This window comes from Georgenia sp. Z1491, assembly GCF_049856175.1.
Classification (GTDB): Bacteria; Actinomycetota; Actinomycetes; order Actinomycetales; family Actinomycetaceae; genus JB111.
On the sequence record NZ_JBNDNA010000001.1, the window covers coordinates 1 to 56,625 of the forward strand.

General features: G+C 71.7%; 54 protein-coding genes and 3 pseudogenes (1 of these 57 only partly in view). 30 read left to right on the plus strand and 27 right to left on the minus strand.

Translation table 11 applies throughout. The features are described from left to right. The first annotated feature begins 157 nt into the window (after positions 1–157). From ACPYO4_RS00005 to ACPYO4_RS00040, 8 genes and pseudogenes are all read left to right on the plus strand, one after another. Entirely contained in the window at positions 158–544 is a 387-nt protein-coding gene (locus tag ACPYO4_RS00005; RefSeq protein WP_247089895.1) for a GlcG/HbpS family heme-binding protein, read from the plus strand. Positions 545–684: 140 nt separating this feature from the next. Continuing rightward, a pseudogene (locus ACPYO4_RS00010) lies at positions 685–810 on the plus strand (IS3 family transposase); the annotation flags it as partial. A 114-nt stretch (positions 811–924) separates the two neighbouring features. After that, positions 925–2,243 (plus strand): annotated as a pseudogene (locus ACPYO4_RS00015) (ISL3 family transposase). 191 nt (positions 2,244–2,434) lie between these two features. Then, entirely contained in the window at positions 2,435–3,601 is a 1,167-nt protein-coding gene (locus ACPYO4_RS00020) for a glutathione-independent formaldehyde dehydrogenase (RefSeq protein WP_425707152.1), read from the plus strand. Position 3,602: 1 nt separating this feature from the next. Then, the gene (locus tag ACPYO4_RS00025; RefSeq protein WP_425707153.1) at positions 3,603–4,172 is read left to right on the plus strand and encodes a type 1 glutamine amidotransferase domain-containing protein; all 570 of its coding nucleotides are present in this window, start codon (positions 3,603–3,605) and stop codon (positions 4,170–4,172) included. Next, a complete protein-coding gene (locus ACPYO4_RS00030) occupies positions 4,169–4,471 on the plus strand; it encodes a putative quinol monooxygenase (protein WP_425707154.1) in 303 nt (100 codons plus the stop codon). Before ACPYO4_RS00025 ends, ACPYO4_RS00030 begins: the two co-directional genes overlap by 4 nt. A gap of 141 nt (positions 4,472–4,612) precedes the next feature. Continuing rightward, positions 4,613–5,743, plus strand: a complete 1,131-nt coding sequence (locus ACPYO4_RS00035; RefSeq protein WP_425707155.1) for an NAD(P)/FAD-dependent oxidoreductase — start codon at positions 4,613–4,615, stop codon at positions 5,741–5,743. Between the two features lie 307 nt (positions 5,744–6,050). Continuing rightward, complete coding sequence (locus ACPYO4_RS00040) at positions 6,051–6,296, plus strand: thiamine-binding protein (protein ID WP_425707618.1); 246 nt, start codon at positions 6,051–6,053, stop codon at positions 6,294–6,296. Positions 6,297–6,546: 250 nt separating this feature from the next. Here the strand turns inward: ACPYO4_RS00040 and ACPYO4_RS00045 are convergent, their stop codons facing one another. After that, positions 6,547–7,083 carry a low molecular weight protein-tyrosine-phosphatase gene (locus ACPYO4_RS00045; protein ID WP_425707156.1) on the minus strand — a complete coding sequence of 179 codons (537 nt, stop codon included), beginning with the start codon at positions 7,081–7,083 and terminating at the stop codon, positions 6,547–6,549. A gap of 162 nt (positions 7,084–7,245) precedes the next feature. Between ACPYO4_RS00045 and ACPYO4_RS00050 the strand changes: the two genes are divergently transcribed. From ACPYO4_RS00050 to erm, 6 genes are all read left to right on the plus strand, one after another. After that, positions 7,246–8,067, plus strand: a complete 822-nt coding sequence (locus ACPYO4_RS00050) for a hypothetical protein (RefSeq protein ID WP_425707157.1) — start codon at positions 7,246–7,248, stop codon at positions 8,065–8,067. A gap of 348 nt (positions 8,068–8,415) precedes the next feature. Then, on the plus strand, positions 8,416–9,354 hold the full coding sequence (locus ACPYO4_RS00055; protein WP_425707158.1) for a transporter substrate-binding domain-containing protein: 939 nt from the start codon (positions 8,416–8,418) through the stop codon (positions 9,352–9,354). A gap of 4 nt (positions 9,355–9,358) precedes the next feature. Next, the gene (locus tag ACPYO4_RS00060; RefSeq protein WP_425707159.1) at positions 9,359–10,087 is read left to right on the plus strand and encodes an amino acid ABC transporter permease; all 729 of its coding nucleotides are present in this window, start codon (positions 9,359–9,361) and stop codon (positions 10,085–10,087) included. Continuing rightward, a complete protein-coding gene (gene ehuD, locus ACPYO4_RS00065) occupies positions 10,080–10,730 on the plus strand; it encodes an ectoine/hydroxyectoine ABC transporter permease subunit EhuD (RefSeq protein ID WP_425707160.1) in 651 nt (216 codons plus the stop codon). Before ACPYO4_RS00060 ends, ehuD begins: the two co-directional genes overlap by 8 nt. Positions 10,731–10,827: 97 nt before the next feature. Then, positions 10,828–11,565: an amino acid ABC transporter ATP-binding protein gene (locus ACPYO4_RS00070; RefSeq protein ID WP_425707619.1), complete on the plus strand. Its 738-nt coding sequence runs from the start codon at positions 10,828–10,830 to the stop codon at positions 11,563–11,565. A gap of 329 nt (positions 11,566–11,894) precedes the next feature. After that, positions 11,895–12,671, plus strand: a complete 777-nt coding sequence (erm, locus tag ACPYO4_RS00075; protein ID WP_425707161.1) for a 23S ribosomal RNA methyltransferase Erm — start codon at positions 11,895–11,897, stop codon at positions 12,669–12,671. A 7-nt stretch (positions 12,672–12,678) separates the two neighbouring features. Here erm and ACPYO4_RS00080 read toward each other — a convergent pair whose 3' ends face one another. Continuing rightward, complete coding sequence (locus tag ACPYO4_RS00080) at positions 12,679–13,338, minus strand: DedA family protein (protein ID WP_425707162.1); 660 nt, start codon at positions 13,336–13,338, stop codon at positions 12,679–12,681. A 184-nt stretch (positions 13,339–13,522) separates the two neighbouring features. On the opposite strand from ACPYO4_RS00080, the gene ACPYO4_RS00085 reads away from it, so the two are divergent. From ACPYO4_RS00085 to ACPYO4_RS00095, 3 genes are all read left to right on the plus strand, one after another. Then, positions 13,523–14,785 carry an NYN domain-containing protein gene (locus ACPYO4_RS00085; RefSeq protein WP_425707163.1) on the plus strand — a complete coding sequence of 421 codons (1,263 nt, stop codon included), beginning with the start codon at positions 13,523–13,525 and terminating at the stop codon, positions 14,783–14,785. Between the two features lie 271 nt (positions 14,786–15,056). After that, positions 15,057–15,314: a helix-turn-helix transcriptional regulator gene (locus ACPYO4_RS00090; RefSeq protein ID WP_425707164.1), complete on the plus strand. Its 258-nt coding sequence runs from the start codon at positions 15,057–15,059 to the stop codon at positions 15,312–15,314. Beyond that, positions 15,311–15,829, plus strand: coding sequence for a hypothetical protein (locus tag ACPYO4_RS00095; protein WP_425707165.1), 519 nt, complete (start codon positions 15,311–15,313; stop codon positions 15,827–15,829). The genes ACPYO4_RS00090 and ACPYO4_RS00095 overlap by 4 nt, the downstream gene beginning before the upstream one ends. 3 nt (positions 15,830–15,832) lie before the next feature. Here the strand turns inward: ACPYO4_RS00095 and ACPYO4_RS00100 are convergent, their stop codons facing one another. Next, positions 15,833–16,744 carry a macrolide 2'-phosphotransferase gene (locus tag ACPYO4_RS00100; RefSeq protein ID WP_425707166.1) on the minus strand — a complete coding sequence of 304 codons (912 nt, stop codon included), beginning with the start codon at positions 16,742–16,744 and terminating at the stop codon, positions 15,833–15,835. A 70-nt stretch (positions 16,745–16,814) separates the two neighbouring features. After that, positions 16,815–17,789, minus strand: coding sequence for a class 1b ribonucleoside-diphosphate reductase subunit beta (nrdF, locus tag ACPYO4_RS00105; protein WP_425707167.1), 975 nt, complete (start codon positions 17,787–17,789; stop codon positions 16,815–16,817). A gap of 382 nt (positions 17,790–18,171) precedes the next feature. Between nrdF and ACPYO4_RS00110 the strand changes: the two genes are divergently transcribed. The 3 genes from ACPYO4_RS00110 to ACPYO4_RS00120 all read left to right on the plus strand — a co-directional run bounded on the left by ACPYO4_RS00110 (position 18,172) and on the right by ACPYO4_RS00120 (position 21,049). Then, on the plus strand, positions 18,172–19,191 hold the full coding sequence (locus ACPYO4_RS00110; protein ID WP_425707168.1) for a tripartite tricarboxylate transporter TctB family protein: 1,020 nt from the start codon (positions 18,172–18,174) through the stop codon (positions 19,189–19,191). A gap of 212 nt (positions 19,192–19,403) precedes the next feature. Continuing rightward, the gene (locus ACPYO4_RS00115; protein WP_425707169.1) at positions 19,404–20,150 is read left to right on the plus strand and encodes a hypothetical protein; all 747 of its coding nucleotides are present in this window, start codon (positions 19,404–19,406) and stop codon (positions 20,148–20,150) included. Between the two features lie 242 nt (positions 20,151–20,392). After that, positions 20,393–21,049 (plus strand): hypothetical protein, encoded by a 657-nt coding sequence (locus ACPYO4_RS00120; RefSeq protein WP_425707170.1) that lies wholly within the window; start codon positions 20,393–20,395, stop codon positions 21,047–21,049. 60 nt (positions 21,050–21,109) lie between these two features. Here ACPYO4_RS00120 and ACPYO4_RS00125 read toward each other — a convergent pair whose 3' ends face one another. From ACPYO4_RS00125 to ACPYO4_RS00170, 10 genes are all read right to left on the minus strand, one after another. Beyond that, on the minus strand, positions 21,110–22,096 hold the full coding sequence (locus tag ACPYO4_RS00125) for a glycine betaine ABC transporter substrate-binding protein (RefSeq protein ID WP_425707171.1): 987 nt from the start codon (positions 22,094–22,096) through the stop codon (positions 21,110–21,112). Positions 22,097–22,157: 61 nt separating this feature from the next. Beyond that, on the minus strand, positions 22,158–23,072 hold the full coding sequence (locus ACPYO4_RS00130; protein WP_425707172.1) for a glycine betaine ABC transporter substrate-binding protein: 915 nt from the start codon (positions 23,070–23,072) through the stop codon (positions 22,158–22,160). Between the two features lie 226 nt (positions 23,073–23,298). Then, positions 23,299–24,384, minus strand: a complete 1,086-nt coding sequence (locus tag ACPYO4_RS00135) for a glycine betaine ABC transporter substrate-binding protein (RefSeq protein ID WP_425707173.1) — start codon at positions 24,382–24,384, stop codon at positions 23,299–23,301. 61 nt (positions 24,385–24,445) lie between these two features. After that, positions 24,446–25,318 carry an ABC transporter permease gene (locus tag ACPYO4_RS00140; protein WP_425707174.1) on the minus strand — a complete coding sequence of 291 codons (873 nt, stop codon included), beginning with the start codon at positions 25,316–25,318 and terminating at the stop codon, positions 24,446–24,448. Further along, positions 25,315–26,637, minus strand: a complete 1,323-nt coding sequence (locus ACPYO4_RS00145; protein ID WP_425707175.1) for a quaternary amine ABC transporter ATP-binding protein — start codon at positions 26,635–26,637, stop codon at positions 25,315–25,317. The genes ACPYO4_RS00140 and ACPYO4_RS00145 overlap by 4 nt, the downstream gene beginning before the upstream one ends. Before the next feature lie 348 nt (positions 26,638–26,985). Further along, the gene (locus tag ACPYO4_RS00150; protein ID WP_425707176.1) at positions 26,986–28,155 is read right to left on the minus strand and encodes a hypothetical protein; all 1,170 of its coding nucleotides are present in this window, start codon (positions 28,153–28,155) and stop codon (positions 26,986–26,988) included. Positions 28,156–28,283: 128 nt separating this feature from the next. Further along, positions 28,284–29,201 carry an ABC transporter permease gene (locus ACPYO4_RS00155; protein ID WP_425707177.1) on the minus strand — a complete coding sequence of 306 codons (918 nt, stop codon included), beginning with the start codon at positions 29,199–29,201 and terminating at the stop codon, positions 28,284–28,286. Next, complete coding sequence (locus ACPYO4_RS00160) at positions 29,198–29,983, minus strand: ABC transporter ATP-binding protein (RefSeq protein WP_425707178.1); 786 nt, start codon at positions 29,981–29,983, stop codon at positions 29,198–29,200. Before ACPYO4_RS00160 ends, ACPYO4_RS00155 begins: the two co-directional genes overlap by 4 nt. Before the next feature lie 222 nt (positions 29,984–30,205). Then, complete coding sequence (locus tag ACPYO4_RS00165) at positions 30,206–30,967, minus strand: hypothetical protein (protein WP_425707179.1); 762 nt, start codon at positions 30,965–30,967, stop codon at positions 30,206–30,208. 27 nt (positions 30,968–30,994) lie between these two features. Next, entirely contained in the window at positions 30,995–31,876 is an 882-nt protein-coding gene (locus tag ACPYO4_RS00170; RefSeq protein WP_425707180.1) for an ABC transporter ATP-binding protein, read from the minus strand. 140 nt (positions 31,877–32,016) lie between these two features. On the opposite strand from ACPYO4_RS00170, the gene ACPYO4_RS00175 reads away from it, so the two are divergent. The 3 genes from ACPYO4_RS00175 to ACPYO4_RS00185 are packed head-to-tail and all read left to right on the plus strand — an operon-like array spanning position 32,017 to position 34,629. Continuing rightward, positions 32,017–33,459 carry a sensor histidine kinase gene (locus ACPYO4_RS00175; protein WP_425707181.1) on the plus strand — a complete coding sequence of 481 codons (1,443 nt, stop codon included), beginning with the start codon at positions 32,017–32,019 and terminating at the stop codon, positions 33,457–33,459. Next, positions 33,456–34,109: a response regulator gene (locus tag ACPYO4_RS00180; RefSeq protein ID WP_425707182.1), complete on the plus strand. Its 654-nt coding sequence runs from the start codon at positions 33,456–33,458 to the stop codon at positions 34,107–34,109. The genes ACPYO4_RS00175 and ACPYO4_RS00180 overlap by 4 nt, the downstream gene beginning before the upstream one ends. A gap of 40 nt (positions 34,110–34,149) precedes the next feature. Continuing rightward, positions 34,150–34,629, plus strand: coding sequence for a hypothetical protein (locus ACPYO4_RS00185; RefSeq protein WP_425707183.1), 480 nt, complete (start codon positions 34,150–34,152; stop codon positions 34,627–34,629). Positions 34,630–34,639: 10 nt separating this feature from the next. On the opposite strand, the gene ACPYO4_RS00190 is transcribed toward ACPYO4_RS00185, so the two are convergent. The 7 genes from ACPYO4_RS00190 to ACPYO4_RS00220 all read right to left on the minus strand — a co-directional run bounded on the left by ACPYO4_RS00190 (position 34,640) and on the right by ACPYO4_RS00220 (position 43,141). Then, complete coding sequence (locus tag ACPYO4_RS00190; protein ID WP_425707184.1) at positions 34,640–35,629, minus strand: asparaginase; 990 nt, start codon at positions 35,627–35,629, stop codon at positions 34,640–34,642. A 202-nt stretch (positions 35,630–35,831) separates the two neighbouring features. Further along, a complete protein-coding gene (locus ACPYO4_RS00195) occupies positions 35,832–37,040 on the minus strand; it encodes a hypothetical protein (protein ID WP_425707185.1) in 1,209 nt (402 codons plus the stop codon). A 361-nt stretch (positions 37,041–37,401) separates the two neighbouring features. After that, entirely contained in the window at positions 37,402–39,558 is a 2,157-nt protein-coding gene (gene nrdE / locus ACPYO4_RS00200; RefSeq protein WP_425707186.1) for a class 1b ribonucleoside-diphosphate reductase subunit alpha, read from the minus strand. Beyond that, on the minus strand, positions 39,543–39,944 hold the full coding sequence (gene nrdI / locus ACPYO4_RS00205) for a class Ib ribonucleoside-diphosphate reductase assembly flavoprotein NrdI (RefSeq protein WP_425707187.1): 402 nt from the start codon (positions 39,942–39,944) through the stop codon (positions 39,543–39,545). The genes nrdE and nrdI overlap by 16 nt, the downstream gene beginning before the upstream one ends. Positions 39,945–39,966: 22 nt before the next feature. Beyond that, the gene (gene nrdH, locus ACPYO4_RS00210; RefSeq protein ID WP_425707188.1) at positions 39,967–40,212 is read right to left on the minus strand and encodes a glutaredoxin-like protein NrdH; all 246 of its coding nucleotides are present in this window, start codon (positions 40,210–40,212) and stop codon (positions 39,967–39,969) included. 645 nt (positions 40,213–40,857) lie between these two features. Then, the gene (locus ACPYO4_RS00215) at positions 40,858–41,553 is read right to left on the minus strand and encodes a response regulator (protein ID WP_425707189.1); all 696 of its coding nucleotides are present in this window, start codon (positions 41,551–41,553) and stop codon (positions 40,858–40,860) included. A gap of 4 nt (positions 41,554–41,557) precedes the next feature. Continuing rightward, complete coding sequence (locus ACPYO4_RS00220; RefSeq protein WP_425707190.1) at positions 41,558–43,141, minus strand: sensor histidine kinase; 1,584 nt, start codon at positions 43,139–43,141, stop codon at positions 41,558–41,560. Between the two features lie 206 nt (positions 43,142–43,347). Between ACPYO4_RS00220 and ACPYO4_RS00225 the strand changes: the two genes are divergently transcribed. The 7 genes and pseudogenes from ACPYO4_RS00225 to ACPYO4_RS00255 all read left to right on the plus strand — a co-directional run bounded on the left by ACPYO4_RS00225 (position 43,348) and on the right by ACPYO4_RS00255 (position 47,807). Next, positions 43,348–44,067 carry an ABC transporter ATP-binding protein gene (locus ACPYO4_RS00225; protein WP_425707191.1) on the plus strand — a complete coding sequence of 240 codons (720 nt, stop codon included), beginning with the start codon at positions 43,348–43,350 and terminating at the stop codon, positions 44,065–44,067. Then, positions 44,064–44,867 carry a hypothetical protein gene (locus tag ACPYO4_RS00230; RefSeq protein ID WP_425707192.1) on the plus strand — a complete coding sequence of 268 codons (804 nt, stop codon included), beginning with the start codon at positions 44,064–44,066 and terminating at the stop codon, positions 44,865–44,867. Before ACPYO4_RS00225 ends, ACPYO4_RS00230 begins: the two co-directional genes overlap by 4 nt. Before the next feature lie 428 nt (positions 44,868–45,295). Next, positions 45,296–45,754 (plus strand): annotated as a pseudogene (locus tag ACPYO4_RS00235) (S-ribosylhomocysteine lyase); the annotation flags it as partial. A 92-nt stretch (positions 45,755–45,846) separates the two neighbouring features. Continuing rightward, the gene (gene mtnN / locus ACPYO4_RS00240; protein ID WP_425707193.1) at positions 45,847–46,611 is read left to right on the plus strand and encodes a 5'-methylthioadenosine/S-adenosylhomocysteine nucleosidase; all 765 of its coding nucleotides are present in this window, start codon (positions 45,847–45,849) and stop codon (positions 46,609–46,611) included. A 72-nt stretch (positions 46,612–46,683) separates the two neighbouring features. Beyond that, complete coding sequence (locus ACPYO4_RS00245) at positions 46,684–46,896, plus strand: hypothetical protein (RefSeq protein WP_425707194.1); 213 nt, start codon at positions 46,684–46,686, stop codon at positions 46,894–46,896. A gap of 186 nt (positions 46,897–47,082) precedes the next feature. Beyond that, entirely contained in the window at positions 47,083–47,592 is a 510-nt protein-coding gene (locus tag ACPYO4_RS00250; protein WP_425707195.1) for a hypothetical protein, read from the plus strand. 2 nt (positions 47,593–47,594) lie between these two features. Then, positions 47,595–47,807 (plus strand): helix-turn-helix transcriptional regulator, encoded by a 213-nt coding sequence (locus ACPYO4_RS00255; protein ID WP_425707196.1) that lies wholly within the window; start codon positions 47,595–47,597, stop codon positions 47,805–47,807. Here the strand turns inward: ACPYO4_RS00255 and ACPYO4_RS00260 are convergent. The 6 genes from ACPYO4_RS00260 to ACPYO4_RS00285 all read right to left on the minus strand — a co-directional run. Then, the gene (locus ACPYO4_RS00260) at positions 47,718–48,935 is read right to left on the minus strand and encodes a YihY/virulence factor BrkB family protein (protein ID WP_425707197.1); all 1,218 of its coding nucleotides are present in this window, start codon (positions 48,933–48,935) and stop codon (positions 47,718–47,720) included. The two genes, ACPYO4_RS00255 and ACPYO4_RS00260, sit on opposite strands and share 90 nt — an antisense overlap. A gap of 121 nt (positions 48,936–49,056) precedes the next feature. Beyond that, entirely contained in the window at positions 49,057–51,222 is a 2,166-nt protein-coding gene (locus ACPYO4_RS00265; protein WP_425707198.1) for a S9 family peptidase, read from the minus strand. A 168-nt stretch (positions 51,223–51,390) separates the two neighbouring features. Next, on the minus strand, positions 51,391–51,816 hold the full coding sequence (locus tag ACPYO4_RS00270; protein ID WP_425707199.1) for a zinc-ribbon domain-containing protein: 426 nt from the start codon (positions 51,814–51,816) through the stop codon (positions 51,391–51,393). A 108-nt stretch (positions 51,817–51,924) separates the two neighbouring features. Continuing rightward, the gene (locus ACPYO4_RS00275) at positions 51,925–52,134 is read right to left on the minus strand and encodes a hypothetical protein (protein ID WP_425707200.1); all 210 of its coding nucleotides are present in this window, start codon (positions 52,132–52,134) and stop codon (positions 51,925–51,927) included. 132 nt (positions 52,135–52,266) lie between these two features. Beyond that, complete coding sequence (locus tag ACPYO4_RS00280; RefSeq protein ID WP_425707201.1) at positions 52,267–52,587, minus strand: putative quinol monooxygenase; 321 nt, start codon at positions 52,585–52,587, stop codon at positions 52,267–52,269. A gap of 215 nt (positions 52,588–52,802) precedes the next feature. Then, positions 52,803–56,625, minus strand: the 3' portion of a protein-coding gene (locus tag ACPYO4_RS00285) for a phosphodiester glycosidase family protein (protein ID WP_425707202.1). The gene runs 494 nt beyond the window's last position; only the last 3,823 of its 4,317 coding nucleotides appear in the window; the start codon falls outside the window, past its right edge; its stop codon occupies positions 52,803–52,805.

A 56,625-nucleotide genomic window follows, 5' to 3' on the forward strand; every position in this document is an offset into this window, starting at 1 on the left:
CAACGGGCGGCTCGAGCACCTGCGCGGCTCCGCACTGGGCTTCCGGAACCTGACCCACTACACCGCCCGCAGCCTGCTCGAAGCAGGAGGATTCAGACCCCACCTACACCCTCAACTGCGATGAGCCCAATTGATGCTATCTATTCCTACATTGTCGTTGGACGACGCCAAACGTGTCATCGCGGCAGCAGAAGCTGAATCCAGCACGCAGGGTCAGCCCAGTAACATCGCCGTCGTCGATGCCGGCGGCAATCTCGTCGCTCACGTACGGATGGACGGAGCGTGGCTGGGCAGCATCGACATCTCGATCAACAAAGCCTTCACGGCCCGCGCGTTCGACACAGCCACCAAAGACCTCGGCGACCTCGCCCAACCCGGTGAGCAGTTCTACGGCATCCACGCCTCCAACGACGGTCGGGTGATGATCTTCGCCGGTGGCATCCCGCTCGAGCGCGACGGCCAGGTCGTCGGCGCCGTCGGCGTCAGCGGAGGAACCGGTGACCAAGACCAGGCCGTCGCCGAAGCCGCCGCCAGCGCCTTCTGAGACCGACCCGCACCGAACCCGGCCCCCGGCCGGCAGCCCACCCACCGAAGGAGCCGCACCATGCGTGCTCTCGTGTACCACGGTTGTGAAGCGCCCCAGCTTTGATGCCGCTCCCTTCTGAGTCCAGGAGGATGAGCACCATGCCGAAGAAGATCGATCCCGAGCTGCGTGAGCGCGCGGTGCGGATGGTGCGTGAGCACCAGCAGGACTACCCGTCGGTGACGGCCGCGTCGAAGGCCGTGGCCGAGCGGCTCGGATTGGGGGCTCTTCGGACATTGGGTGGGGAGGGTGACGCGCGGGGGTGAGCATCCGGGGGTAGGGGTCGAGGTCCTCGATGATCAGTAGCGACCAAGCAACTGCTCTGCTCGAGGACCTCGACGATGCCCAACGCTACGTGGTGCCCGGACGCGCCTTCTACTGATCCCTGCGACCGCTGTGACGAGCTGGTCGGAATCCCCGGGCTGCATGTCGAGGCCGTCGAGCGGACGGACGCGGTCGTGAGGGTCACTGTTTCTACGCCGTGGCAGCTGATGGGCTGCCCGGCCTGCGGTGTCATCGCGCCCAGCCGTGGCCGACGACGGCGGGTCCTGCGCGACGTGCCGTCGGTGGTGCCGGTGCAGATCCTGTGGCGTCAACGGACCTGGCGGTGCCCCGACCCGCACTGCCCGGTCGGGATGGTCGTCGAGCAGCATCCCGGTCTGGTCGCTCCGCGCGGATCGATCACCTGCCGGGCGATCGAGCGGGCAATAGGTCAGCTGCGTCGCGAGCACGCCACGATCCAGGGCCTCGCCCGTCGGCTCGGGACGGCGTGGAAGACGTTGTGGCGCGCGATCCGGCCCCGCCTGGAAGCGATGGCCGACGACGAGGACCGGTTCGGCGGCGTGCGGTCCCTGGGGGTCGACGAGCACATCTGGCACCACGTCGACACCCGTAGGCGCGGCCCGAAAGAGCTGACCGGGATGGTCGACCTGACCCGTCACCGCGATGCGAAGGGCAACTGGCGAGTGCGTGCCCGGCTGCTCGACCTCGTCCCCGGCCGGTCAGGGACGGCCTACAGGAACTGGCTCACCGAACGCGGCGAGCACTTCCGCTCCGGCGTGCAGGTCGCCGCCCTGGACCCTTTCGCCGGCTACAAGGCCGCGATGACCGTCTCGAAGACGCCGTGGCCGTCCTGGACGCATTCCACGTCGTCAAGCTCGGCACGCAAGCCGTGGACGAGGCACGTCGTCGCGTCCAGCAGGAAACTCTGGGCCATCGCGGACGCAAGGGCGACCCGCTGTACGGCATCCAGAAACTGCTGCGGGCCGGGGCCGAGAACCTCACCGATCGTCAGCTCGATCGACTCACCGCCGCGATCACCGCAGACCAGGCCCACCAGGGTGTCTATCTCGCTTGGCGCTGCGCCCAGGACCTGCGGGCCGCCTACCGAACAGAGAATCTCGTCGAGGGCAGGAACCTCGCGCTGAAGGTCCTCGACACGCTGCGGTCCTGCCCCGTGCCCGAGATCGCTCGCCTGGGACGCACCCTGCGCCGCTGGCGAGCGGCGTTCCTGGCCTACTTCACCACCGGCCGGACCAACAACGGCGGCACCGAGGCCATCAACGGCATCATCGAGCTCCACCGCCTCGCCCGCGGCTACCGCAACCAAGGCAACTACCGCCTCAGAATGCTCCTCGCCGCAGGCGGCCTCAGCCCTTGATCCCCACCCAATGTCCGAAGAGCCCCCAATGTCCGAAGAGCCGCATTATCCCGGCTCGATCGCTACACATCAACTCAAGGCGAGCCCCTTGACACGTGGTTCCTGGGGGCGTTGAGTCGATAGCGACTGGGCCGGCGTCGGAGAGGCCTTGCCAGAAGGACGTCGAGCAACACAATCGGATCGGAGTAGTCATGAAAGCAGTGGTGTACGAGGGACCCCGTCAGGTCAGCACGAAGGACGTCCCGGACGCGAAGATCGAGCGACCCACCGATGTCCTGGTCAGGGTAACGACGACGAACATCTGCGGCTCGGACCTCCACATGTACGAGGGGCGGACCTCCTTCGAAGTAGGCCGGACGTTCGGTCACGAGAACATGGGGGAGGTCATCGAAGTCGGTAGTGGCGTGGAGAAGGTCAGGGTCGGAGACCGGGTCGTGCTCCCGTTCAACATCTCGTGCGGATTCTGTAAGAACTGCGAACGCGGCCTGACCAACTACTGTCTCACCACCCAGCCCGAACCATCATTCGCCGGAGCGGCCTACGGGTTCGCCGACATGGGCCCGTACGGCGGCGGGCAGGCAGAACTGCTCCGGGTGCCCTTCGGCGACCACAACGCGCTGCGCCTGGGTGAAGACGCGCAGGACAAGGAGAATGACTACGTCATGCTCTCCGACATCTTCCCCACCGGCTACCACGCCACCGAGATGGCCGGCGTGATCCCGGGCGACAGCGTCGTGATCGCCGGGGCCGGCCCCGTGGGACTGATGGCCGCCCTGTCCGCGACGATCAAGGGCGCCGCAAAGGTGATGGTGGTTGATCGTCATCCCGACCGGCTCGCGCTGGCCGAGCAGATCGGAGCGATCGCCATCGACGACTCCAAGGTCGACCCCGTGCAGGCTGTGCTGGACGAGACCATGGGGCTCGGAGCCGACCGCGGCTGCGAGTGCGTCGGATACCAGGCCCACGATCCCCAGGGCAACGAAGATCCGGCTGCCACCTTGAACATGCTCATCAACGCGGTCCGCTTCACCGGCGGGATCGGCACCGTTGGCGTGTTCGTGCCCCAGGACCCGGGGGCCAAGGGCGAATTGGCCAAGCAGGGCAAGGCGGCCATCGACTTCGGCACACATTGGTTCAAGGGGCAGACCATGGGTAACGGTCAGGCCCCGGTCAAGCGGTACAACCGCCAGCTGCGAGACTTGATCGCGGCCGGCAAGGCGAAGCCGTCGTGGATCGTCTCCCACGAGATCTCGCTGGACCAAGCTGCCGATGCCTACAAGAACTTCGACTCCAGGGCCAAGGGTTGGACCAAGGTCCTCATCAAGCCCGGCATGTCAAACGGAAAGAAGGCAAACTGACATGGCAGCTGATCTCCAGGGCAAGAGGGTCGCGATCCTCGCCGCCGACGGAGTCGAACGCGTTGAGCTCAAGCAACCCCGCGAAGCACTGGACCGCGCGGGCGCTCAGACGGAGGTCCTTTCGATCCACGACGGCGAGATCAAGGCCCGTAAGAACGACCTGGATGAAGCGGGCACGTTCACCGTCGACGGGCTGGTCGCCGACGCCTCGGTGGGCGACTACGACGCCCTGCTGCTTCCCGGCGGCACGGTGAACCCCGACCAGCTCCGGGTCGACACGGACGCCGTTTCCTTCGTCCGCGACTTCGTCGAGAGCGGGAAGCCAGTCGCGGCGATCTGCCACGGGCCGTGGACGTTGATCGAGGCTGGCGTGGCCGCCGGTCGCACCCTGACGTCGTTCCCGAGCATTCGCACCGACCTGCGCAACGCCGGTGCCGACGTCGTCGACCAGGACGTGGTGGTCGACAAGAATCTCATCACCAGCCGCTCACCCGACGACCTGCCGGCGTTCTCCGAGGCGATAGTGTCCCAACTCGCGGGCACCCCGACAAAGGAAGAGGAGAAGTCATGAGCGTGACCAAGGGACTGCTGGTCAGGTTTGACGCGTTGCCCGGGAAGGAGGACGACGTGAAGGAGTTCCTTGACAGCGGCCGTGCGCTAGTTGAGGGCGAGCAGGCGACCACCGCGTGGTTCGCGATCCGCCTCGGCCCGACCTCGTTCGGGATCTTCGACGTGTTCCCCGATGACGCCGGACGTGACGCCCACCTCTCCGGCCCTGTTGCGGTGGCTCTCGGCGAGCAGACCGGCACGTTGTTCTCCGAACCGACGATCGAGAAGCTCGACGTACTGGGCTCCAAACTTCCCGCCTGACACCACAGACCGGGAGTACTAGCCCAGAGAGGAGGGGTCGCCGCGAGTGGTGACTTCGGGCTTACACAGCCCGCTGACGTCGTGGCAGCGGCCCCTTCTCCTGCGGCCTATCGCTCATCACCAACAGATCGAGGAACCGCGATGCCAGGAACTGACGACGGCGTTGCCACGACGCGTTCACCCGAGGTAGCAGTCATCGGGGGCGGGATCGTTGGTCTGTCGACGGCGTACGCGCTCCGGGAGCAGGACGTGCCGGTGCGCTTGTACGAGGCTGGTCTGCCCGGGACGGGTCAGTCCGCAGGCGAGTCTCGGATCTTCCGGCATGCCCACGACGACCCGCGACTCGTTGCTTTCGCGCGCGAAAGCCGGGGCGTATGGGACGAGTGGGCCGAACACTTCGACGTCGAGCTGGTCTCATCAGACGGTGTCCTGGCGATCGGAGACAGCGCCCTGGCGCGGCTGCGGGTGCTCGACCAGGTCGGCGGCGTGGAAGCGCGCGAGATCGACGCGGCCGGGGTCGCCCAGCGGATGCCGCTGCTCGCTGGGTACTCGGGGCCGGCGGTGCTCGACGAGTCGGGCGGCGCGATCCGCACTCGCGCCGCGATCACGGCACTCACGGGTGCCCTGGCAGATGCGGTCACCACCGGTGAGGTCATCTCCATCGATCCCCGCGCCGACGGGACGGTCGAGGTCCGCAGCGTCACCGACCGGGCTGTCTACTCCAAGGTGGTCGTGTGCGCCGGCCGCGAAACCGCCCGCCTGGCACGCAGCGTCGGCCTGTCGCTGCCGGTTCGCCTTGCCGCACACGTCCGGCTGACCTTCGATGTGAAAGACGCCGCCCCGGCGCGAGTCGCGTGCTTGCAGGACAGCAGCGGCGTCTTCGGCGAAGTCGGCGTCTACGCGACGCCGCTACCGGGCAACAGCAGCTATTCGGTCGGACTCAGCGACACCGTCGGCGTCCGCGACGACGGAACTTTCATCGACCCGGCGGCGATTCGATCGCTGGACGAACGCGCACGCGAATACGTGACACGGGCGCTGCCCGGTCTCCACCCAGAGCCGCGCGACTTCCTTCACTGCTGGGTGACCGACCTCCCGTGGAGTGAGGACGGCGTGGCCGTGTGGGAGGCAGGCTCTGTCTTTCTTGTGGCCGGTCACAATTTGTTCAAGCAGGCACCTGCGCTGGGTCGCGCTCTTGCCCGGGCTGCGACCGGCGGCGGTCTCCGCGCCGAGCTCACGCCCGAAGCGCGCCTCGGCGAGGCCCAGAGCTAGGGCGTGTCCCCCAATCGCGGGGGTGACCCGCGATTCTGGCCGGCAAACTGCCGAGTGTGTCGCTGTGCGATGTCCAGATCGCACAGCGACACACTCGTCACACTGGGGTCACGTTGGTGGCTGCCTGCAGTGCGGCGGCACGGTAGCCCGCGGAAGCACCGACGCCCTTGTCCGCGACGTAGGCGGGCGTACCAGCTGCAACCACGGTCCCGCCGGCGTCGCCCGCGCCGGGTTCAAGATCGATCACGTGATCGGCCACCGCGACAACGCGCATGTCCAGCTCCGCGGCGACGACCGTGTTGCCCGCATCGAGCAGCGGTTCGTCCTGGCTAAGGTTCCTCGCAGCGGCGCTCGAACAACGACCACCCACACCACGCTCGAGGGTGAGTGGGACGAGGTCATGCCGGTGATCAAGCGGGCGTGCGACGCCGTCGCCGAGGTCAGCCCGCGCGTGAGCCTGGTACTCAAGGCCGACCTGCGACCGGGCTACACGGGCCAGCTCGCCGCGAAGGTCGAGCGCATCGAGCAGCACCTGGACGTGGCCGACAGCTGAGCCGCACGACCCGAGGCAGCGGAGTCGGGCGCCCTCGGACTGTCGACGACACGGCGTCGGTGCCGAGGACACGGCTTGTCGCCGAGGGCACGGAGTCTGCGCCGAGAGTACCGACGGCGGATGTCCAGTCGGCGCGTTCCCCGCGTCCTCGACGCGTAGCCCGCGTCCTCGGCACGCCGTCCATGTCCTGGCCGGGCTACTTGCGTCGTCCCGCCCGCGACTCAGGGGGGCAGCTCGCACCGTCCGCGGCTCACGGGTACAGCTCGGACCGCCCGGCGGCGAGCGCCGCGGCCAGTGCCTGAGCGCCCGGCGCGAGCATCTCGTAGGTCTCCTCGAAGTCGGAGTCGTCGCCCCACCACGGGTCCGGCACGTCGAGAGTGCCGACGTCGCGGGCGTCACCAGCACCCGGCGCGTCGGGCCCGTCGGCGGCCCGCCACAGCATGATGCGGCCGGGGTCGCTGCCCGAACGCTCCGCGAGCCGTCGAAGCCACACCGCGTGCTCCTCGGTCATGGCGAGCACGAGGTCGGCGGCGCCGAGCTCCTCGGCGGTGACCTGCCGCGCGGTGTGCGCACCGACCTCCACCCCGCGCCGCGCCAACGTGCTCGCCGCGCGCGGGTCGATCGGGTTGCCGGCCTCGTAGTCGGACGTACCGCCGGAGACGACCTCGGCATCGACGTCGGCCCGCTCGAGCGCGTCGGCCAGCACGAGCGCGCCCATCGGCGAGCGGCAGATGTTTCCCGTGCACACGACGAGGATCCTGACGGGCCGCGACACCGGGAGACGCATGGCTCCAGTCTGTCAGGCGGTGCGCGACCACGGGAGCCCCCGCACCCGCGCGGCTCGACTGCCCCGCACCCGCGCGGCTCGACTGCCCCGCAGCCCGGCGGCACCGGCACCGCCGCACGCGCCCGACTCCACGGCCGCCCCTTCGCGTGGGACTCTGGGCGCGTGCACCACGTCCGCCCCGCCTCCCGCACAACCCGCACCACGCGCACCGGCCTCGTCCTCGCCCTCGCGCTCCTCCTCTCCGCCTGCGGGTCGGGCGACGACTCGGGCGACGACACCACCTCCGATGCCGGCGACGAGGACGCCCCGGCGTCGGTCGACGACCTCGTCCCCGTCACCGACCAGAGCGAGGAACCGCCCACCTGGCTCTCGGAGACCGGCGAGCCGCGGGAGTCGGAGTCGCTGCTGTGCACGGACGTCTTCGCCACGGGAGGCACCGAGCTGGCGACGACGGACCTCGCGGCCTGCCAGGCGGAGTCCCTGCGGGATGTGGTCGGCTACGTCCAGACCACCGACGCCGGCCAGGACGCCCGGACCGAGCTGCGCGTCTCCACCGAGGACGGGCTCGCCGTCGAGGCGGACCTCGGCGTCGCGCGGATCCTCGTCGTCGGGGCCGACTGGTGGGCCACGACCGACGGTGACTGGCTCGAGCCCGGCGAGGCGGCCGAGATCCCCCGGCTGTCGGGCGCCGGCGAGGCGGCCGTCTCGCTGCAGCAGCTCCACGACCCGCAGGTGGCCGCCGCGTCCACCGAGCCCATCGACGTCGCCGTCACCGGCTCGGCGACGATCGACGGTACCGAGGTCGCCGTCCTCACCGGCACGGGTGAGGGCTCGAGCGGCGAGGAGATCGCGGTGGAGTACTTCGTCACGAGGGAGTACGTCGCGCTCCGTGCGGTCAACGACGTGACGACGTCGGCGGGCACCGCCACGACCACGACCGTGATCAGCGAGCTCGACGAGCCGCAGGACGTCACCGCTCCGTAACCGACGACGACGTCAGACGTGCCACACGAACGGGGCACGATCGCGCTGGTTAATCACAAGCTCGTAACAATGCCGGCGCGCCGCGAGCGCCCCGGGGGCTGCCCCTGACTCCCGCACGCGCTGCCGCCCCGATCGTTGCCAGGACACGGAAAGATGGCTGTCGCGCCACGCCCGGACACCCCGGGGCGGGCCGGATCGAGCATCGGACGATCACAGATCGACCGGTTGTTCACCGCGCCGTCCCTCCATACGGTGGTCGAGTTCAAGGGCCCGCAGCACCGCGGGCGCCGCCAGCCACTTCGAGCGCCCGCCCCCCAGGGCATCGTGCGCGCCACCGGGAGGAACCCCTTGACCACCACAGCACAGCGTCGCGCCCGTCGCATCGCCCCGCTCGCCACGATCGCCGCCCTGGCCCTCACCCTCGCCGCCTGCGCGGACGAGGGTGAGTCCGCCGACCGCGGGGGCGGTGGCGACGACGGCGACGCCTCCGGTGGCAGCGGTGCCACGCTCACGCTCGAGGATCTCCAGGAGGCCGGCAGCATCACGGTCGGCTTCGCCGGCGAGGCCCCCTACAGCTTCATGGAGGACGGCGAGCTCACCGGCGCCACCGTCGCGCTGCACGAGGCCGTGTGGGCCGAGCTCGGCGTCGACACCGTCGAGGGCCAGCAGGCCGAGTTCGGGCAGCTCATCCAGGCGCTGACGGCCGAGCGCTTCGACGTCGTCGCCGCAGGCATGTCGATCCTGCCCGAGCGCTGCGAGCAGGCCATCTTCTCCGACCCGGAGTTCCAGTACACGACCGCGCTCATGGTTCCCGAGGGGAACCCGGACGGGCTCGAGCCGTCCATGCAGTCCGTCGAGGAGTCCGACGTCCAGATGGCGGCCATGACCGGCGCCATCGAGGCCACCTACGCCGCCGACCTCGGCATCGACGCCATGGAGGTCGGCACCCCGCAGGACGGGATGGACGCCGTCGTCAACGGTCGAGCCGACGTCTTCGCCCTCACGGGCATCTCGCTCAACTGGATGGCCGACAACAACCCGGACGCCCCGATCGAGGTCACCGAGTCGTTCGTGGCCGAGATCGACGGCGTCGAGCAGGTCGGTGCCGGCGGCACCGTCTTCCGCAACGCCGACACCGAGCTGCGGGACGCCTACAACGAGGTCCTCGCGGAGATCGTCGGTGACGAGGAGCGCTACCTCGAGATCGTCGGGGACTTCGGCTTCACGGCCGAGGAGCGTCCGACGGGCGACCTGACCACCGAGCAACTGTGCGCCGGAGACATCTGATCCGGTGAGCGACAACCTCGACGCAGTCGTCGGGGCGCTTCCCCAGCTGTGGGAGGGCGTCCTCATCACCCTCCAGCTCACCGTCGGCGGCATCATCGGCGCCTTCGTCATCGCCATCGTCCTCGGGCTGGTGGTCAGGAGCGAGCGCTGGTACCTGCGGGTGCCGGCGCGTCTGCTCATCGAGTTCTTCCGCGGGATCTCGCTGCTCGTCCTGCTCTACGTGCTCTTCTACGTGCTCCCGCTGTTCGGCGTGACGTTCACCGGACTGTTCTGCGGCATCTTCGCGCTCTCGTTCAACTACGGGGCCTACGGCGCCGAGGTGGTGCGCGGAGCGATCAACAACGTGCCCAAGGGACAGTGGGAGGTCGGCACCGCGCTGAGCATCAGCCCGTTGCACCACATGCGCCGGGTGATCTGGCCGCAGGCGTGGGCCATCATGCTGCCCTCGCTGAGCAACCTCGCGGTCATGCTTCTCAAGGGCACCGCGGTCGCCTACATCATCCTCATGCACGACCTCACGTGGCAGACGGACATCCTGCGTTCGCAGACCGGGAGCACGTTCTTCTCCTACGGCGTCGGGATGGTCATCTACTTCCTCATCTCGCTGGTCATCGTCCTGCTCGCACAGCTCCTCGAGCGGCAGGCGAAGCGCAAGCTGGGTCAGGGCGCGCCGATGAAGGAGATGTTCGACGTGCAGGTCGCCAAGCCGAACCCGGTGGTGTCCGGTGAGTGACATCTGGAGCTGGGACCGCGCCGCCGAGGTCTTCCCCGACCTCCTCATGGCCTTCCTGCAGGTCACACTCGTCGCGACGGTGCTGGGATCGCTCATCGCCGCCGTGCTCGGCCTGGTCGTCGCCATCATCCGCAGGGTCATGCCGAAGTGGATCTCCATGCCGATCCACGCGGTGATGGAGTTCATCCGCATGACGCCGGTGGTCATCCAGCTGCTGTTCGTCTTCTACACGTTCAACAACCTCAGCGGCATGACGATCGGCGTGGTGGTCCTCGGCGTTCACTACGCGACCTACATGGCAGAGGTCTACCGGTCCGGGATCGACGCGATCCCGAAGGGCCAGTGGGAGGCCTCGACGGCCCTGTCGATGTCCCGCACCCGCACGTGGGTCAAGGTGATCATCCCGCAGGCGGTCCGCACGACCCTGCCCGCCCTGGGTACCTGGGTGATCTCGATGTTCAAGGACACCCCCTTCCTCACTGTCATCTTCGTGGGCGAGATGGTCCGCGAGGCGGAGCGGTACGGCTCCCGGACGTTCACCTACACCGAGGCGCTCGTGCTCGCCGGCCTGATCTTCCTGGTCGCCAGCTACGGGACGTCGGTCCTGCTACGCAAGATGGAGAAGCGCCTTGCCACCTACTGACAGCTACGACCCCATCGGTGACGGCCGGTCGTCCTCCGCGGGAGCCGGGGGCGGCGACGCGCACGCCACCGGCGAGCCGAAGCTCCGGTTCGAGAACGTGCTGAAGAAGTTCGGCGACCACACGGTGCTGGAGAACCTCAACTTCTCCGTCAACCGCGGGGAGCGGGTCACGCTCATCGGCCCGTCCGGGTCGGGCAAGACGACGATCCTGCGCCTGGTCATGACGCTCGAGCACCTCACCGGCGGGTTCATCTACGTCGACGGGAAGCCGCTGACCCACGAGCAGCGCGGGGACCGACGGGTCGAGCGGAAGCCGAAGGACGTCGCGCGCATGACGACGAAGATCGGGATGGTCTTCCAGCACTTCCACCTGTTCCCCAACATGTCGGTGATCGAGAACATCACCGAGGCGCCGATCCACGTGCTCGGGCGCTCGAAAGACGAGGCCCGGACCCGCGGCCTGGAGCTCCTCGAGCAGGTCGGGCTCTCGGACAAGGCGAACGAGCACCCCACGAGGCTCTCGGGCGGTCAGCAGCAGCGCGTCGCGATCGCACGCGCCCTGGCCATGGACCCCGAGATCCTGCTCCTCGACGAGGTGACCTCCGCCCTGGACCCCGAGATCGTCAAGGACGTCCTGTGGGTCCTGCGCGAGGTCGCGAACAACACAGACATCACGATGCTCATCGTCACGCACGAGATGCAGTTCGCCCAGGACGTGTCCGACCGCGTGATGATGTTCGACGGCGGGCACATCGTCGAGGAGGGACCGCCCGACGTGATGTTCTCGAACCCGTCCCAGGAGCGCACCCGGGCGTTTCTGCAGGCGGTGCTCTGAGCGCTCCAGCCGCGGCGTGCCCCGCACCCGCGATCGACGGGCCGACGACGAAAATCCCTCGCCGTCGGCCCGTCGCCGTGTCTACCGTGAGGTCATGAGCAGCATCGTGTGCAGCGCGCCGACGACGGCGCTCGCCCGCGTGCACCGCGACCGCCGCGCCTGACGGCGCCGCGGTCCACCTCCAGGGCCCCGCCCGGCCAGGCCGGGTGCGTCCGCGCGCCGTCCGAGAGTCAGCCGCACCTCGGCCGAGCCACGCCACCGCCGGCACTCCCGCGCGCCTGCTGCGCCGCCCCGAGGTGCTCCACCACCGACCCTCGTGGAGCGCACCCATGCCTCGCACCCCCTCCCCTCGCTCGTCCGCCGGCGGCCGGCACGAGCTCGGCCAGAACTTCCTGCACCACCGACCCACGATCGACCGGATCGCCGACCTCGTCGCCGACACGGACGGGCCGATCCTCGAGCTCGGCGCCGGCGACGGCGCACTGACCCGGGCGCTGGCACGCCTGGGTCGGCCGCTCACGGCCGTCGAGATCGACGAGCACCGGGTCCGGCGTCTGCGCCGCAGCGTCCCGGGGGTCCGCGTCGAGCACGCGGACGCGACCCGGATCGCCCTCGACGCTCCGGTCGTCGCGGGCAACATCCCCTTCCACCTCACCACCCCGGTGCTGCGGCGTCTGCTCGGTGCCGGGAGGTGGCAGCGCGCCGTCCTGCTCACGCAGTGGGAGGTCGCGCGCAAACGGGCCGGCGTGGGCGGCGGAACCATGCTCACCGCCGCGTCGGCGCCATGGTTCGCCTTCACCCTGGAGTTCCGTGTCCCCGCGGCGCACTTCGCACCGAGGCCGAGCGTGGACGGCGGCGTGCTCGGCGTCGTCCGCCGTGCGCGGCCGCTCGTCCCGCACCGCGAGCGCCGCCGCTACGAGGCGTTCGTCCGGGGAGTCTTCACGGGTCCCGGCGGGGGGCTCGCTCGGGTCGTCGAACGTGCGGGGCGCACGGACCAGCGCACCGCACGACGCGCGCTGGGCCGTGCCGGTGTGGCGGAGCGAGCCCTGCCACGCGACCTCGGGCCCGAGCAGTGGGCAGCGCTCTGGGGCGCCGTCCGCAGGTAGGTCGGCGTCACCGCTCGGCGTTACCGCTCGTCCTCGCCGTCCGACGCGAAGCCCGGTGCCATCCACCTCGGGCACTCCTGCGCCGCAGGAGGGCGTCCAGACCGAGCCCGAGCAGTACCCCCGCGGACACCCCGATCGCCACCGACACGAGCGGGTGACCGCCGACCACGGCGTGCGCGCCCGCGCCCAGCGCCGCCGTCACGCCCGCCCACAGGAGGGCCGCCGCGCCCGCGGCAGGCAGGTAGCGGCGCGGGGCGAGGTCGAGGACCCCCGCCCCGACGTTGACCGCCACCCGGCCGACCGGGACGAACCGCGCGGCGACGATCACGGGCACGCCACGGCGCTCGAGCGCGCGTCCCGCGGAGCCCACCGCCCGGCGCCCCCGCTCACCCCGGAGCCCTGGCAGGCGGTGGATCGGGACGAGACGGCCGAGCAGGTAGGCGATGGTGTCGCCGACGAACGCGCCGGCAGCCGCCGCGAGCACGATGAGGACGACGTGGACGCCACCGCCGGACAGGGCCAGCACGGTGGCACTGACCAGGATCGTCTCGCTCGGCACCGGCGGGACCAGGCCGTCGACGAGGGCGAGTCCCGCGACCAGCACGAGCAGCCACGGCGACGCGGCGAGCGCGTCGGCGGCGCCCCCCAGGTCGGTGAGGATGTCCACGGCGAGCACCTCCGATCCCGCGCGGGTGCATGACGGCGGGGCCACGCCCGCCCGCCCGTGGTGCATCTCGGGTGCGCCTGCTCCGCACGTCCGCCCGCACCGTGGGCCGAGCCGTCACGCTAGGTCGCCGGCTCCGTCGTCGTCGCCGGAATTCTTTGCGCTCACCTCCCCATAGGCTGGCCGGATGGACGACGACGCACGGATGGCCGTGTTCCTCGACTACGAGAACCTGGCGCTGGGCGCCCGCGACCACCTGGGCGGGATGGCGTTCGACTTCGGTCCCATCGCCGACGCGCTCGCGGTGCGCGGCCGCAGCCTCACGCGCCGTGCCTACGCGGACTGGTCGTTCTTCGACGAGGACCGCCGCATGCTCACCCGCCACCAGTTCGAGCTCATCGAGATGCCGCAGCGCATGGGCGCGTCGCGGAAGAACGCCGCCGACATCAAGATGGTGGTCGACGCGATCGAGATGGCGTTCGAGCGTGACTACGTCTCGACCTTCGTCCTGTGCACCGGCGACAGCGACTTCTCGCCGCTCGTCCACAAGCTGCGGGAGCTGGACAAGCGGGTGATCGGCGTCGGGGTCGAGCTCTCGACCTCCCGCCTCCTCCCGCCGGCGTGCGACGAGTTCCTCTTCTACGACCGCCTCGAGGGCGTGGAGCCCGGGGAGGAGGCCCCCCGACGACGGGGCGCGCACGCCCGCGGCGGAACCGGCCAGGAGCGGCACGACGCCCAGGTGGTGCTGCCGTCGGGCACAGGGGGCGGTGCCGGTTCGTCGGGTGCGGGGTCGTCGGGCGCGGGTTCGTCGGGCGCGGCCGGGTCGGCCCGGGGCGGTGCGACCGGGTCGGTTGCCGCCGGCGGCGCCGCAGCCGACCAGGACCTCGACGCCGCCCCGGCGATCGACGGCTCGATCGACGGCTCGGTCGACGACGAGATCGGCTCGCCCGACGAGTCGGCCGAGACCGAGCCGATCGAGGTGCGCGTGGCGCAGACCCTCGCCGGGCTCGCGACCACGTCCGACTCCGTGACGGCGTCCGTGCTCAAGCGGGCGCTCCTGCGCAAGGACCCGACGTTCAGCGAGTCCGACCTCGGGTTCCGCTCGTTCGGCGAAGTCCTCAAGCACCTGGCGGACCGCGGCGTCGTCGAGCTGTCGACGGGACCCGCGACCGGCGACCCCGAGGTCTCGCTGCCCCAGCAGGGGGACCTCGAGCAGACGTTCGCCCTGCTGGTCGAGATCGTGGCCGAGGGCGACGGCAACGACGACGGTGCCTTCGCCCTGTCCGGCCTGAAGAACCGGCTGCGCAAGCGGCGCCCCGACTTCAGCGAGAAGGCCTTCGGCTTCCGCAGCTTCCTGCAGTTCTGCCGCGCCGCGGAGACGGAGGGCCACGTCGATCTCGACTGGGACGACGACGCGGGCGACTACCTCGTCACCGTGCCCGAGGACTGACCCCGGCGCCCACCACCTCACCGCCCAGCCGGACCACTGACCGCCCAGCTGGACCACTGACCGCCCAGCTGGACCACCGACCGCCCAGCTGGACCACCGACCGCCCAGCTGGACCACTGACCGCCCAGCTGGACCACCGACCGCCCAGCTGGACCACGCTGAGGTCATACTCGACGGATCCGAGTCGAGCTCGGGAGAGATGTCGAGGATCGTTGACACCGCGTGTAGAGGATCCTTGACATTGAATGTCGATGATCCTTAACATCTCGGCATGACCCCACCGGCACGCACCGACCCGGGCGCCGTCAGCCCGGTCCGCGAGCGCCGCAAGCAGCACCGGCTCACGCAGGCGGAGCTGGGCGCGCTCGTGGGGGTCAGCCGCCACACCGTCATCGCGATCGAGCAGGGCGACTACGCCCCCTCGGTCTTCCTGGCCCTGCGCATCGCGCGCACCCTCGGGTCGACCGTCGAGGACCTCTTCGGCGCACACCCCGAGGCGGCCACCGACCAGCTGGGAGAGACCTCATGACCTCGGAGCACACCCCCACGAGGGGGACCGGGACACGCCGGCCCGAGCCGGTCGACGAGCGCGAGCGGTCGATCGCCAACGAGGCCTCGGCCGTCGGCATGCGGGCCGGCATCTACGCGGGGCTCGCGGTCGCCGTGGTCGCCGCGGTCCTCGGGTCGCTGATCGTCCCGCTCGTGCTCATCCTCCTCACCGGCGTGCCGACCTGGTCGGCGATGCTGTGGGCCCGGCGGCGCCACGTCGACCTCACCGACGTCGCAGGGCGCGCCCGGCTCGGCGTGCGGGTCTCGGTCTGGGCCGTCATCGGCACCGGGATGCTGCTGGCGCTCGGGGCGATGTGCTGGACGATCGTCACCGGCTCCGGGCTCGTCACGCCGCCCGACCTCGATGTCGTGGGGCCGCAGGCCGACGGGATCGGGAACAGCTTCGCGCGCGGCGCTGTCGTCGGCGGCATGGTCGGCGTCGTCCTCGCCGTGGCCGCCACGTTCTGGCCCCGACGCCGTCGCGACGACGCGTAGCCGTCAGGCCGGGTCGAGCAGCTCCTGCGCCGCGGCTCGGTGCTCGGGCCTGCCGGTGATGAGCGCGTAGATCCCGTAGCCGACCGGGCTCGCGGCCATGTGCTCGGCGCAGTGGTCCGCGAGCCGGGGCCACGTCCGGCCGCCGGCATCCTCGTAGGCCTCGAGCGTGACGGCGAACGCCTCCCGGCCCGCCGTCGCGTGGTGCAGAGCGAGATCCGCGCCCGGGTCGGAGACCTTCGCCGTCGTCCAGTCGAGCACGGCGGTCGGCCGGTCGGCCTCGTCGACGAGCACGTGCGCGGGATAGAGCTCGCCGTGGGTGAGCACGGACCGGTCCGGCCAGAACGAGTCCTCGCCGATCCACGTGCGCCATCGCTCGAGCAGCTGCGGCGCGACGCGGAAGGATCCGGCGACCCGCTCGACCTCCCCGGCCCGACGGGTGCGCACCTCGTCCGGGGTCTCGACCACCGCACCACCGGCCGCCGCCGCGTCGACGTCGATGCCGTGCAGCTCGGCGAGCAGCTCGCCGAAGGCACGTGCATAGGTACGCGACGTCGGGTCGACGTGCCAGACCGGCTCACCGGTGGCGGGATCGACCGTCAGCCCGGGCGACCCTGGCAGCAGCGGGTAGGCCACGAGCCGGGTCGACCGGATGCGCCAGTCCGGGACCGCGACCGACAGGCGCGGCCGCACGACGTCGAGGATCGCCGCCTCCGCCGCGATGCCCTCGGCGACGTCCGGCCGGCGGGGCACGCGCAGCACCCACGACTCACCGGCAGCCGTGCTCCCGATGGCCACCCGGTAGTCCAGCCCGACCTCCTCGATCCGTAGCGAGGCCGGGTCGATGTCGAGCCCGTGGGCGGCGGCGAGGGCGGCGAGCTCGTCCCGGCCTGCCGGAACCTGTGCGTCATCCGTCATCGGGTCCTCCCGGCGTGCGGTCGTCGCCGGCGCCGCCGCGCGCTCGGGCGTGGCGGCGCCGTCGGGAGACTCAGAAGTCCCAGTCCTCGTCCTCGGTGTTCTCCGCCTTGCCCATGACGTAGGAGGAGCCGGATCCGGAGAAGAAGTCGTGGTTCTCGTCCGCGTTGGGGCTCAGCGAGGAGAGGATCGCCGGGTTCACGGCCGTCTGGTCGGCCGTGAACAGGCCCTCGTAGCCGAGGTTGTTGAGGGCCTTGTTGGCGTTGTACTTGAGGAACGCCTTGACGTCCTCCGTGAGCCCGAGCGGGTCGTAGAGGTCCTCGGTGTACTGCTCCTCGTTCTCGTAGAGCTCGAGGAGGAGCTCGAAGGTGTAGTCCTTGAGCTCCTGGCGACGCTCGGCCGAGGAGCGCTCGAGCGCCTTCTGGTACTTGTAGCCGATGTAGTACCCGTGCACGGCCTCGTCGCGGATGATGAGGCGGATGAGGTCCGCGGTGTTCGTCAGCTTGGCGCGGCTCGACCAGTACATCGGAGCGTAGAAGCCCGAGTAGAAGAGGAAGGACTCGAGCATCACGGACGCGACCTTGCGCTTCTCCGGGTCGTCGCCGCGGTAGTAGTCCATGATGATCTGCGCCTTGCGCTGGAGGTTCTCGTTCTCCTCCGACCAGCGGAAGGCGTCGTCGATCTCCGCCGTCGAGATGAGCGTGGAGAAGATCGACGAGTACGACTTCGCGTGCACCGACTCCATGAACGCGATGTTCGTGTAGACGGCCTCCTCGTGCTGTGTGACGGCGTCGGGGATGAGGCTGACCGCGCCGACGGTGCCCTGCACGGTGTCCAGCAGCGTGAGGCCGGTGAACACGCGGGTCGTCATCAGCTTCTCGTGGTCGCTCAGGGTCGCCCACGACTGGATGTCGTTCGACAGCGGCACCTTCTCCGGCAGCCAGAAGTTCGAGGTCAGGCGGTCCCAGACCTCCTGGTCCTTGTCGTCGTCGATGCGGTTCCAGTTGATGGCCTGGACCGAGGAGACGAGCTTGAGCTTCTCGGACACGGTGCTCCTTGTCATGCGTCGCGCGTGCGTCGCGCGTGGGGTCGTCGCCTCGCGAGGGACGTCTCGGGCGGTGCGTCCATGCTGCCACGAAGCACCGACGACGTCGCCGACCGACAAGGTGAGGTACGCCGTCGAGGCGCCTCCCCCACGTGCACCGCACGGTGGGCAGCCGATACGCGCCCGACGCCGACACGCCGGTCACCGAGGTACCCGCTCCCCGGGTGTAGCCGGGATTCGCGGGCGAGGACACTGGCGCTGTGACCGAAAGTCCGTATGGCCGCCCTGCGCACGCCCCCGACGGCGTGCGCATGGGGCACGACCTGCCGACGAGGTCCCCATCCGCCGACCGGCGGACGCACGGCCGGGACACCAGAATGTCCCCGTGAACGTCGACCCGCACTCGCAGTACACCTCTGCACAGCACCCACCCGCGCCGGGCCGGCGCGCCCCCGACGGCAGCGTGTGGAACGGCAGCTTCTGGGAGCTCCCACCCGGCGGGCCGGGCGGGCCGTCGCCCGACCAGCTCCGGCAGCGCGCACGAGACGCGGCGCGGCCTCGCCTCGACGCCGGGCGATCGACCCGGTCCGACCTCTCGACGACGACGATCGCCTCGATCCTGCTGGTCGCGGCGGCGGCGATCACGGCCGTGCTCATCGACGGCTCCGGGCAGGGCATGGCGCCGGGGCTCGTCGCGACGCTGTCGGCCGGCGCGGGCCTCGTCCTCGGTGGCGTGGTGATCCTCGTCCAGCGCTTCCGCATGGACGACCGCTCCTGGTACGTCGCCCGCAGCGACGCCCGGTCCATGGGCTCCGGAGCGGCGATCGGGCTCGACGTGCTGCAGGCGTTCCTCGGTTACGTGCCTGCGGTGGCGCTGACGGTCGGGGCCGCCGGCGCCGGCGAGCGCCTGCTCTCGCTGACGGGTTTCGCGTGCGCGATGCTCGTCGGGCTCACGCTCGCCGTCTGGGTCTCGCGCGAGCCGCTGCGTGGCGACGGGAACCGGCGCAACCGCAGCCACGAGTGGATCCACGAGGAGATCGTCGGGTTCACCCGACGAGGCCGGGCCGCCCGCTGGAGCCGGTTCCTGCTCGGCGTCGTCATGGGCGTGGCCGCGGCCGCGACGGGCGTGCTCGTGCCCGCCCCCGCCCCGGAGGTCGGGACGATGGTGGGCCTCCTCGTCATCGGGGCGGTGGCCGGGTGGATCTTCTTCGGCGTGCAGGCCTGGTGGGACAACCTCGACCGGCGCGTGTCGAAGCCCGCGGGGCGCGAACCGCGTGCGCGCACGGAGCCCGAGCGTCCGGAGCCCGAGCGCGGCGATCCCGAGCGCCTGGAGCAGGACCGCGATCGCCGCACGGGCGGTCCTGTCCTCCCCGACCCGCCCTCCGGGCACGTGCCACCGTGGTGATGTGGGAGGCGCCGCGGGGGGACGCGCACCGTCCCGCTCACGGCGCGGGGCCGGGCATCCCGTCCTTCGAGAACGCGGAACCTCGCGGGTGGGGTGACCAGCCACATGGGTGGCCCGAACGGCCGAGCGGCTCGGCCGGACTACCGATCGGCCGGGCCGGACCGCCGACCAGCACAGCCGTCGACGGTGGCCGCTCGAGCAGGTCCGACGTCGTGGCGACGACGCTCGGCTCCCTCCTCATGGCCGCCGCCTCCGTGGGCGTGCTGTTCCTGGTGACCACGTACGGCGACGCGACCGCGCCCGGGGCGAACGCGGCGGTGTCCGCCGGCATCGCCGGGATCGCGTACGGGGTGGTCCGGGTGGTGCAGGACGCCCGCATGGACAAGCGGTCCTGGTACGTCGCGCGCAGCGACCGCCGATCGATGGGGCTGACGGCCGCGATCGGTGTCGACCTCGTCCAGAACGTCCTGCTCTACGCCCCGCCCGTGACACTCACGGTGCTGGCCGCCGAGCTCGGCGACCGCACCCTCGCGCTGACGGGCGCGATCTGCGCGATCATCCTCGGGGTGCTCACCACGAGCTGGTCCGTTCGCTATCCGTTGCCCTACACGGGCCTGCAGCAGACTTCGTGGCGCTACAGGCCCTATGCGCCGGACCCGGAGTTCGTGCGCAGGTCGGTGGGGGCGCGCCTCCTGCGTCTCCCCGTCGGGGTCCCGCTCGGACTCGCCGGGGCGGTCACCGTCCTGCTCGTGACCGAGCCCCGCCCGGGGCTCGTCATGACAGTCACCCTCATGGCGCTGGTCGGTCTCGCCAACGGGGTGGGCGTCCTGGTCTATGGCCGGCCCAAGCTGCGAGGGCCGAGGCGACGCGACCAGGAGCTCCACACCCGTATGCGGCAGGGGCCCGACACCCGTATGCGGCACGAGCACGAGCAGCTCCGCCGGCAGGGGCGCCGATGAGCTCGCCCGGTGGCAGGGGCCCGTTCGGTCGACGGCACGGTGACCACAGGGCTGCGCACCGGTCGGGGCCGGCCGCGCAGTGGCCCGCCCACCCCCCGCGGGCCGAGGCGCATCGGCCGGAACCTTTCGCACCGTGGCCCGGCGCGACCTGGCCCAGCCGTCCTCACCACCCGAACGAGGAACCCTGGCCGGCGCGCCGTCCGTGGGCCTCGGCCCTGTGGGACGTCGCGGCGACGACGGCGGTGGCCGCCGTCGCCGTCCTGGTCGCCGCCTTCCTGGCCGACCTGCTCATCGACGACGCCGGCAACCTCCGGTTCGAACCGAACCGCGGGCCCGACGGCACCTCGGGTGCAGCGACGACGGGCGGCACCCTCGGGCTCGTGGTCGGCGCAGCGGTGCTGTGGCCGTACCGCCGGTGGCGCAACGGTCGCACCTGGTACGAGGGCCGCGGCGACGCACGGTCGATGAGTACCGGGTCCGTCCTGCTCGTCGACCTCGTCCAGGCCGCGTTGCTCACTCTCCCGCCCGCCGTGGTCCTGCTGGCTGTGGACGTGTACCTGCACCGGGAGGTCGGCCTGACCGCGGTCGCGGTGGCCACGGGACTGCTCGCGACGCGAGCCGTCACGGCGCACAACTGGGCGGGCGAGGCAACGGCCCGACCGGGCGACCCGCGTCCGTTGACCGACCGGTGCCGCGGCTCGAAGATCGCCCGGATCGGCCTCGCCTGGCTGACGGCCCCCGTCGGCCCGCTGCTCGGGCTGCTGGCGTTCGACGACACCGAGTTCATCTACGCGGGCGCCATCGTGGTGGCCGTGCTCGTGCCACCGGTCAGCCTCTTCTGGTGGTGGCGGCTGCGCACACCGCAGCCCCCAACGGCCAGGGGCCGCGGCGATGCCTGACCACGGCCCCGCCAGACCACAGCGCCGCCTGACCGCACCGACGCCTCCGGCGCGACACGGTCAGCTCTCTGTCTCCGCCCCGTCCTCGGACGCGGACTCCGAACCGGACTCCGAACCGGACTCCGCGCCCGCACCGTCGGCGACCTCTCCGGAGAGGACGGCGTCGACGTAGTCCGGGTTGTCCTCGAGCCACTGGTCGACGGCGTCGTCGTTGGACTCGCCGCCCATCTCGTTGAACATGATGTTCTCCAGCGAGTGCAGCTCCTCGCTGGTCATGTAGAAGCCGCTGAGCCACTCGGCGACCTCCGGGTACTCCTCCGCGAACCCCAGGTGCCCGTAGACGTAGATGTCGTCGGGCACGCCGAGTGCGCCTTCGGGGTCCTCGAGGTCCCGGATGGGGAACGCGTCGTAGGCCCAGTGCGGTCGCCACAGCGTGACGACGATGTTGTCCCCGCTCGAGGTGGCCGCCTCCACCTCGGCGAGCATCGCCGTCGTCGAGGAGGTCACGTACTCCATGTCCTCCAGGCCGTAGGTCGGGATGACCTCGTTCTCGGTCAGCGACGTGAGCACCGCGCCGGACTCGATGCCGACGATCCGGTTGTCGAACTCGTCGGCGTTCTCCGCGAGCTCGGCGAGCGAGGTGATCGGGGCGTCCTCGTTGACGGCGATGGTCATCGGCGCCTCCTCGTACCACATGCCGATCTCCTCGACCCGGTCGCCGTACTCCGCCATGTGCGGGGAGTTGGCCTCCGGGAGCCAGACGTCGAAGTTGAGGTCGTACTGGCCCTCGGCCAGGCCCGTCCACAGCACGGCCATGTCGACGATCTCCAGCTCGACCTCGTAGTCCTGGTCCTCGAGGATGCGCTGCCACAGGTGGCCGGTCGCCAGCGCCTCCTCCCAGCCCGCCGGGATGCCGATGACGATGGGCTCCGCCGCATCGGCCGACCCGCCGCCGGACGCGCCGTCGTCATCTTCGCCGCCGCAGGCGGACAGGGTGAGGGCCAGTGCTACGGCCGTGGTGGCGGTCCGGCGGGTCGTCGTTCGCATGTGTCTCCTTCGACTGGTGATCGGCCGGGAGCGGCGGGGCCGCACGCTCCGTCGGTGGGGGTCATTCCCCGACGATCTCGGGCACGAAGTCCGGGTTCTCCTCCACCCACCGGTCCACGGCCTCGTCGTTCTCCTCACCGTTCAGCTCGTTGAACATGATGGTCTCCAGCGAGGAGACCTGCTCGTCGTCCATCGCGAACCGGCCGCTCCACTCGGCCACCTCGGGATGCTCCTCGGCGAACCCGGGACTGCTGAACGTGTGGATGTCGTTCGGCGGGCCGAGGGCGCCCTCGGGGTCCTCGAGGTCCCGGATCGGGAACGCGTCGTAGGCCCAGTGCGGGCGCCACAGCGTGGCGACCACGTTCTCCCCCGACTCGATCGCACCCTGCAGGTCCGCGAGCATCGACGGCGTGGAGGAGACGACGAACTCCATGTCCTCCAGCCCATAGGTGGGGATTACCGAGTCCTGCACGTAGCGGGTGAGGCCGGCGCCGGGCTCGATGCCGACGATGCGGTTGTCGAACTCGTCGGCGTGGTCGGCGAGCTCGGTCAAGGAGGTGATCGGGGCGTCGTCGTTGACGACCATCGTGTTCGGGTAGTCCTCGAACCAGACGCCGAGGTCCTCGATGTCGTCGCCGTACTGCTCGAGATAGTCCTCGTGGTTGTGCGGGAGCGCCACGTTGAAGTTGAGGTCGTAGTCCCCGGCGGCGAGGCCGGTGAAGACGACGCCGACGTCGGCGTGCTCCGTCTCGACCGCGTAGCCCTGCTCCTCGAGGATGTGCTTCCAGATGTAGGAGGCGGCGATGCCCTCCTCCCAGCCGTGGAAGACGCCGATCGTGATCGTCTCCCCGGAGCCGTCGCCACCGTCGCTGCCGGCCCCCTCGTCCGGGTCGTCCCCGCCGCCGCAGGCGGCGAGCGCCGGTGCGGCCGCCGTCGTGACGGCGCCGGCCGTCAGCCATGTCCGAGTAGTTCGCATGTCGGTCCTTCTCCTCGTGTGTCGTCGTCGACGACGAGTGCTGATCGAATCTGCGTCTGGCTCAGGTGATGGCTCGTGCCGGCGCGTGCTCCTCGTGAATGGTGTCGGCTCGGTGGGCGGTGGCTGGACGGGCGCGCGGCCCGCCCCGGTGGCCGGGGCGGGCCGCGCGTCGTGATCGTGCATGCCGGGTCGCGCCCGGCGGGGCCGCTCGAGGAGCGGCGCCCGGTCAGCTCTCGGTCTCGGCGTCCTCGGAGTCGGTCTCGGAACCGGCGCCCTCGGTGCCGGACTCGCCGCCCTCGGTGTCGGTCTCGCCGCCGGCCTCGCCGCCGCCGCTGACGACGGAGTCGATGAAGTCGGGGTTGTCCGCGAGCCACTGCTCGACGGCCTCGTCGTTGGAGTTGCCGCCCATCTCGTTGAACATGATGTTCTCGAGCTCGGCGAGGTCCTCGTCGCTGAACGTGAAGCCGGCGATCCACTCGGCGACCTCCGGGAACTCCGAGGAGAACTCGGCGTTGCCGTACGTGTAGATGTCGTCCGGCTCGCCGAAGGCGCCCTCGGGGTCCTCGAGGTCGCGGATCGGGAAGGCGTCGTAGGCCCAGTGCGGGCGCCACAGGGTGACGACCACGTTGTCACCGGAGTCGATCGCGGCGCTCAGCTCGGAGAGCATCGCCGTGGTCGAGGAGATGACGTACTCCATGTCCTCCAGGCCGTAGGTCGGGATGACCTCGTCCGTGGTGATGCGGGTGAGGCCGGCGCCGGGCTCGATGCCGACGATGCGGTTGCCGAACTCGTCCGCGTTGTCCGCGAGCTCGTCGAGGGACTCGATCGGGGCGTCCTCGTTCACGGCCATCGTCAGCGGCGCGTTCTCGTACCACATGCCGAGCTCTTCGAGGTCGTCGCCGTACTGCTCGATGTAGTCCGAGTGGGTGTTCGGCAGCCACGTGTCGAAGTTGAGGTCGTAGTCGCCCTGGGCGAGGCCCGTGAAGACGACGCCGGCCTCGGCGGTCTCGAGCGTGACGTCGTAGCCCTGCTCCTCGAGGATGGCCTGCCACAGGTGGGAGACGGCGATGCCCTCCTCCCAGCCGGAGTGGACGCCGATGGTGATCTCGCCGCCGGCCGAGCCGGCGTCGCCGCCGTCACCCTCACCGCTGTCGCCCTCACCGCCGGCGTCGCCGCCGTCGCCCTCGGACGTGCCGGTGTCGCCGTTGTCGCCGCCGTTGTCACCCTCGTCGTCCCCGCCGCCGCAGGCGGCGAGGGTCAGTGCGAGGGCCGACACGGTGGCCGCTGTCGTCATGAATCGCTTGGTACGCATGTCTCTCCTTGTGTTCTTCGTAGGGTCGTTCCTGCGCGGGGGCGCGTGCTCGTCCGGAGCGTCAGCTACCGGCCATCCGCTTGGCGCGGTTGACCGCGCCGTGCTGGGCCAGCGATGCCGTGAGCCGGTCGAGGTACATGGCCAGGATGACCACGCCGAGCCCGGCCTCGAAGCCGAGACCGATGTCGATGCGCGTCAGCGCCTGGTAGACCTGCTGCCCGAGGCCGGGGGCCCCGACCATGCCGGAGATGACCACCATCGACAGGGCGAGCATGATCACCTGGTTGACGCCGGCCATGATGGTGGGCTGCGCGAGGGGCAGCTGGATCTGGCGGAGGATCCGGCCCGGGGTGGAGCCGAACGCCTGGCCCGCCTCGACGACCTCGCTGTCGACCTGCCGGATGCCGAGCTCGGTCATGCGCACGGCGGGCGGCAGCGAGAAGATGATCGTCGCGACGATGCCCGGGACCTCGCCGACGCGGAAGAGCACCACGGCCGGGATGAGGTAGACGAACGCCGGCAGGGTCTGCATGACGTCGAGGAACGGCCGGATCGCCGCGGACGCTCGTGCACTGAGACCTGCCCAGATGCCGAGGGGGATACCGATGAGCACGGCGATGATGCTGGCCACCAGGACGAGGGCGAGCGACATCATGGCATTCGTCCACTGGTCCATGCCGTAGATCAGCAGGAGGCCGATCAGGGAGCCCAGCGCAAGCTTCCAGCCCTTCGCCAGGAAGGCGGCGGCGACGAGGATCGCCATGATCAGCCAGAACGGCGGGCTGCTGAGGGCGGTCATCAAGAGGTCGTAGGCGCCGCCGAAGACGGTCCCGATGAAGCTGAAGACGGCACTGAGCGTGCTGGTCAGCCAGTCGACGGCGGAGTTGGCCCACTCGCCGACCGGGACGCGGAAGAGCAGATCGTCGTCGTTCATCGCGTCTCCGTCTCGGTCGTGGTGGTCGTGGCGGCGTCGGTCGTGGCCGCGTGGGCGCCGCCCGTCGCGGCGTGGGCACCGCCGGCGTCGTCACCCGCCTCGTCCGGTGGGGAGAGGTCCTCCACCGACCCGCCGGCGTCCTCCAGCTCGCTGGGAACCATCGCCTCCAGGAGCGCCACGCGGGGGACGACGCCGAGGAGCCGGTCCTCGTCGTCCGTCACGGGGACGGCGAGACGCGCCTCGGCGGCCGGTGCGAACACCTCCGAGATCGGGGTGTCGACGTTGACCGCGCTGGTGTCCGGGTGGATGTACGGCCCGATCCTGTCCTCCCTGCGCCGCTGCGCCTCGAGGAGCTCCTCGTCGTAGACCGACCCGACGAGCCGCTGACGGCGGTCGATGACGTAGGCCGCGGAGACCTGGCTGTCCCGCAGGGTGCGCAGCGCCTCGCCGGGCCCGTAGTTCTCCCAGACCGTGGTCGCCGGCCTGGTCATGACCGAGCCGGCGGTGATGACGCGGGACCGGTCGACGTCGGCGATGAAGCGGGCGACGTACTCGTCCGCGGGGTCCGACAGGATCTTCTCGCCGGTGTCGATCTGGACGATGCGGCCGTCGCGCATGACGGCGATGCGGTCGCCCAGGCGGACGGCCTCGTTGAGGTCGTGGGTGATGAAGACGATCGTCTTGCCCAGCCGGGTCTGGAGCTCGACGAGCTGGTCCTGCATCTCGCGCCGGATGAGCGGGTCGAGCGCCGAGAACGCCTCGTCCATCAGGAGGATCTCGGTGTCCGAGGCGAGGGCGCGCGCCAGGCCGACGCGCTGCTGCATGCCGCCGGAGAGCTGGGCGGGCACGGAGTCCTGCCAGCCGCCGAGGCCGGTGAGCTCGACGACCTCGCGGGCGCGCTCGAGCCGCTCGGACCGACCGACGCCCTGGATCTCCAGGCCGTACGCGGCGTTGTCGAGCACGGTGCGGTGCGGGAGGAGCGCGAAGTGCTGGAACACCATCGACACCTTCTTGCGGCGGATCGCCCGCAGCTCGGAGCCCGAGGCCTTCGCGATGTCGGTGCCGCCGATCTCGATGCTGCCCGTGGTCGCGGGGTGCAGCCCGTTGAGCGTGCGGATGAGCGTCGACTTGCCCGATCCGGACAGGCCCATGACGACGAAGATCTCGCCGGGGTCGACGTCGAAGCTGGCGTCGATGACGGCGGCGGTGCCGAGGTGCTTGATCTCGTCCCGGCTGGCGCCGTTCTCGAGGCGCTCGACCGCGCGACGACCCTGTCGTCCGAAGACCTTGTAGACGTTGCGTGCACTGAGTGCGACCATCTGTCCTCCGTGATCCGAGCCTGTCCGCGGTACCTGGGGGGCGGCACGCGGTGGTCCGCTCGGTGCGCACCAGGCCTGTCGTCGTCACGAGCACGCACCTGGCAGACGCCGGCTCCCCGCGGGCGGGGAGCCCTGTCCAGGCCCGGTCGTCCCGTTTCCGGGCGCGGCCGAGCAGCGCTGTGACCACACAAGAGTGGGGGTGCCCGGGGATCTTTGCAAACACCGGGATGCCCCCAGACGCTGCGGGGAAGCCACGAAATCCGCGGGATCGTGCGGAAACAGCGCCCTTCGCGCGGCCGGGGCATCGTTAACCCATTGTGACCGGACGCCCGGCTCCGGTGGTTCTGCTCACTCGATCGGGGTGTCGGCCAGGGAGATCGAGTCGTCGAGGAACTCGTTCGTGTAGAGGACGTTCGGGTCCAGCTCGTCGAACGTGACCGCCCCCTCGGCCACGAGCACCGGCAGGTAGGTGTCGACGATCTCCTGCATCCGCGCCGGGTCGAAGGCGCCGAACGTCCCCGACGCCGGGTCGTCGTGCACGAGGTCCGCATCCAGCTGCGTGTCCACCGAGTACTCGGCGACGCCCGCCGAGTAGGTCCACGAGAGCTGGTAGGCGTCGACGAGCTCGAGGATGAGGTCGGTCGCCGGCCCCGGGTCCGCGAGGAAGTCGATCTGGGCCTGCTGGAGCACGGGTACGAGGCGCTCGAGGCAGGGGGAGAGCTCCTCGAGGCGGTCGGCGCGCACCGCGACGGGCCCGGGGTAGGTCGAGTGCCCCACCTCGGCGAGCAGGGCGCTCGCCACGGGGCGCGACCAGGGCTCGACCTCGTGCTCGTAGACGTAGGGCTCGTTGGTGAGCAGCCCCTGCTGGACGATGCTCGGGTCCGAGACGAAGCGGGCGGGCGTGCCCTCGTAGCTCGTGTCCGATCGAGCGAGGTCGAAGCCGGTGGTCGAGGCGATGAGCGCGGGCAGCACGGTGCCGCTCGTGACCACCGTGGCGTCGGTCGCGACGATGTCCTCGATCGTCTCCGCCTCGGGGTAGGTCTCCGGGTCCCACATGAGGATCTGCGGGGAGACGGTGAGCTGGGAGGTGACCGCGACCGTCGGCTGCGCCTCGTGGTTGATGATCGCGGAGTCGGTGTTGACCGCCCCGACGGTGATGTCGTCGTCGAGGTACATGAGCGCGGCGACCGACTGGAAGCCGACGTTCGGTCCGCCCGGTCGCACCTCGATCTGCACGCCGGTGTCGACGCCGCCCGCCACCAGCGAGCCGGTGACCGACTTGGCCTCGGTGTCGATCTCGTGGTCGTCGCCGACGAGCTGGTACATCGCTCCGTGCTCCGCCTGGGGCTGCCAGTCCTGCTGCATGACCACGGTCGCGGGGCAGACCTCGGCCAGGTCCAGGGCGCTGCCCGCCTCGGCCGCGGTGGCGCCGGGGGCCGGGCCGGCGGCCGCGTCGTCGTCGGTGGAGCCGCCGCCGCAGGCGGCCAGGAGCAGCGCGGTGCCGACGACGGCGACCACGGGACTCGCCCACCGTCGGCGTGCTCGCCCCGGTCGGGGGGCGTCCGACGTCGAGGTCGTACCCCGGTCGTCGGAAGTACGGGCGACGGTGCGGTGATGAGGGGACATGGGGGCTCCGGTTCTGCGGCTCATGCGCGCGGTCCGTACCAGCGGCTGATGACGAGGGAGTCGAGGATCGCGAAGAGCGCGAAGACGACGACGCCGAACAGCGCCGTGAGCGTGATGGCCGTGAACAGGGCGTCCATCTGCAGGCGCAGCGTGTAGGTGCGCAGGAGTCCGCCGATGCCGGCCGGTCCCTGCTGGAAGAAGTAGTCGCCGACCAGCGCGCCGATGACCGACAGTCCCGCGGCGGTGCGCAGGCCCGTGAACATCGACGGGACCGCGGCCGGCAGGGTGAGGTGGCGCAGCCGCTGCCAGCGGTTCGCGCGGTGCAGGGTGAACAGGTCGTGGGCGGCGCTGCCCGCCGAGCGCAGGCCGAACAGGGTCGTGGAGATCATCGGGAACAGCGCGATGATCACGCAGACGATGACGCGCGCCGGAAACCCGTACCCGAACCAGATGCCGATGAGCGGCACGAGCGCGAGGATCGGGATCGTCTGGAGGATGACCGCGTACGGGTAGAGGACCTTCTCCACCCATCCCGCGAGCGACATGAGCACGGCCCACGCCACCCCCACGACGACGGCGAACGCCAGGCCCGCCATCGCGACGACCACCGTGTTCCACAGGGCGTCGAGCATCGGGCCCATGACGCGCTCGTCGGCGAGCGCCCCCGCGTAGACCTCGTGCGGCGGCGGGAGCAGGAAGCGCTGGTCCTCGGGCAGCACCAGGTAGGAGACGAGGTACCAGATCGCGACGATCCCGGCGAGAGCGACCGCGACCGGCCAGACGGCGGAGAGCCAGGCGCCAGGTCCCGCGCCGCGCCTGCGGCCCGGCAGCGTGTCCGCTCCCCCGCCGCCGGACCCGGGCGTCGGCCGGACGACGTCGGCCTCGTCCGCGCGGGGATCCAGGGTGTCGGGGGCCTCCCGTACGACGTGGGTGCTCACGCGTTCGCCTCCAGCGCGGCGGAGACGCGGCCGGCGAATGCGGCGAACTCGGCGTCGTACCGGATCTCCGGGGGGCGCGGGTAGCCCCACGGCACCGGGAGGTCGGCGACGATCCGGCCGGGACGGCCGCTCATGACGACGACGCGGGTCGAGAGGTAGACGGCCTCGGACACGGAGTGGGTGATGAACAGGGCGGCGAACCCCGCGTCGGTGAAGAGGCGCAGGAGCTCGGTCTGCATCGTCAGGCGGGTGATCTCGTCCAGGGCGCCGAAGGGCTCGTCGAACAGCGCGAGGTCCGGGTCGCGCACGAGCGCGCGGGCCAGGGAGACTCGCATCCGCATGCCGCCGGAGAGCTCGCGGGGGAAGCGCTGCTCGGCGCCCGCGAGGCCGACGAGCTCGAGCGCGGCCAGGGCCTGACGGCGTCGTTCGGCCCGGGGCACACCGGTGAGCCGGCCCGCGAGCTCGACGTTGCCGAGCGCGGTGCGCCACTCCAGCAGCGTGGGGTCCTGGAAGACGTAGCTGATCGCGTCCGTGCGGGCGGTCAGCGTCCCGGCGGTGGGCTGCTCGAGCCCGGCGGCGAGGCGCAGGAGCGTGGACTTCCCGCAGCCCGACGGGCCGACGACCGTGACGAGCTCGCCGGGCGAGACGCTGAGGTCGACCCCGGTCAGGGCCTCGGTGCCGGTGGCGAAGGTCTTGCCGACGCCGGCGAGCGTGAGCGCCGCCGCGGACGCACCCGCGCCGGTCGTCGGTCGGGTCGGCTGGGGGGCGGCCTGTGCCGTCATGGCGGGTGCTCTCGGTCGGGATCACGGGGACAGGCGGCCGTCGGTCGGCCAGGGCCGCCCGACCCGGTTCCGCGTCACCCGTGCCCACCTCGATCAGGTGCCGCCCGGGGGCGGCTCGGGATGACGCGGGTCCCTGTCTGCCTGGGTCGAGGTTGTCCACAGCATAGGCGCGATCCCCCATCCTTCGTCGAGCGTGCGGTGGGGCGGTCACGGACAGGCGCCTCAGGTGACGTCCGCGCTGCGCACCCGCCAGAGGCCGACGACCATCGGGAGGACGATCCACAGCCCGACGTTGCTCAGCAGGTGCGGCCAGCTCGCCACCTCGCCCTGGGTGAGGTCGCCGACGGCATGGCTGAACATCACCCACGGACCGATGTCCGCCATGCGCTCGCCGAGCAGCATCTCCACCGTGTTGACGACCTGCGGTCCGGCGAGCGCCACGACGACGGCGAGCGGGGTGCTCAGTGTGGCCGCGCCCCACGCGGAACCGAGCAGCGCGTAGATGACGAGCGCGGCCGTGACCCCGGCGCACGTCCGCGCGAGGTCGGCGCCCGACCCGAGGTCGACCCCGGCGACGGCCGCGACCACGATCGCGACCGCCAGGCACAGGGCGGCCACGGCGAGGGAGACGACGAGCCCGGCGAGCACCTTCGCCGCCAGCACCCGGCCCCGGCGGTGGTCCATGGCGAAGGTGGAGACGATCGACCCCTGGCCCCACTCCGAGGTGATGAGCAGGCTCGTGAGCACGGGCAGGAGGAATGCGGCCGCGAGGGAGCCGGCCCCGAGGACGAGGCTGATCGTGGTCCCCTGCGCGCCCTCCGCGAGGAGGCCGACGACGACGAGGATCGGCGCCGCGCCGAGGGTGACGGCGGTCAGCGCTGCACCGGAGACGGTGTCGATCGACCTGCGCAGCTCGATGTGCAGGCGCCGGCGCATCGACAGGCGGTGGCCCGGGGAGACGGTGGTCGGGGCGATGGAGCTCATGTCGGGTCCTTCCGGGTGGGGCGGCGCTCAGGCCGCGGTGAGGGAGAGGAACGCGTCCTCGAGGGCGGAGCTCGCGGGGGCGAGCAGGGTGAGGGGGATGCCGGCGGCCTGCGCGGCGCGGCCGACCTCGTCGGCGCCGGCGCGGACCTCGACGCCCGCACTCGTGCTCGGCGTCTCGGCGCCGAGCGTCTCGAGCCCGGCGTCGCCCAGCGCGGCGACGAGTGCAGCCCGGTCGGCGGCGTCGACCCGGACCGATCCGGACCCGAGGAGCTCGGCGGCCGTCCCCTCCGCGCGCAGCCGGCCCGCGCCGATGACGACGTAGCGATCGGCCACCGTCTGCACCTCGGCCAGCAGGTGGGAGGACAGCAGGACGGTTCCGCCGTCGTCGGCGAAGTCGCGCAGGACGCCCCGGAACCAGCGGATGCCCTCGGGGTCGAGGCCGTTGAAGGGCTCGTCGAGGACGAGGATCCCGGGGTCGCCGGCCAGCGCCACCGCGAGGCCGAGGCGCTGGCGCATGCCGAGGGAGTACGCGCGCACGCGCCGGTCCGCGGCTCCGGTCAGCCCGACCCGCTCGAGGAGCTCTCCCGCGAGACCGGTCGGGCGATCGACCGTGAGGAGGGCGAGCCGCAGGATCTCGGCGCCGGTCCGACCGCGGTGCAGGGCGCCGGAGTCGAGCAGCTGCCCGACGACGCGGCCAGGGTTGGCGAGCGCCGTGAAGGGCTCCCCGCCGACTCTGGCAGAGCCGCCCGTGGGTCGGGCGAGCGCACAGATCATGCGCATGGTGGTGGACTTGCCCGCACCGTTCGGTCCGAGGAAGGCCGTGACGGAGCCGGGCGGGGCGGTGAACGTGAGGTCGTCGACGACGCGGCGGGACCCGTAGGTCTTGGTCAGGTGCTCGGTGGTGATCATGGCGTCAGCCTCGCGAGCACGGCGGGCGGTCGCCTCGGTCGTGCGGTCGGGACCGTCTCCGACGAAGGTCGGGGGTCGATGCGGTCGGGCGCGACCGAAGGTCGGAGGGTCGGACCGGCCGGGCTCCCTAGGCTGGAGCCGTGTCCGCCCCGTCCCGCAGGGTCCCCGACCGGGCACCCGCCCGCGTCCACCGGCGCACGGCCGCCTACCTGCTGTTCGTCACCGTCGACCACGTGGCGGGCCTCGTCGAGGGTGACCGGGCGCCCTGGCAGGACGTCACCGCCTGGGTGCTGCTGCCCGCCGTCGTGCTCGCCGTGCTCGCGCGCCGCCGATGGCCGGTCCTGCTGCCCGCGCTCGCGATCGTCGGGAAGGTGCTCACCGGGTCCTCGGTGCTGCCTCTGGCGGTGATGTCTCTCGTGCTGCGCCGCCGGGACGCGCTCACCGCGGTGGTCCTCGTGCTCGCGGCGGCCTCGGTCGCCTCCCCCTGGGCCCTCTCGCCCGACGAACGCGCGGAGACGACGCTCGGGTCCACCGACCACCTCGTCGACCTGAGCGCCACGGTGGGTCTCGAGGTCCTCGTGCCCGCCCTGGTCGGCGCCTACCTCGCGACCCGGCGACGGCTGACGGTCGAGGAGGCCGCACGCGCCGAGCTGGCCGAGCAGGCACGCGCGGCGCGCGAGCAGGAGGCGGTCCTCGCCGAGCGGCGCCGCATCGCGGCGGAGATGCACGACGCCGTCGGCCACCAGCTCGCCCTCATCAACCTGCAGGCCGGCGCGCTCGAGATCGCGCCCGGTGCCGGGGAGCAGGTGATCGAGCGTCACGCCGCGGCCATCCGTGGTGCCGCGTCGTCGGCCGCGCGCGACCTGCGCGCGATCCTCGACGTGCTGGGGGCCGACGACGCGCCGGCGGCGCTCGGCCCTCAGCCCGGTCTCGGCGACCTCGACGCACTCCTCGACGACGCGGCACGAGCCGGCGCGACGGTGCGTCGACGGATCGCGGTCGGTCCAGGCGCTGGGGCTACCGCGCGCGAGACGGGCGACGACGGCAGCACGCGCGAGGCGGATGCGGGACTCGCGCCCACGACCGCCCGCGCGGCCTACCGGATCGTGCAGGAGTCCGTGACGAACGCGCTGCGGCACGCACCGGGGGCCCCGATCGACGTCGAGGTCGGCGCGGACCCCGGTGCCGGCGTGCGTGCCACGATCTCCAACGTGGTCGCCGGGCAGGCAGGCCCCGACGGCGACGATGCGGCCGCTGGGTCCAGCATCCCGGGCCCGGTGCGCGCCGGGCTCGGGCTGCGCGGCCTGGTCGAACGCGCCCGCAGTGTCGGCGGCACGCTGGACGCGGGCCGGCGGACCGCACCCGACGGCGCACAGCTCTGGGTCGTGCACGCCCACCTGCCGTGGCGGGAGGCGGGCGAGGTCGGCGCCGACGCAGGTCGGACGGACACCGCAGCCGTTCCGCCACACGCACCCGCACCCGGACCCGGACCCGGACCCGGACCCGGACCCGGACCCGGACAGGAATCAACACCGACACCGACACCGACACCGACACCGACACCGACGGAGGAGTCGTCATGATCCGGGTCCTCGTCGTCGACGACGATGCGCTCGTCCGCTCGAGCCTGGCGATGATCCTCGCCTCGGCCGACGACATCGACGTCGTCGCCGAGGCCGCCGATGGGCGCGCGGGGGTCGAGGCCGCGATCGCGCACCGCCCCGACGTCGTGCTCATGGACGTGCGGATGCCCGTGCTCGACGGCATCGCGGCGACGGCGGAGATCCGCCGGGCCGTCCCCTCCGCGCAGGTGTGCGTGCTGACGACCTTCCAGCTCGACGAGTACGTGTTCGGAGCGCTGCGCGCCGGCGCGGCCGGCTTCCTCCTCAAGGACGCCGGTCCGCGACAGATCCTCGACGCGGTCCGTGCGATCGCGGGCGGCGAGGCGATCCTCTCCCCCGCGGCCACGCGCTCGCTCATCGACGCCTACGCCCCGAGCGACGACTCCGCCCAGGTCGCCGACGCCCGCCGGTCGCTCGCGATGCTCACGCCGCGAGAGCGGGAGGTGGCCGACGTCGTCGCGGAGGGTGCGTCGAACGCCGAGATCGCCACCGCGCTGCACATGTCGGAGACGACCGTGAAGTCCCACGTCACGCACATCTTCGGCAAGCTCGGCGTGGACAACCGCGTGAAGGTGGCGATCGCGGTGCGGCTGGCGGGCGGCCGGGGCTGAGCCACGCGTCGGCCGGGTCGGTCTTGTTAGCGTGACCGCCATGAGCGGACCGACACCGATCCTCATGGGCGTATACCGCTACCCGAAGATGCTCACCTCCAGGTCGGAGCCCGCCATCCTGGGGGTGCTGCCGGGGCGGGTGTGGCTCACCGGGCAGGGCGGTGTCTTCTTCGACACGGCCGCCGAGCAGATCAGCGCGAAGGTCAGCAGGACGGTCGGGCACGTCACGCTCGAGGTCGACGGCACCAGGCACATCGTCGCCGGAGTGGGTAGCGCCAAGGGCGGGCCGTTCAGCCCCGAGCAGCTCCAGGAGCTGCAGGACTCGCGGCAGGCGATCGCGGCGGACCCGACGACGCAGTCGTTGATGGCCGGGCGGGCGCTCTATGTCGGCACCGCCGGCAAGGTCGATGGCAGCTACTCCGGCGGGATCAAGTCGCTGGCCGGCGGGGAGATCGGTCAGCAGCGCGACTTCGGCGCGGCCATGCGTGAGCTGCTGACCGCGGTGGGCGTCACGCTCTGACGGTGCGGGTTCACCGTCCGCGCGCGGCGATCTCCTCGGTGATCGTGTCCGCTCCGGCGCCCGACGCGAGGAGCACGTGCAGCAGCAGCCGGGCCTTGCGGGCCGACAGCCGACCCGCCATGAGGGCGCCGCGGGCGATGAGGTCCTGCTCGGAGCCGGGGAACCCGTACAGCCGCGTCGTCGTCCCGCCGCGCAGGGTCCGGGAGGCCACGACGACGGTCACCCCGTCGGCGACGGCCTGCGAGACGAGCTCCGCCGCGGGCTCCGACACGTGGCCCACCCCGGTGCCCGCGACGACGATGCCGCGCACCCCGGTACCGAGGACGGCCTGCAGGACGGAACCGTCGTCGTCGAAGGGGGACTCGATCAGTGGGACGGCCACCCGCCCCGACGGCGGGGCCGCGAGCGCCGGGTGCCGCTCGAACGGCGACCAGCTCGGCCAGAACCGTTCCTCCACGATCACGCCGACCGGCCCGGTCCCCGGCGACTCGAACGTCTCAAGCGCCGTGGACGACGTCTTGGTCACGCGTGCGGCGAGGTGGACGGTGTCGTTGAGGCAGACGAGGACACCGAGGCCGCGGGCATCTGGCGAGCCGGCGGTGACCGCGGCCGCGAGCAGGTTGGCGGGACCCTCGGCACCGGCCATCGCGGCCGACCGCATCGCGCCGGTGACGACCAGGGGCGTGTCGTGGGCCCACAGCAGGTCGAGGAGGTAGGCGGTCTCCTCGAGCGTGTCGGTGCCGTGGGTGAGCACAACCCCGTCGGCGCCGTCACGGACCTGCGCGTCGGCCCAGGCGTGGACGCGCAGGACGTCTTCGAGCGTGAGCGAGGCGGACGGGACGTTCGTCAGCTGCTCGGCCGACACGTCGGCGACCTCGGCGAGCCCGGGGGTCGCCGCGACCAGGTCGGCGCCGGTGAGCGCGACGGTCGCGCCCTGCCCCGGCACGGATGTGGACATCGCGATGGTCCCGCCCATCGCCCCGAGCGCCAGGTGCGTCATACCCCCACCCTGGCACGACGGCGGGGGCCGGGTCCGCGATGCGCGGCCCCGGCCCCCGCCGCCCACGAGTGAGCGCGGTTCTGCCCGTCCAACCGCGCGACGGGTGGGCGGTTCCGCCCACGAGTGAGCGGGCTCCTGCCTCACGAGTGAGCGGAGTTCTGCCCGGCCGCCGAAGGAGGTCCGTACCGATCGCCGAGCGCGGTCAGTACCAGCCGCGCGACTGGATGTGCGACCAGGCTCCGCACGGGGTGCCGTAGCGGCCGGCGATGTAGTCGTTGCCCCAGGCGATCTGGGTGGCCGGGTTCGTGCGCCAGTCGGCGCCGAAGGCCGCCATCTTCGACCCGGGCAGCGCCTGCGGGATGCCGTACGCGCCGCTGGAGGGGTTGTGCGCGCTGGGGTCCCACCGGGACTCGTACGTGTAGACCTGGTCCAGGCAGGTCCACTGCGAGCCGGTCCAGCCGCGTTCGGCGGCCATCGCCCGGCCGATCTCGCGCGGTGTACCGGTCGGCTCCGGGTCCGGCGCAGGCGTGGGTGCCGGCGCCGGCGTGGGCGTCGGCGCGGGCCGACGCAGGCCGAGGGAGTCGGCCGCCCGGCCGGCCTCCCAGCGCCCGACGAACGGCTGGTCGGTCGACCGTCCCCACCGCACGATCTGGTCGGCCGGCCCCGAGCTCACGGCGTTGCGCAGGTAGAAGGACGCGGTGGACGGGCGGTGGACCCCGAAGGAGTCGACGCCGTCCCCGTCCCAGTCCCCGGAGATCGCGGTGTCCCCCGCGGAGCCGTAGCGGACGACCTGGTCGGCCCACCCGGAGGTGTTGCTGTTGCGGACGTGCAGCTCGACGCCGCGGTAGATGGCGAGGGTGTCGATGCCGTCGCCGTCCCAGTCGCCGACCAGGTAGTCGTCGGACGCCCGCCCGTAGGACAGCGAGACCTGGGCGTGGCGCGGCCGGACGTCGTTGGACATGAGCACCTGCGAACCGCGGTGCACCGCGAGGGTGTCGATCCCGTCGCCGTCCCAGTCGCCCACGAGGTAGTCGTCGCCCGGCCGGCCGAAGGTGACCTGGTAGTCGGCCGTGGTCGGGTTCGTCGAGTTCGAGATGTGGAAGGTCGTGCCTCGGCGCACGGCGAGGGTGTCCACGCCGTCGCCGTCCCAGTCGCCGACGTAGGCCGCGTCGGCGACGCTGCCGTAGCGGGCGGACCGGTCGCCGGCGGAGGTCCGGAAGTAGAACTGCGTGCCGTCGTCCCCGATCGGTCCGCCGTGCATGGGGAGCGTGGTCGCCGTCGGAACGCCCGCGACGGCCGCGGCGGGCGCTGCCTGGGCGGCCGGGGCAGCGAAGGCGGCTCCGGCGGCAGCGGGGGCCGTGACGGCCGCGGCGGCTGCGAGCGCGAGCGTCGGCAGGGTCCTGGTGGTCATGTGAACCTCGATGCTGGGGGGACAGGGGCTGCCCGCCCGGCGCGAGGCGCGCCGCCGACGTCCCGTCGCAGGTCCGGGGGGACCTGCGCGCGACCGGTCGGAACCGCGGGCCCGCGAACCCTAGGACGGTTGCCGTTACCCGGTCGAGACCTTGCGCGCGTAAGTGAGGGATGTCGCCGGAATCGGTAACACCGTCCGACCACCCGTCCCGGGGTCACCTCCCCGCTCCGACTCCCGCGTGCCCGCGCCCGTGGGGGCGTGGATCGGCCCCGGTCCGCATGCGCGGACCGGGGCCGGGTACGGGGGGCGAGCGACGCCGTCGGGCCTCGCTCTCACCGCGTGGCTGCGGCGTCGGAGCAGGTCAGAGCATGCAGGACACGCAGCCCTCGACCTCGGTGCCCTCGAGCGCGAGCTGCCGCAGGCGGATGTAGTAGAGCGTCTTGATGCCCTTGCGCCACGCGTAGATCTGCGCCCGGTTGAGGTCGCGAGTGGTGACCGTGTCCTTGAAGAACAGCGTCAGCGACAGGCCCTGGTCGACGTGCTGAGTCGCCTCGGCGTAGGTGTCGATGATCTTCTCGGGGCCGATCTCGTACGCGTCCTCGTAGAACTCGAGGTTGTCGTTCGTCATGTAGGGCGCCGGGTAGTAGACGCGCCCGATCTTGCCCTCCTTGCGGATCTCGACCTTGGAGACGATCGGGTGGATCGACGACGTCGAGTTGTTGATGTAGGAGATCGACCCGGTCGGCGGCACGGCCTGGAGGTTCTGGTTGTACATCCCGTGCTGCTGGACCGACTCCTTGAGCGCCGTCCAGTCCGCCTGCGTGGGGATCGCGACGCCGGCCTCCTCGAACAGCTCGCGGACGCGCTGCGTGCGCGGCTCCCACACCTGGTCGGTGTACTTGTCGAAGTACTTACCCGTGGCGTAGTCGGAGCGCTCGAAGCCGTCGAACGTCACGCCCCGCTCACGAGCGATCGCGTTCGACGCCCGCACGGCGTGGTACGTCACCGTGAGGAAGTAGATGTTGGTGAAGTCCAGCCCCTCCTCGGACCCGTAGTGGATCCGCTCGCGGGCGAGGAAGCCGTGCAGGTTCATCTGCCCCAGGCCGATCGCGTGCGACATGTCGTTGCCGCGCTCGATCGAGGGGACCGAGGAGATGTTCGACGCGTCGGAGACCGCGGTCAGCGCCCGGATCGCGGTGCTGATCGTCTTGCCGAAGTCCGGCGAGTCCATCGTCTTCGCGATGTTGAGCGACCCGAGGTTGCAGGAGATGTCCTTGCCCACCTCGTCGTACGAGAGGTCCTCGTTGAAGGTCGACGGCGAGGAGACCTGGAGGATCTCCGAGCACAGGTTCGACATGCTGATCCGGCCGTCGATCGGGTTGGCGCGGTTGACCGTGTCCTCGAACACGATGTACGGGTAGCCCGACTCGAACTGGATCTCCGCGAGCGTGGTGAAGAACTGGCGCGCGTTGATCTTCGTCTTGCGGATCCTGCCGTCCTCGACCATCTCGCGGTACTTCTCCGAGACCGAGATCTCGGAGAACGGCACCCCGTAGACCCGCTCGACGTCGTACGGCGAGAACAGGTACATGTCCTCGTTCGTCTTGGCCAGATCGAACGTGATGTCCGGGACGACGACGCCGAGGGACAGCGTCTTGATGCGGATCTTCTCGTCCGCGTTCTCCCGCTTGGTGTCGAGGAACCTGAGGATGTCCGGGTGGTGGGCGTTGAGGTACACCGCGCCGGCTCCCTGACGCGCACCGAGCTGGTTCGCGTACGAGAAGGAGTCCTCGAGGAGCTTCATCACCGGGATGACGCCCGAGGACTGGTTCTGGATCTTCTTGATCGGCGCGCCCGACTCGCGGATGTTCGTCAGGGACAGCGCCACGCCGCCGCCGCGCTTGGACAGCTGCAGCGAGGAGTTGATGCCGCGGGCGATCGACTCCATGTTGTCCTCCACCCGCAGGAGGAAGCACGAGACGAGCTCGCCGCGCTGCGCCTTGCCGGCGTTGAGGAACGTCGGCGTGGCGGGCTGGAACCGGCCGGCGAGCATCTCGTCGACCATGTCGCGGGCCGTCTGCTCCTTGCCGGCCGCCAGGGTGAGGGCGACCATGACGACCCGGTCCTCGAACCGCTCGAGGTAGCGGCTGCCGTCGAACGTCTTGAGCGTGTAGGACGTGTAGTACTTGAACGCGCCGAGGAACGTCTCGAACCGGAACTTCCGCGACCACGCCTGGTCCCACAGGCTCTCGAGGAACTCGTGGCTGTACTGCGCGAGCACCTCGCCCTCGTAGTAGCCCTCGGTGACGAGGTGGTCGAGCTTCTCGCGCAGGTCGTGGAAGAAGACCGTGTTCTTGTTGACGTGCTGCAGGAAGTACTGGCGCGCCGCCTGGCGGTCGGCGTCGAACTGGATCTTGCCGTCGGCGTCGTAGAGGTTGAGCATCGCGTTGAGCGCGTGGTAGTCGAGCTCCGGCGACGACAGAGCCTCCAACCCGGTGTCGGTCAGCGTGGTGGCCACAGGGCGTTCAGTCCTTCCTTGACCCGGGCGACGTCGTGCGGCGTGCCCAGGAGCTCGAATCGGTACATGTGCGGGACGCGACACTTGGCGGAGACGATGTCCCCCGCCAGTCCGTACGCCGACCCGAAGTTGAGGTTGCCCGCGGAGACGACCCCGCGGATGAGGGAGCGGTTGTGCTCGTCGTTGAGGAAGTGGATGACCTGCTTGGGCACCGCACCCTTCCCGTTCCCGCCCCCGTAGGTGGGGACCACGAGCACGTACTCCTCGTCGACGCGCAGGTGGGGCTCGGTCCGGCGCAGCGGGATCCGCTCCGCCGGCACGCCGAGCTTGTCGACGAACCGGTGGGTGGTGTTGGTGACGGACGAGAAGTAGACGACGCGAGCCACGCCGACCCCCTTCTCGGCCCGGTCAGGCCACCGCCGCGGCGCGCGCGGCGGCGAGGGCCTTGATGCGGTCCGGACGGAAGCCCGACCAGTGGTCGCCGTCGGCCATGACCACGGGCGCCTGCTGGTAGCCGAGGGCCTGGACGGAGGCGAGCGCCTCGGCGTCCTCGGTGACGTCGACGACGTCGAACTCCAGGCCCTGCTTCGTGAGCGCGCGGTAGGTGGCATCGCACTGCACGCACGACGGCTTCGAGTAGACGGTGATGCTCATGGCGAGCCGGTCTCCTTCCGTGGGGCCTGTCCGGGACTGCGCGGACTTCCGCGCGTGTAACTACAAGCGTGTGGTTCGGACGAGGCCGTGTGCGACCTCGGACCATCGACACTACACCTGGGGGTCGCTCCCCGCGACGACCACTAGGTCTTGTGGTGGCGTGTCATCCACAACCTGCTCTGTCCACAACCCGTCCCTCTGCCCTGTGCGTCCCAACCGGGTACCTGTGGAGCGGCGGTGGACGGCCGGGGTCGCCTCGCCGACCACCCCCGGGGGCACCCGGACCGCGAGTTCTCGCGGTCCCCACAGCCTGCCGCGCACCACTGACATCGGGGCGCGGGCCCGTGGACGGAGCGGGCGACGGCGGCCCCGGGCCTGGGGACGGACGCGCACCCGGGGCGGATGTCCACCGCCGCCGAGCGTGAACCTCACGGCGTGTCGCACCCGTGTCGGCGTGTCGTCCACAGGGTGCGCGTCGTCCGGCGTCGGACATCCCGGGCGTGTCGCTCCGACCCGGGGCGGGACATCGCCGCCGTCGCACCGCCGGGGCGGGCCCGCGCCCCGCCAGCGGTCGCCGACCGCACTCTCGGCGGTCACCGACCGCACTCTCGGCGGTCACCGACCGCACTCTCGACGGATCTGGCGTCAGTGCGCCTCGCCGGCGTCCTGGACCATGCGCGCCACGTGGACGCGGTTGGCCACGCCGAGCTTGTTGAACACGCGCCCGACGTGGGTCTTGACCGTGGCCACACCGAGGAAGAGCTCGGACGCGATCTCGGCGTTGGACAGGCCGCGGGCCACGGCGCGGGCCACGTCCTGCTCGCGCTCGGTGAGCTCGGCGAACGCGGCACGGGCCTCCTCGGCGGCGCTCTCCCCGTCGTCGACCTCCTCGGGCGCTGCCACGCGGGCCATGAGCTGGGCGGCCACCGACGGCGAGAGCGCGGGCTCCCCGCGGGCGGCCCGGCGCACGGCGGCCACGAGGTCCGCGGGCGGGGTGTCCTTGAGAAGGAACCCCTGGGCGCCGGCCCGCAGCGCGCTGATCACCATGTCGTCGGAGTCGAAGGTGGTCAGCACGATGACCCGGGTCGGCGCACCGGCGTCGGTGAGCCGCTGCGTGGCCGTCACGCCGTCCATGACGGGCATGCGCACGTCCATGAGCACGACGTCGGGACGGTGCTCCTCGACGAGGCGCTGCGCCACACGCCCGTCGTCGCCCTCGGCGACGATCTCGATCTCCCCGCCGTGCAGCAGCATGCGCAGGCCGGCGCGCACGAGCGGATCGTCGTCGATGAGGATCACCTTCACGGGCGCTCCGGCGGGCGGGGTCCCTTGCTCGCTCATGGCCCTATCCTCCACCGCGCCCGCGCCAGCCGCCGACGCTCTCGTCCCACGGCAGCCACGCACGCACGGCGAAGATCGTCCGGCCGAACCCGTCGGGCTCGACCCCGTGGTCGAGCGTCCCGCCCGCGAGGTCGGTGCGCTCGGCGAGACCGGCGAGCCCGCTGCCCGATCCGACGACGCCCCCGAGGGACTCGCCGTCGGCGCGCCCGGGGTCGACCTGCCCGGGGAACGGCATCGGGTTCGTCACCGCCACGGTGAGCACCTTGCCGAGGCGACCGGACAGCTCGACGTCGACCACGCCGTCGGGAGCGTGCTTGCGGGCGTTGGTCAACGCCTCCTGCAGGATCCGGTAGGCCGTGCGCGAGACGGTGGGCGACAGGGTGGCCAGGACGTCGTCGACGCCGGTCCCCGAGATGAGAGCCTGCGCCGGGGGCAACGGCACCGCGCCGATGCCGATGACGGACACCCGGACGCGCATGCCCACCTGCCGCGCGTCCGTGAACAGTCCGTCGACCGCGGTCATGGTCGGCTGGGGCGGCTCCCGGTGGCCCGCCCCCTCCCGGCCCGTTCTCCCGTTGTCGGCGCGCAGCACGCCGAGGACCTGCCGCAGCTCGGTCAGGGCGAGCTGGGCGTTGGAGCTGATGACGTCGGCGGCCTCGCGCACGGCCTCCGGCGGCAGGTCGGTGCGGTGGCTGAGCGCACCGGAGTGCAGGGCGACGAGCGAGATGCGGTGCGCGAGGACGTCGTGCATCTCCCGCGCGATGCGGTTCCGCTCGGCCGTGCGCGCCCGCTCGGTCGACGCCTCGACGACGGCCTCCGCCCGGCGGGCGCGGGTCTGCAGCTCGGCGAGCAGGGCCCGCCGGGCGCCGATGTAGGACCCGACCGCGAGGCAGAAGCCCACCAGGAGGGCCGAGACGACGATCGACGAGACCACGCCGGTGGTCGAGGCGATGATCGGCTCGGCGTCCTGCGTGCCCGCGATCATCGAGCCGGGCTCGCTCTGCGCGGGGGCCGTCACGTAGGTCTGCGTGACGTAGTCGTAGAACATCCCGCCCACGACCACGACGAGCAGGACGACGCCGAAGAAGACGTACCGCCTCAGCCGCCTCCCCTGCTCGATCGGGCGTGCCGCGTAGCTGACGAGCACGACGATCAGGGCGCCCATGGACGAGAAGGACAGCGTCGAGGCGAGGACCGTCACCGTGAGGGTCACCGTGCGCGGCCACCGCTTGCGCACGTAGAGCAGCCCGAAGCAGAGAAGACCCACGCCGAGCTCCACGACGAACGCTGTCCGGGAGGCGCCCGTGCTCGGGGCCAGCGCGATCCAGACGAACAGCGACCCGAGGATCCCGAGGATCGTCCATCCCCCGGCGAACACGTACGGCGCCGCCCGGCGCCACCACTTCTGCCGGACCTCAGCGCGGGCGGTGTCGGCCACGGGAGGAGCGGCTGGGAGAGGGTCGGGCCGGGGGACGCCAGCCCCGCCGACGCCCGGGTCGTCGCGGCCCGCGTCGGCATCCGCGCCGTCCGCGCCGCCGTCGCGCGGGACACCGCGCGCGCCGGAGAAGTCGGCCGGGGACGAGGTCATGGCGCCACAGTAGGTTCCGCGGGCACCCGCGGCGTCCCGCCTGCGGCCGGGCTCGATCCGCCGTCGGTCTGCCGGCATCCACCCAAGGGTGGACCCGGTCCCTCCCCCGACGTACGCCGACGGTCGTGCAGGACCAGCCTCCCGGCGCCGGGAAGCGACCCGTTCGGTCGATCCGCCGACCCCCTCCGCCAGGCGAACCTGGCGCCATGATCACCACCGACTCGCTGACGAAGCGCTACGGACCGACCACCGCCGTCGACGACCTCACGTTCACCGCGCGCCCCGGGCGCGTCACCGGCTTCCTCGGCCCCAACGGGTCGGGCAAGTCCACCACCATGCGGATGCTCGTCGGTCTCGCGACACCGACCGCCGGCACCGCGACGATCCTCGGCCGCCCCTACACCGAGCTGCGCAACCCGGGCCGGCACGTCGGCGTCCTGCTGGACGCCTCGGCCCAGCACAACGGCCGGTCCGGCCGCGAGGTGCTCGCGCTCGGCGCCCTGACGATGGGACTGCCGAGGACCCGCGTCGACGAGGTGCTCGAGACCGTCGGCCTCACGGCCAAGGAGGCCAGGCGCCGCGTCAAGGGCTACTCGCTCGGGATGCGCCAGCGCCTGGGCATCGCCTACGCGCTGCTCGGCGACCCGGAGGTGCTCATCCTCGACGAGCCCGTCAACGGCCTGGACCCGCAGGGCATCCGCTGGATGCGCAACCTCCTGCGCAGCCACGCCGAGGCCGGCGGCACGGTGCTGCTGTCCTCGCACCTGCTCAGCGAGGTCGCGCAGGCCGCCGACGACCTCCTCGTCATCGGCAACGGACGGCTGCTGGCCGCCGGCGCCAAGGACGAGCTGCTCGCCACCACCGACATCGAAGAGCTCTTCTTCTCGACCACCGCCAACGACGACCGTTCGGAGCGTGCCGCATGACCACCACCGTCCAGACTGCGCCCGCCGCACCTGATGCGGCGCCCCGTCCCACCGACACCCCCGGGATCTCGCTCGGCCGCCTCGTGCGGGTCGAGCTCCGCAAGGCGGTCGACACCCGCTCGGGCATCGGCCTCCTCGCGGCGATCCTCCTCATCGACCTCGTCGCCGTCGCGATCCTCACGTTCGCGGACGCGACCTCCGAGTTCGGCTTCGAGGGCTACCTCGCGATCCTCATGAACGTGCAGTTCCTGCTCCTGCCGATCGTCGGCGTCATCGCCGCGGCGGGCGAGTGGTCCCAGCGCACCACGCTGCAGACCTTCGCGCTGGAGCCCCGGCGCTCGCGGGTGATCGCGGCCAAGGTTGCCGCCGCGCTCGCCCTCATGGTGCTCATCACCATCGGCACGGTCGTACTCGCCGCCGCGGGCCACGCGGTCTCGCAGGCCACCGGCAACACGACCGAGGGCTGGGGCATCGACCCGCAGATCGCCCTGGGCATGCTCCTCATGCTCACGCTCGTCACCCTCATGGGTGTCGCGTTCGGTCTGCTGCTGCACGCACCGGCGATCGCGATCGTCACCTTCCTGTTCCTGCCGCAGGTCTTCTCGGTCCTGCCGCTGCTCCTGCCGAACCTCGAGGGCTTCTTCAGCTGGATCGACTTCCAGTGGGCCTGGAGCGCACTGTTCGAGGACGGCGGACCGACGGCCGGCGAGTGGGCGCGGATCGCGTCGACCACCGCCATCTGGGTGGTCGCCCCGATGGTCGCCGGCTGGTACCGCACGGTGCGCCGCGAGGCCGCCTGATCCACGTGCGGTGCGTCGCCGGGGGGCTGCGCACCGCACGGACCGGCACGACCGTGCCGGACACGGCGCCTGACCGGGACCACCCGTCGGCGCCCCGCCCGGAGCCCGACCCGTGGAGCGCACCCCGCGGGCCGGGCTCCGGTGCACCTTCGCTCCCGGCCCGCCGCGGCGGGCCGGGAACGGCGCCGACCGGCGTCCCCAGGGGTCGTGCGGTCGGCGGCACCATTCACGCGCGGTGCGGAGTCCTGGGGGACGGCACACCGCGCGGGTCGTCGACGACGACCACGAGGCCCCCGCACCGGGATGGCTACCCGGTGCGGGGGCCTCGACCCGTCGTCCGTGTGGGATGCCCGACCCCGGGGCGGCGGCCCCGGTCGTCGGTCTCCTGGGATGATGGCCGCGTCTCCCCTGGACGAGAGGATCGCGCTGTGCCCCAGATGAACGTCGAGAGCTTCAACCTCGACCACCGCGCCGTGTCGGCCCCGTACGTGCGCGTCGCCGACGTCAAGGAGCTGCCCGGCGGCGCCGTCCTGACCAAGTACGACGTCCGTCTCACCCAGCCCAACGTCGGTCACCTCGAGATGCCGGTGGTGCACTCGCTCGAGCACTCGGTCGCCGAGACGGTCCGTGACCACGCGGACGACGTCGTCGACTTCTCCCCGATGGGCTGCCAGACCGGCTTCTACCTGCTGCGCGCGGCCGCGCCCGACCTCCCCGGGACGATGGACGTCCTCGCTGCGACCCTGCGGGCCGTCACCGAGCTCGACGCCGTGCCGGCCGCCAACGAGGTCCAGTGCGGCTGGGGCGCGAGCCACAGCCTCGAGGGGGCGCGGGAGGCCGCGGCCACGATGCTCGCCGCCCGCGCGCAGTGGGGCCAGGTCTACGCCGACCCCGCCGACGATCTCGCCGCCGGCGGACCGGCCGGGGCCACCGCCACCGGTGCCACCGCCGCCGGGACCGACGACGAAGGACGCCGCTGATGTCCCCCATCGACCGCATCCTCGAGGGGCGCGCCGCCGCCCGCGAGGCTCGCGCCGCGAAGAGCTCGATCGACACCGTCGACGCCGTCGTCCTGTGCGCGATGGGCGAGGAGCTCGCCCCGTTCCTCGAGGACGCCACCGACCCCGTGGAGCTCGACGCGCCGGGCGACGCCCGCGCCCTGCGGGCGACCGTCCGTGGGCTCGACCTGGTGCTCGTCCGCACCCGGGTCGGTCTCGTCAACGCGGCCACCGCCACCACGTGGGCGCTGCTCGGCTACGCGCCGCGCGTCGTCGTCTCCGCCGGTGCGGCCGGCGGGCTGCACCCGGACGTCGAGGTGGGCGACGTCGTCGTGGCCACCGAGCTCGTCTACGGCCAGGCCGACGCCACGGCCTTCGGCTACGCCCGCGGCCAGGTCCCGGGCCAGCCCCCGACGTTCTCCGTGCTCCCCGCGCTCGTCGAGGCGGGGCTCGCCGCCGGACGCAGCATGGGCCAGCCGGTCCGCGAGGGGCTCGTGCTCAGCGGGGACGCCTTCGTCACCGCCGCCAACGTCGACTCCTACCGCTCCGCCTTCCCCGAGGCGCTCAGCACGGACATGGAGTCGACGGCGATCGCGCAGGTCGCCACCGATGCCGGCGTGCCCGTCATCTCGGTGCGCGGCATCTCCGACCTGTGCGGACCGGCGGCCGACCAGGACTTCCACCTCGAGGTCGACCACGTGGCCGGGCTCAGCGCCCGGGTGGTGCTCGGCATGCTCGCCGACTGATCGGACCCGGGCGCCACGACCACCCCGCACGCTCCCGGCCCTACGATCGAGCCACCGCGACCAAGGAGAGACATGCCGGACTGGACCTGGATCCTCGTCGTCGTGGGCGTGCTCGCGCTCGCCGTCGTCGTCGCGCGCACCGTCATCGGCCTCGGGCCGCGCGACGAGGCCGCCGTGTCCGCGACCGCCGTGCACCAGGGGACCGAGCCCGCCCCATCCGGGTCCGCGACGTCGAGCGACGAGGCACCGGACGACGCGACGGCCTCGACCACCTCCGCCGACTGAGCACGGCCGGCTCGACCCATCGCATCGGACGACGCGCCACCAGGAACGCGCGTCAAGGACGCTTGACACACGACGTCAAGGACGTTTGACTGTATGCGTCAAGGTCACTTGACACCGGAGGGTCGGACGACGCGTCGCCCGACCTCGGAGCCCGTCCTGGTCCCGAGCCGTGAAGGAGCCGACGCCATGACCGAGAACGATGTCACCGACGCCGGGGGGCAGGACGCCGCCGCGACCGGGGCCCCGGACGCGCCGTCGCCCGCCGCCGAGCCGCGCCCTCGGGCCGGGTTCGCCCGCTGGGCCGCCGTCGTCGCCCTTACCGTGGCCACGTCCGGAGCCCTCGCCTACGCGGCGACGTTCATCCCGGCCTTCGCGGACACCGGTCGGCCCTGGCTGGTGGCCCTGGTCTTCATGGCGTGCCAGATCGTCCCGATCGGCGCGATCTACTACCTGTGGCTGATCGGACCCACCCTCGAGACCGACCCGCACGCGGAGGAGAGCGTCGAGTCCCGGTGGCTCGAGCGCGCGACCTCGGGGGCCGCCATGGACACGCTCCTCGCGGCGGGCATCGGCACCGTCGCCGTGGTCTTCACGTCGGTCGACTTCCCCGTGGTCTGGGCGCTGAGCGGGGTGGTCGCCCTGCTCATGGGGTCGACGGTGGCCCGCTACGCGATCCTGTCGCGCAGGGGCGGCTGACGGTGCGCAGCTCGGTCGCCGAGCGCCGGGCCGAGCGGGGGATGTCCCAGGCCGAGCTCGCCAGGGAGCTCGGCGTGTCCCGGCAGACGGTCATCTCCATCGAGAAGGGCAGGTTCGATCCGTCGTTACCGCTCGCCTTCCGGCTCGCGCGGGTCTTCGGGTGCGCGATCGAGGACCTGTTCACCCCCGACGACGGGCCCGCCGGCCCCGCCTGACTGCCCGCCGGCCCGATCTGAGAGCTCGCCGGGCCGGTCCGCAGCCGTGGCCGGCAGGTGCGCCTGCTCCCCCGCCCGGTCCGACACCGCGGCCGGCGGGTGGGCCTCCTCGGTCCGGCCGCTGTGCGCGAGGCGCAGCCGCCTCCCCTCTGCCACGAGCCGCTCCCGCCGGGCATGAACCTTGCGCAGCTTGGTGTCGTCCCGCAACGGGAGCTGGAGGGCGACCTCGGCCACCACCCCGCGCCGGAGCTGCCGCACGCGGGCGATCTCGGAGTCCAGGACGGCGCCGAGGAGGATGACCAGGTTCATCACCCACAGCCACAGCAGGAAGATGATGACCCCGGCCAGAGCCCCGTACGTGGCGTTGAAGCGCCCGAAGCTGGTCACGTAGGAGCCGAAGCCCACGGTGGCGATGCCGGCGACGAGGATCGCCAGGGCCGCGCCCGGGCTCATCCAGCCCATCCGTGCGAGACGGGCGTTCGGCGTGAGGTAGTAGAGCAGCGCGATGACCACGATCACCACGAGCAGCAGCACCGGCCATCGCACGACGTTCCAGACCATCACGGCCGTGGAACCGAGCCCGACGAGGTCCCCGATCCAGCGCGCGACGGGACCGCTGACGACCAGCAGCAGGGCCGCCACCCCGACGAGGACCACGAGCACGATCGTCAGGACGTACATCGCCGGGCGGTGCTTCCACAGCGGGCGTCCCTCCTCCATGCCGTAGACGATGTTCATCGCCCGGCTGAAGGCGTACACGTAGTTCGACGCCGTCCACATCGAGACGAGGATGCCGACGACCAGCCCGAGCCCGGCGCCCTGGTTCTCCGTGATCGACGCGACCGGTCCGCGCAGCTGGGCGACCAGCTCGGCGGGCAGCGGCTCCTCGAGCATCGTGAGGATGGCGTTCGTCGTCGTCACGCCCTGGCCGAAGATCCCCAGGACCGAGACGAGGGCGACGAGTGCCGGGAACACCGACAGGACCGCGAAGAACGTCAGCGCCGCCGCCCGGTCGATCAGCTGGTCGTCGATGAACTCGGCGACCGTCCGGCGGGCGACGTACCACCAGGTCGACGGCGTGCCGTCGGCGGGTTCCGGCACCCGGTGCGCGCCCGCTCCCGTCCTCATGTGCTCAGCGTGGCTCAGGAGCGGGCTCGCAGCCGGGACGTCGGGCCGTCGGACCGCCCTCAGGTTCTCGGCGAGCGGGCCCGGCGGGAGGGCCGGACGAGCCCGGCCGGCGGCCGAGCGCTCAGGGCCGTGCGGTGGCCCCCAGCTGGTCGAGGACGAACGCCCACTCCTGGGCCCGCTCGGTCCACCGGTCGTACCGACCCGACCGCCCGCCGTGCCCGGCGACCATCTCGCAGCGCAGGAGCACCGGTCGCTCGGCGGGGTCCGAGGTCGTCACCTCGCGCAGCCGCGCCACCCACTTCGCGGGCTCGACGTACATCACCCGGATGTCGTTGAGCGAGGTGGTGGCGAGGATCGCCGGGTACGCCGCCGCGCGCAGGTTGTCGTACGGCGCGTACGTGGCCATGTAGTCGTAGAACGCCGGGTCGTGCAGCGGGTCGCCCCACTCCTCCCACTCCCCCGTGGTCAGCGGGAGCGAGGGGTCGAGGATCGTCGTCAGCGCGTCGACGAACGGCACCCCGGCGTGGATGACGCGGAACGTCTCCGGGGCGAGGTTCGCCACGGCGCCCATGAGCAGCCCGCCGGCCGAGCGGCCCTGGGCGGCGAGCCGGCCGCGCGCGACGACCCCGGAGTCGAGCAGGTGGTGGGCGGCGTCGACGAAGTCGGTGAAGGTGTTGCGCTTGCGGTCGAGCTTGCCGTCCTCGTACCAGGAGCGGCCGAGCTCGCCGCCGCCTCTGACGTGCGCGACGGCGAACACCACGCCCCGGTCGAGCAGCGGCAGGCGCTCGGCGCTGAAGGCGGGGTCCACCGACACCTCGTAGGAGCCGTACCCGTAGAGCAGCCCGGGCGCGGTGCCGTCGGCCGGGACGTCGGCCCGGTGCACGACCGAGAGCGGGATCCGGGTGCCGTCCTGCGCGATCGCCCATTCGCGGCGCTCGACGTAGCGGCCGGGCTCGTACCCGGGCACGGCCTTCCGCTTGACCACCTCGGACGTGCCGTCCCGCATCGAGTAGGCGGAGACCGTGGGCGGGGTGAGGAACGACTGGGTCTCGAGGAGGAGCTCGTCGGTGCGCCACTCGCGCACGTCGCCCAGCGCCACGGCGGTGAGCTCGCCGTCGACGACGACGTCCCGCGCGGCCCCGTAGGTCGGTGCGCCGCCGGCGGGGCCGGATGCTGAGGTCGGGCCGGCCTCGGCATCGCGGCCGTCCGTGCGGGGCAGGACGCGCAGGGCGGGCAGCCCTCCGGAGCGGAGCTCGACGACGGCGTGGTCGGCGAACGCGTGCGCGAGGAGGATGCGCTCGCCGTCCGCGGAGCGGAGCAGGTCGGTCCAGTCCTCGGGGGACGAGGGGCCGACGGGCGCCGTCGAGAGGGTGAAGTCCTTCTGGTGGAGGTTGTGGACCACGAGGAGGTGGTCACCCGCGACCTCCACCTGGTACTCCAGGCCCGGTCGTCGCGGCGAGACGACCTGCGGGCGGAGCGCACCGCCGTCGAGCGGGACGAGGACCGCCTCGGCCGCCGTGGTCGAGGCGTGGTGGACCACGAGCCAGCGGGCGTCCCGCGAGGTCTCGATCCACGTCCAGTACTTCTCGTCGTCCTCGCGCAGGAGGCGTTCGTCCGACGCGGGGTCGGACCCGACGACGTGGCTCCAGACCTCGTGGGGCCGCCAGGCGTCGTCGGTGCGCACGTAGACCAGGCGCGCGGAGTCCGTCGTCCAGGCCAGCCCGTAGCCGACGCCCCGGACGGCGGAGTCGACGGTCTCCCCCGTGTCGAGGTCGACGACCCGGACGTCGAAGAGCTCGCCGCCGTCGAGGTCGATACCGATCGCGGCGTGCCGGGCGTCGGGGGCGACGACGATCTCGGAGACCTTGAAGAAGGCCCGCCCCTCGGCCTCGGCGTTGCCGTCGAGGACGAGCTGCTCGCCCTCGACCTCGCCGGCGGGGTCCGGGCGGCCGGCCCCGGTGTCGGCCACCCTGTGCCAGGTGGGGTACTGGAGCCCCTCGTGGGTGCGCGTGTAGTACCACCAGCCACGCTGGAGCACCGGCACGTCGGTGTCGGTCTCCTGGGTGCGCTCCCTGATCTCGGCGACGATCCGTTCCTGAAGGTCGGCGAGGTGGGCCGTGCGCGCGTCCGCGTAGGCGTTCTCGGCCTCGAGGTGGGCGACGACCTCCGGGGACTCCTTGTCGCGCATCCAGTCGAAGGGGTCCACGAAGTCGTGACCGTGGTGGGTGCGATGGTGCTCGACGCGCTTCGGGGCGGGCGGCTGCGGGAGATCGGCGGCGGTGCTCACCGCCCGAGGCTACCCACCCCCCGATTCATCGAGCGTGCGGTTTCCGGTCGTCGAGCGTGCGGTTCCTGGTCGTCGAGTGTGCGGTTCCCGGTCGTCGAGTGTGCGGTTCCCGGTCGTCGAGCGTGAGGTTCCTGGTCGTCGAGTGTGCAGACCGAGCAGTGCGACGCGTCAGCCCTGGGGGTGGTAGTTCGCGCCGGGGTACTGCTGCATGCCGGGCTGCTGGCCGCCGTACTGCCCCGGCTGCTGCTGGTAGCCCTGCTGGCCGCCGTACTGCCCCTGCTGCTGGTAGCCCTGCTGGCCGTAGCCGTCGGGCACGGACTGCGCCGGCCCGCCGTACCCCTGCGTGGCGCCGCCGCCCTGCTCGGCCGCCTGCTCGAGCTGCTCGAACTGCTCCTTGCTCAGCGACGTCTGGGTGCCGCAGAAGGTGCACTCCAGGAACCGCTTTCTCGAGACCGGGAACAGCGGGATGAAGAACAGCGTGAACTTCGTGATGAGCAGGAAGAGGTGGTTGGCGGCCGGGTTGTGGCACCGGCTGCAGACGAGGTTGGTGGTCAGGACGTGTCGCCGCTTCGTGCGCGATCCCCAGATGATCATGGCGGAAGACTAGAGCGCGGCACCGCACTCTCCACGCGACCGGTCGGGGAGAGGTTCCCGCGCGCACGGCTGGCGCGCTCGGACGACCGGGCTCTCGCGGTCCAGCCGTCAGCCGTCGCGCTCCCGGCGCTCCCTCGCGAGCCGCATCTCGGCCCAGAGCCCGCTGACCGCGCCGACGATCGCTCCGAGGATCACCCACCGTCCGAGGTCGCCGCGCCACAGCCCCCAGAGCAGGCCGAGGATCGCGCCGACGACGATCGAGATGATCAGCTGGGACCACTGCGGGGGAAGGGGGCGGCTGGCGGGAGCGTCGGGCATGGCTCGACGCTACCCGCCGGAGCAGGCGGGCCCGGTGCGGTCGGTGCCGGGGTGGGAGGGCCGGGCGCGTTCGGTGCCGGCGCGCACCGGCATCAGCCCCCGCATCCCGGTCGTCGCCCGCAGCGTGCCGTGTCAGGGGATCTGGAGCTCGCCCATCTCGTCCCAGCCCTCGCCGTCGACCTGACGGGAGATGATCTGCGGCGTGCTCACCAGGTGCGGGCGCATGGCCTCGAGCCCGGCGGCGAAGTGGGCGCTGCTGACGTGCGGGGCCGCGCCGTCGTCGGTGAATCCCTCGACGAGCACGTACTCCGACGGACGGTCGATGCTGCGCGACCACTCGAAGAAGAGGTTGCCGGGCTCCTGCCGCGTCCGCTCGGTGAACTCCCGGACGATCTCGGGCCAGGCGTCGATGCTCTCCGGCCTGACCTCGTACCTGACGACGATGAAGTACATCGGTGCTCCTTCTACTACTCGGCATTGCCCGGTTCTGATCCGTGCACGAGGGTGGCACGCCCAGCGCGCTCGGGCGTCCCTGTCCGTGCACGCGTCGTGCGAACGTCCGCTCACTCGTGAGGAGGACGTCCGCTCGCTCGTCGAACGCGGACGTGTCCGACGGCGGGGCTCGCCCGGGGTGGTGAGCCCCGCCGTCGGGGGTGGTGCGGGGTGGATCAGCGCTGGATGCCGGGGGTGTCGGTCCCGTCGCCGTCCCAGTCACCGACGAGGATCTCGTCGTCGGGCTCGCCGTAGAGGTGGGTGATCTCGGCGTTCCCGTCGACCAGGTCGTTGCGCAGCAGGTACTCGTTGCCCCGACGCACCGCGAACGTGTCCAGCCCGTCACCGTCCCAGTCACCGACCAGGATCGTGTCCTGGGTCCGGCCGTAGTTGAACACCGTGTCCGCCACGCCGTCGGTCAGCGTGTTGCGCACGTAGTACGTCTTCCCGCGCCGTACCGCCAGGGTGTCGGTCCCGTTGCCGTCCCAGTCCCCGACCAGCACGGTGTCCCCCTCACGGCCGTAGGTCACGATCGTGTCCGCCGGGCCCGGGGTCATCGTGTTGCGCACGTGATAGGCCGCGCCGCGACGCACCGCGAAGGTGTCCGCGCCGTCGCCGTCCCAGTCACCGACCAGGATCGTGTCCCCCGACCGGCCGTAGACCACGACCTCGTCCGCGGACCCGGAACCCAGGCTGTTGCGCACGAAGAACACGTTGCCCCGGCGCAGAGCGAGGGTGTCGGTCCCGTCCCCGTCCCAGTCGCCGACGAAGACCTCGTCCCCGGGCCGACCGAACCGGAACACGTGCTCATGCATCCCACCCCAGTCGTCATCCAGGAAGAACCCGTTCTCCAACGCCGGGGTCGACGAGTACGCCGGCAGGTGGACGTCCACCTCGTGCTCGGCGACCGCGTCGTTGACGGCGAGGGAGACCGTCACCGGCACGTCCGTCTCGCCGGTGGCGTAGCCCGGAGTCTCCCCCTCCTCGACGGTGACGAGCTCACCGTCGACGACGGCGCGACCCGGGATCGCGGTGACGACGCCGGAGGCCGGGTCGACGGTGGCGACGGCGGTCTCGGGGACCTCCGCACCGGCGTCGACAGCGGTCTCGTCGTCGCCGGACCACCGCACGGACACGGGCCAGTCGGCGGGGACCCGGCGCTCGTCCTGGACGATCGTGCCGTCCAGGTCCAGCGGCGAGCCGGCCTCGACGGCCGTGCCGCCCGAGATCTCCAGGGAGTCCACCAGCGGCCGGATCTCGACCTCGGACCACTCGCCGTCGGTGTCGTGCATCCCGGCGGCCGGGTCCAGCCCGATCATCGACCAGCCGGAGAACCCGCCGCGGTCCGGGGTCGAGTTCGGCGACTTCCCGACGTTGCCGTTGGTCAGGTACTCCACGCCGTCACGCGTGGCCATGTCGAACGCGCCCACGCCCGCGCCGACGAACATCGCCGACCGGCCCGAGGCCTCGACCTCACCGAGCCACGTCTCGAGCGTGGCGGCCTCGAGTCGGTCGGCCATCGCCGACGGCGAGCCGGGCAGGAAGTCCCGCGGGGGGTAGTGCGAGAACACCAGCACGCCCGTGATCTCCGGGTCGAGCTGGGCCAGCAGCAGCTGCTGACGCAGCATCACCATCTGACCGAAGTCGTCACCCAGACGACCGGTCGCCGAGTTCAGCGTGATGATCCGCGTCCCCGCCACGTCCCGCACCGTCGACGTCTCACCGAACTCGTCGACGAAGTTGCTGATCGGGCCACCCATGATCTCGTGGTTGCCCGGCACATAGATCCACGGCACCACCGGATCCTCGCCCAGCTCCTCGGTCAGGATCCGACGCGCCAGGTCGAAGTCCTCCGGCGCCGCCTCGTCCGTGAAGTCACCGTTGATGACCAGCAGGTCCGGGTCCGCCGCCACGATCTCCTGCAGACCACGACGCGCGTTCTCCACCTGCGGCGACTCCGGCGCACGCGCCACGAACTGCGCGTCCGACATCACGGCGACCCGCAGGCCGGCGTCGTCGGCCGCGTTCGCGAGCGAGAGCGACGGGTCCTCCCAGACCGGGACCTCGGGCGCATCGGCGATCGGTGCGGCCGTGGCAGTGATGTCGTCCACCCAGACAGTCGTGTCGTAGGTGGTCGCGGAGGCCTCGTAGACCGCGACGTGGCTGAACGTGAGCGGCTGCGCCCAGTCGGTGGGCACCTGGACGGTGATCTCCTGCCACTCCGTGCCGGTGACGGACGGGCCGTAGATGGCCCGGCCCACCCCGTTGGCGTCGACGAAGTAGAAGTAGGTCTCAGGCTCTCCGCGCCCGTCGCCCCGGAACCAACCCGAGACGGACTGGAGCTGGCCGTCGATCGGCTCGAAGTCGTGGTCGTTGGGCGCGAAGTTCATCGTGCGTGTCGCGGTCGAGTCGCTGAACACAGCCTCGCCCTGGATGGCGGCGGTATCCCCCTCGGTCCGGCCCTCGTCGACCATGGTCATCGAGGAGCCGTCGTTGCGGGCACCGTAGTTGTACCAGCCGCCCTCCTCGTCGAAGCTCGTGATCTCGAGGTCGTCGAGCCCGACGAGCACGGCGACCTCGACCGTGATGTCTCCGACTGCGAGCGTGATGTTCGCCGAACCCGAGTCCACGAGGGCGCTGATGTCGAACGTGCTGTCGGTCGCGGGGGTCAGCTCGACGACCTCGTTCGTGCCCTCGACAGTGAGGTCGGCCGGCTCGATCGGAGCGATGTAGCCCTGGGCGTCGTACCCGTAGACCGTCAGTGCCGCCGTCGCGTCGGGGTCGGGCAGCGAGACCACGTTCGACGACACCTCGAGCCGGACGAGCTCACCGAGAACCTCGATGTCGGTCTCGCCGGTGGCGCTGCCGAGCTCGGTCTCGGTCGACACCGAGACGGTCGTGGAACCGCCGGCCGCCGCGGTCAGCAGGCCGTCCTGGTCGACGGAGGCCACCGCCTCGTCGGCGGAGGCCCACGCGTCCGGCGGGGTGTCAACCGGGCGCATCACCTCGTCGTAGCCGAGCGCCACGAGCTGACGGTGCAGACCGGGGAAGACCCGGTTCGCATTGGCTGGGCGCTGCTCGGCACGCACGGTGTAGTCGTGCACGATCCCGGAGCTCGGGCCGACGACGACCCCGATGCCGTTGCCGTCCTCGCGCTCCTCGCCGTCGGAGGGGGTGTTGACGATCTCGTCGTCGGCCTCGCCCGGGCGCTGGGCGTTCATCTGGGTCGAGCCGCCGCCGTCGAGGTTGAGGGCGTTGTACGAGCCGATCTGCTGCATGAACAGGCCGAGCTCGTCGAGGCTCAGGCCCCGCGACACCGCCTGGCGCCCGTCGATGACGACGAGGTAGAGGTGTTCACCGGCCCGGTCCAGGCCCACTGCCGTGCGCGGGTGCACGGTCTGGTCGGTCGCCTCCTGCCGCACGCCACCCTGGAGGATGATGGCGTTGGAGCCGCCGTGACCGCCGAGGGCCAGGACGACCTCGTCCGCGTCGGAGCGGACCGAGTACGTCGCCTGGAGACGGTCGCCGACGGCGAGGGTGCTCAGCCGGTCGGCCAGCTCGCCGGCGGGGGCGACGACGACGCGCATCCCCTCGGGGATCTCGCCCTCGCCGACCGGGGCAGCAGCCTGGGTCACGCGCGACTCACGGTCGATCCACACCTCGACGGCTCCGTCGCGGTCGGCCAGGGAGTTCGCGCGGGCGTATGTTCCCCACCGGTCGGTGAACACCGCGAGGCCCGAGGTGTCCCACGTCGAGGCGTTCACGCCGTGCACGGGAACCTGCCAGCCGGCGTCGGGCGCCACGGCGACGCCCGCCATGAAGACCTCGGTGATGAGGCCCAGGCCCTGGGAGTCGATGACGAGCGCGGCGTTGTCACCCGGGTTCGGCGAGGTCACGATGCCCGCCTCGGGGTCGACACCGATGCCGTTGGCCGACCCGGAGTTGTTGATGTCGAAACCGGACCCGTTGATGCCGGCCACGGCGTCGGCCTCGTCGATC

Coding starts and splice junctions, on each gene's coding strand:
- ACPYO4_RS00020 (WP_425707152.1), top strand. CDS start 2,435: ATGAAAGCAGTGGTGTACGAGGGACCCCGTCAGGTCAGCACGAAGGAC.
- ACPYO4_RS00025 (WP_425707153.1), top strand. CDS start 3,603: ATGGCAGCTGATCTCCAGGGCAAGAGGGTCGCGATCCTCGCCGCCGAC.
- ACPYO4_RS00030 (WP_425707154.1), top strand. CDS start 4,169: ATGAGCGTGACCAAGGGACTGCTGGTCAGGTTTGACGCGTTGCCCGGG.
- ACPYO4_RS00035 (WP_425707155.1), top strand. CDS start 4,613: ATGCCAGGAACTGACGACGGCGTTGCCACGACGCGTTCACCCGAGGTA.
- ACPYO4_RS00045 (WP_425707156.1), bottom strand. CDS start 7,083: ATGCGTCTCCCGGTGTCGCGGCCCGTCAGGATCCTCGTCGTGTGCACG.
- erm (WP_425707161.1), top strand. CDS start 11,895: ATGCCTCGCACCCCCTCCCCTCGCTCGTCCGCCGGCGGCCGGCACGAG.
- ACPYO4_RS00085 (WP_425707163.1), top strand. CDS start 13,523: ATGGACGACGACGCACGGATGGCCGTGTTCCTCGACTACGAGAACCTG.
- ACPYO4_RS00090 (WP_425707164.1), top strand. CDS start 15,057: ATGACCCCACCGGCACGCACCGACCCGGGCGCCGTCAGCCCGGTCCGC.
- ACPYO4_RS00095 (WP_425707165.1), top strand. CDS start 15,311: ATGACCTCGGAGCACACCCCCACGAGGGGGACCGGGACACGCCGGCCC.
- ACPYO4_RS00100 (WP_425707166.1), bottom strand. CDS start 16,744: ATGACGGATGACGCACAGGTTCCGGCAGGCCGGGACGAGCTCGCCGCC.
- ACPYO4_RS00125 (WP_425707171.1), bottom strand. CDS start 22,096: ATGCGAACGACGACCCGCCGGACCGCCACCACGGCCGTAGCACTGGCC.
- ACPYO4_RS00130 (WP_425707172.1), bottom strand. CDS start 23,072: ATGCGAACTACTCGGACATGGCTGACGGCCGGCGCCGTCACGACGGCG.
- ACPYO4_RS00135 (WP_425707173.1), bottom strand. CDS start 24,384: ATGCGTACCAAGCGATTCATGACGACAGCGGCCACCGTGTCGGCCCTC.
- ACPYO4_RS00140 (WP_425707174.1), bottom strand. CDS start 25,318: ATGAACGACGACGATCTGCTCTTCCGCGTCCCGGTCGGCGAGTGGGCC.
- ACPYO4_RS00145 (WP_425707175.1), bottom strand. CDS start 26,637: ATGGTCGCACTCAGTGCACGCAACGTCTACAAGGTCTTCGGACGACAG.
- ACPYO4_RS00160 (WP_425707178.1), bottom strand. CDS start 29,983: ATGACGGCACAGGCCGCCCCCCAGCCGACCCGACCGACGACCGGCGCG.
- ACPYO4_RS00165 (WP_425707179.1), bottom strand. CDS start 30,967: ATGAGCTCCATCGCCCCGACCACCGTCTCCCCGGGCCACCGCCTGTCG.
- ACPYO4_RS00170 (WP_425707180.1), bottom strand. CDS start 31,876: ATGATCACCACCGAGCACCTGACCAAGACCTACGGGTCCCGCCGCGTC.
- ACPYO4_RS00180 (WP_425707182.1), top strand. CDS start 33,456: ATGATCCGGGTCCTCGTCGTCGACGACGATGCGCTCGTCCGCTCGAGC.
- ACPYO4_RS00185 (WP_425707183.1), top strand. CDS start 34,150: ATGAGCGGACCGACACCGATCCTCATGGGCGTATACCGCTACCCGAAG.
- ACPYO4_RS00190 (WP_425707184.1), bottom strand. CDS start 35,629: ATGACGCACCTGGCGCTCGGGGCGATGGGCGGGACCATCGCGATGTCC.
- ACPYO4_RS00195 (WP_425707185.1), bottom strand. CDS start 37,040: ATGACCACCAGGACCCTGCCGACGCTCGCGCTCGCAGCCGCCGCGGCC.
- nrdH (WP_425707188.1), bottom strand. CDS start 40,212: ATGAGCATCACCGTCTACTCGAAGCCGTCGTGCGTGCAGTGCGATGCC.
- ACPYO4_RS00215 (WP_425707189.1), bottom strand. CDS start 41,553: ATGAGCGAGCAAGGGACCCCGCCCGCCGGAGCGCCCGTGAAGGTGATC.
- ACPYO4_RS00220 (WP_425707190.1), bottom strand. CDS start 43,141: ATGACCTCGTCCCCGGCCGACTTCTCCGGCGCGCGCGGTGTCCCGCGC.
- ACPYO4_RS00225 (WP_425707191.1), top strand. CDS start 43,348: ATGATCACCACCGACTCGCTGACGAAGCGCTACGGACCGACCACCGCC.
- ACPYO4_RS00230 (WP_425707192.1), top strand. CDS start 44,064: ATGACCACCACCGTCCAGACTGCGCCCGCCGCACCTGATGCGGCGCCC.
- mtnN (WP_425707193.1), top strand. CDS start 45,847: ATGTCCCCCATCGACCGCATCCTCGAGGGGCGCGCCGCCGCCCGCGAG.
- ACPYO4_RS00245 (WP_425707194.1), top strand. CDS start 46,684: ATGCCGGACTGGACCTGGATCCTCGTCGTCGTGGGCGTGCTCGCGCTC.
- ACPYO4_RS00250 (WP_425707195.1), top strand. CDS start 47,083: ATGACCGAGAACGATGTCACCGACGCCGGGGGGCAGGACGCCGCCGCG.
- ACPYO4_RS00260 (WP_425707197.1), bottom strand. CDS start 48,935: ATGAGGACGGGAGCGGGCGCGCACCGGGTGCCGGAACCCGCCGACGGC.
- ACPYO4_RS00270 (WP_425707199.1), bottom strand. CDS start 51,816: ATGATCATCTGGGGATCGCGCACGAAGCGGCGACACGTCCTGACCACC.
- ACPYO4_RS00275 (WP_425707200.1), bottom strand. CDS start 52,134: ATGCCCGACGCTCCCGCCAGCCGCCCCCTTCCCCCGCAGTGGTCCCAG.
- ACPYO4_RS00280 (WP_425707201.1), bottom strand. CDS start 52,587: ATGTACTTCATCGTCGTCAGGTACGAGGTCAGGCCGGAGAGCATCGAC.